Annotated in this window: 52 protein-coding genes and 1 pseudogene (1 of these 53 running past the window's edge); 31 read left to right on the top strand and 22 right to left on the bottom strand. The window is 43.9% G+C overall.

Going from position 1 to position 57,671, the window contains the following annotated elements; translation table 11 throughout:
* The 26 genes from D9T21_RS20565 to D9T21_RS20440 all read left to right on the top strand — a co-directional run.
* Positions 1 to 366, top strand: partial view of a glycosyltransferase gene (locus tag D9T21_RS20565; RefSeq protein ID WP_164464785.1) — the 3' portion only. 255 nt of this gene lie to the left of the window's left edge; only the last 366 of its 621 coding nucleotides appear in the window; the start codon falls outside the window, past its left edge; it ends in the stop codon at positions 364 to 366.
* Positions 366 to 1,766: a lipopolysaccharide biosynthesis protein gene (locus tag D9T21_RS20560; RefSeq protein WP_164464784.1), complete on the top strand. Its 1,401-nt coding sequence runs from the start codon at positions 366 to 368 to the stop codon at positions 1,764 to 1,766. The genes D9T21_RS20565 and D9T21_RS20560 overlap by 1 nt, the downstream gene beginning before the upstream one ends.
* Positions 1,763 to 3,010 carry a hypothetical protein gene (locus D9T21_RS20555; protein ID WP_123327054.1) on the top strand — a complete coding sequence of 416 codons (1,248 nt, stop codon included), beginning with the start codon at positions 1,763 to 1,765 and terminating at the stop codon, positions 3,008 to 3,010. The genes D9T21_RS20560 and D9T21_RS20555 overlap by 4 nt, the downstream gene beginning before the upstream one ends.
* A 15-nt stretch (positions 3,011 to 3,025) precedes the next feature.
* Entirely contained in the window at positions 3,026 to 3,967 is a 942-nt protein-coding gene (locus D9T21_RS20550) for a hypothetical protein (protein WP_123327053.1), read from the top strand.
* Between the two features lie 14 nt (positions 3,968 to 3,981).
* Complete coding sequence (locus D9T21_RS20545) at positions 3,982 to 5,325, top strand: hypothetical protein (RefSeq protein WP_123327052.1); 1,344 nt, start codon at positions 3,982 to 3,984, stop codon at positions 5,323 to 5,325.
* Complete coding sequence (locus D9T21_RS20540; protein ID WP_123327051.1) at positions 5,322 to 6,125, top strand: glycosyltransferase family 2 protein; 804 nt, start codon at positions 5,322 to 5,324, stop codon at positions 6,123 to 6,125. The genes D9T21_RS20545 and D9T21_RS20540 overlap by 4 nt, the downstream gene beginning before the upstream one ends.
* A gap of 1 nt (position 6,126) precedes the next feature.
* Positions 6,127 to 7,209 (top strand): glycosyltransferase, encoded by a 1,083-nt coding sequence (locus D9T21_RS20535; protein WP_123327050.1) that lies wholly within the window; start codon positions 6,127 to 6,129, stop codon positions 7,207 to 7,209.
* The gene (locus tag D9T21_RS20530; protein WP_123327049.1) at positions 7,206 to 8,363 is read left to right on the top strand and encodes a glycosyltransferase; all 1,158 of its coding nucleotides are present in this window, start codon (positions 7,206 to 7,208) and stop codon (positions 8,361 to 8,363) included. Before D9T21_RS20535 ends, D9T21_RS20530 begins: the two co-directional genes overlap by 4 nt.
* 86 nt (positions 8,364 to 8,449) lie before the next feature.
* Positions 8,450 to 9,376: a glycosyltransferase family 2 protein gene (locus tag D9T21_RS20525; protein WP_164464783.1), complete on the top strand. Its 927-nt coding sequence runs from the start codon at positions 8,450 to 8,452 to the stop codon at positions 9,374 to 9,376.
* A complete protein-coding gene (locus D9T21_RS20520; protein WP_123327047.1) occupies positions 9,373 to 10,602 on the top strand; it encodes a WcaI family glycosyltransferase in 1,230 nt (409 codons plus the stop codon). The genes D9T21_RS20525 and D9T21_RS20520 overlap by 4 nt, the downstream gene beginning before the upstream one ends.
* A 33-nt stretch (positions 10,603 to 10,635) precedes the next feature.
* A complete protein-coding gene (gmd, locus tag D9T21_RS20515; RefSeq protein WP_123327046.1) occupies positions 10,636 to 11,751 on the top strand; it encodes a GDP-mannose 4,6-dehydratase in 1,116 nt (371 codons plus the stop codon).
* A 33-nt stretch (positions 11,752 to 11,784) separates the two neighbouring features.
* Positions 11,785 to 12,369: an LbetaH domain-containing protein gene (locus tag D9T21_RS20510; RefSeq protein WP_123327045.1), complete on the top strand. Its 585-nt coding sequence runs from the start codon at positions 11,785 to 11,787 to the stop codon at positions 12,367 to 12,369.
* A gap of 130 nt (positions 12,370 to 12,499) precedes the next feature.
* Positions 12,500 to 13,552, top strand: a complete 1,053-nt coding sequence (locus D9T21_RS20505; RefSeq protein ID WP_123327044.1) for an acyltransferase family protein — start codon at positions 12,500 to 12,502, stop codon at positions 13,550 to 13,552.
* On the top strand, positions 13,553 to 14,350 hold the full coding sequence (locus D9T21_RS20500; protein WP_123327043.1) for an aldo/keto reductase: 798 nt from the start codon (positions 13,553 to 13,555) through the stop codon (positions 14,348 to 14,350). It begins immediately after the preceding gene.
* Between the two features lie 2 nt (positions 14,351 to 14,352).
* Positions 14,353 to 15,885, top strand: a complete 1,533-nt coding sequence (locus D9T21_RS20495) for a GMC oxidoreductase (protein WP_123327042.1) — start codon at positions 14,353 to 14,355, stop codon at positions 15,883 to 15,885.
* A gap of 64 nt (positions 15,886 to 15,949) precedes the next feature.
* Complete coding sequence (gene fcl, locus D9T21_RS20490) at positions 15,950 to 16,912, top strand: GDP-L-fucose synthase (RefSeq protein ID WP_123327041.1); 963 nt, start codon at positions 15,950 to 15,952, stop codon at positions 16,910 to 16,912.
* A 35-nt stretch (positions 16,913 to 16,947) separates the two neighbouring features.
* Positions 16,948 to 17,496, top strand: coding sequence for a transglutaminase-like cysteine peptidase (locus D9T21_RS20485; protein ID WP_123327040.1), 549 nt, complete (start codon positions 16,948 to 16,950; stop codon positions 17,494 to 17,496).
* A 271-nt stretch (positions 17,497 to 17,767) separates the two neighbouring features.
* Positions 17,768 to 18,379, top strand: coding sequence for a hypothetical protein (locus D9T21_RS20480; protein ID WP_123327039.1), 612 nt, complete (start codon positions 17,768 to 17,770; stop codon positions 18,377 to 18,379).
* 25 nt (positions 18,380 to 18,404) lie between these two features.
* Entirely contained in the window at positions 18,405 to 18,860 is a 456-nt protein-coding gene (locus tag D9T21_RS20475; protein WP_123327038.1) for a hypothetical protein, read from the top strand.
* A 52-nt stretch (positions 18,861 to 18,912) separates the two neighbouring features.
* Positions 18,913 to 20,241 carry an O-antigen ligase family protein gene (locus tag D9T21_RS20470; RefSeq protein ID WP_123327037.1) on the top strand — a complete coding sequence of 443 codons (1,329 nt, stop codon included), beginning with the start codon at positions 18,913 to 18,915 and terminating at the stop codon, positions 20,239 to 20,241.
* Between the two features lie 188 nt (positions 20,242 to 20,429).
* A complete protein-coding gene (locus D9T21_RS20465) occupies positions 20,430 to 21,608 on the top strand; it encodes an outer membrane beta-barrel protein (RefSeq protein WP_123327036.1) in 1,179 nt (392 codons plus the stop codon).
* Positions 21,608 to 22,153, top strand: a complete 546-nt coding sequence (locus D9T21_RS20460) for a polysaccharide biosynthesis/export family protein (RefSeq protein ID WP_123327035.1) — start codon at positions 21,608 to 21,610, stop codon at positions 22,151 to 22,153. Before D9T21_RS20465 ends, D9T21_RS20460 begins: the two co-directional genes overlap by 1 nt.
* 53 nt (positions 22,154 to 22,206) lie before the next feature.
* Positions 22,207 to 24,441 (top strand): GumC family protein, encoded by a 2,235-nt coding sequence (locus D9T21_RS20455; RefSeq protein WP_123327034.1) that lies wholly within the window; start codon positions 22,207 to 22,209, stop codon positions 24,439 to 24,441.
* Positions 24,442 to 24,447: 6 nt separating this feature from the next.
* Entirely contained in the window at positions 24,448 to 25,188 is a 741-nt protein-coding gene (locus D9T21_RS20450) for a tyrosine-protein phosphatase (protein ID WP_123327033.1), read from the top strand.
* Positions 25,172 to 25,846: a VpsP family polysaccharide biosynthesis protein gene (locus tag D9T21_RS20445; protein ID WP_123327032.1), complete on the top strand. Its 675-nt coding sequence runs from the start codon at positions 25,172 to 25,174 to the stop codon at positions 25,844 to 25,846. Before D9T21_RS20450 ends, D9T21_RS20445 begins: the two co-directional genes overlap by 17 nt.
* Positions 25,847 to 26,035: 189 nt before the next feature.
* Positions 26,036 to 27,055: a hypothetical protein gene (locus D9T21_RS20440; RefSeq protein WP_123327031.1), complete on the top strand. Its 1,020-nt coding sequence runs from the start codon at positions 26,036 to 26,038 to the stop codon at positions 27,053 to 27,055.
* 53 nt (positions 27,056 to 27,108) lie between these two features.
* Here D9T21_RS20440 and D9T21_RS20435 read toward each other — a convergent pair whose 3' ends face one another.
* Together D9T21_RS20435 and D9T21_RS20430 are read right to left on the bottom strand one after the other, a co-directional pair.
* A complete protein-coding gene (locus tag D9T21_RS20435) occupies positions 27,109 to 27,966 on the bottom strand; it encodes a PEP-CTERM sorting domain-containing protein (RefSeq protein WP_123327030.1) in 858 nt (285 codons plus the stop codon).
* A 273-nt stretch (positions 27,967 to 28,239) separates the two neighbouring features.
* Complete coding sequence (locus D9T21_RS20430) at positions 28,240 to 28,671, bottom strand: VanZ family protein (RefSeq protein WP_164464781.1); 432 nt, start codon at positions 28,669 to 28,671, stop codon at positions 28,240 to 28,242.
* A gap of 117 nt (positions 28,672 to 28,788) precedes the next feature.
* On the opposite strand from D9T21_RS20430, the gene D9T21_RS20425 reads away from it, so the two are divergent.
* Positions 28,789 to 29,241 carry a GDP-mannose mannosyl hydrolase gene (locus D9T21_RS20425; RefSeq protein ID WP_123327028.1) on the top strand — a complete coding sequence of 151 codons (453 nt, stop codon included), beginning with the start codon at positions 28,789 to 28,791 and terminating at the stop codon, positions 29,239 to 29,241.
* Between the two features lie 72 nt (positions 29,242 to 29,313).
* On the opposite strand, the gene D9T21_RS20420 is transcribed toward D9T21_RS20425, so the two are convergent.
* Complete coding sequence (locus D9T21_RS20420; protein WP_123327027.1) at positions 29,314 to 29,739, bottom strand: organic hydroperoxide resistance protein; 426 nt, start codon at positions 29,737 to 29,739, stop codon at positions 29,314 to 29,316.
* Between the two features lie 106 nt (positions 29,740 to 29,845).
* Here D9T21_RS20420 and D9T21_RS20415 point away from each other — a divergent pair, with 106 nt between their 5' ends.
* Positions 29,846 to 30,286, top strand: coding sequence for a MarR family winged helix-turn-helix transcriptional regulator (locus D9T21_RS20415; RefSeq protein ID WP_123327026.1), 441 nt, complete (start codon positions 29,846 to 29,848; stop codon positions 30,284 to 30,286).
* Between the two features lie 483 nt (positions 30,287 to 30,769).
* Here D9T21_RS20415 and D9T21_RS20410 read toward each other — a convergent pair whose 3' ends face one another.
* Positions 30,770 to 33,919, bottom strand: a complete 3,150-nt coding sequence (locus D9T21_RS20410) for a PKD domain-containing protein (RefSeq protein WP_164464780.1) — start codon at positions 33,917 to 33,919, stop codon at positions 30,770 to 30,772.
* A gap of 223 nt (positions 33,920 to 34,142) precedes the next feature.
* Between D9T21_RS20410 and D9T21_RS20405 the strand changes: the two genes are divergently transcribed.
* Complete coding sequence (locus D9T21_RS20405) at positions 34,143 to 35,270, top strand: PAS domain-containing protein (RefSeq protein WP_123327024.1); 1,128 nt, start codon at positions 34,143 to 34,145, stop codon at positions 35,268 to 35,270.
* A 299-nt stretch (positions 35,271 to 35,569) separates the two neighbouring features.
* Here the strand turns inward: D9T21_RS20405 and D9T21_RS20400 are convergent, their stop codons facing one another.
* The 12 genes from D9T21_RS20400 to D9T21_RS20345 all read right to left on the bottom strand — a co-directional run bounded on the left by D9T21_RS20400 (position 35,570) and on the right by D9T21_RS20345 (position 48,497).
* Complete coding sequence (locus D9T21_RS20400; protein ID WP_123327023.1) at positions 35,570 to 36,040, bottom strand: protein-tyrosine phosphatase family protein; 471 nt, start codon at positions 36,038 to 36,040, stop codon at positions 35,570 to 35,572.
* A gap of 24 nt (positions 36,041 to 36,064) precedes the next feature.
* A complete protein-coding gene (gene trhA, locus D9T21_RS20395) occupies positions 36,065 to 36,700 on the bottom strand; it encodes a PAQR family membrane homeostasis protein TrhA (RefSeq protein WP_123327022.1) in 636 nt (211 codons plus the stop codon).
* 139 nt (positions 36,701 to 36,839) lie between these two features.
* Entirely contained in the window at positions 36,840 to 37,439 is a 600-nt protein-coding gene (locus D9T21_RS20390) for a YigZ family protein (protein ID WP_123327021.1), read from the bottom strand.
* 83 nt (positions 37,440 to 37,522) lie between these two features.
* Complete coding sequence (locus D9T21_RS20385; RefSeq protein WP_241155775.1) at positions 37,523 to 37,960, bottom strand: RidA family protein; 438 nt, start codon at positions 37,958 to 37,960, stop codon at positions 37,523 to 37,525.
* Positions 37,961 to 38,111: 151 nt separating this feature from the next.
* Entirely contained in the window at positions 38,112 to 41,264 is a 3,153-nt protein-coding gene (locus D9T21_RS20380; protein ID WP_123327019.1) for a CHAT domain-containing protein, read from the bottom strand.
* A gap of 12 nt (positions 41,265 to 41,276) precedes the next feature.
* Positions 41,277 to 41,774: a hypothetical protein gene (locus D9T21_RS20375; RefSeq protein WP_123327018.1), complete on the bottom strand. Its 498-nt coding sequence runs from the start codon at positions 41,772 to 41,774 to the stop codon at positions 41,277 to 41,279.
* Positions 41,767 to 43,320 carry a peroxidase family protein gene (locus tag D9T21_RS20370; protein ID WP_123327017.1) on the bottom strand — a complete coding sequence of 518 codons (1,554 nt, stop codon included), beginning with the start codon at positions 43,318 to 43,320 and terminating at the stop codon, positions 41,767 to 41,769. The genes D9T21_RS20375 and D9T21_RS20370 overlap by 8 nt, the downstream gene beginning before the upstream one ends.
* Positions 43,320 to 43,952, bottom strand: a complete 633-nt coding sequence (locus tag D9T21_RS20365) for a hypothetical protein (protein ID WP_123327016.1) — start codon at positions 43,950 to 43,952, stop codon at positions 43,320 to 43,322. Before D9T21_RS20365 ends, D9T21_RS20370 begins: the two co-directional genes overlap by 1 nt.
* Positions 43,953 to 44,047: 95 nt before the next feature.
* The gene (locus tag D9T21_RS20360; protein WP_123327015.1) at positions 44,048 to 44,674 is read right to left on the bottom strand and encodes an RNA polymerase sigma factor; all 627 of its coding nucleotides are present in this window, start codon (positions 44,672 to 44,674) and stop codon (positions 44,048 to 44,050) included.
* 165 nt (positions 44,675 to 44,839) lie between these two features.
* A complete protein-coding gene (locus D9T21_RS20355) occupies positions 44,840 to 46,549 on the bottom strand; it encodes a M1 family metallopeptidase (protein ID WP_123327014.1) in 1,710 nt (569 codons plus the stop codon).
* Between the two features lie 156 nt (positions 46,550 to 46,705).
* Positions 46,706 to 47,350 carry a GntR family transcriptional regulator gene (locus D9T21_RS20350; RefSeq protein ID WP_123327013.1) on the bottom strand — a complete coding sequence of 215 codons (645 nt, stop codon included), beginning with the start codon at positions 47,348 to 47,350 and terminating at the stop codon, positions 46,706 to 46,708.
* A 454-nt stretch (positions 47,351 to 47,804) separates the two neighbouring features.
* Positions 47,805 to 48,497, bottom strand: coding sequence for a cupin domain-containing protein (locus D9T21_RS20345; protein ID WP_123327012.1), 693 nt, complete (start codon positions 48,495 to 48,497; stop codon positions 47,805 to 47,807).
* A 150-nt stretch (positions 48,498 to 48,647) separates the two neighbouring features.
* Here D9T21_RS20345 and D9T21_RS20340 point away from each other — a divergent pair, with 150 nt between their 5' ends.
* A complete protein-coding gene (locus D9T21_RS20340; RefSeq protein WP_123327011.1) occupies positions 48,648 to 50,135 on the top strand; it encodes a Na+/H+ antiporter NhaC family protein in 1,488 nt (495 codons plus the stop codon).
* A 53-nt stretch (positions 50,136 to 50,188) separates the two neighbouring features.
* Here the strand turns inward: D9T21_RS20340 and D9T21_RS20335 are convergent, their stop codons facing one another.
* The 6 genes and pseudogenes from D9T21_RS20335 to D9T21_RS20315 form a co-directional block, all read right to left on the bottom strand.
* Complete coding sequence (locus D9T21_RS20335) at positions 50,189 to 51,007, bottom strand: Npun_F0296 family exosortase-dependent surface protein (protein ID WP_123327010.1); 819 nt, start codon at positions 51,005 to 51,007, stop codon at positions 50,189 to 50,191.
* Positions 51,008 to 51,417: 410 nt separating this feature from the next.
* Complete coding sequence (locus tag D9T21_RS20330) at positions 51,418 to 52,107, bottom strand: PEP-CTERM sorting domain-containing protein (RefSeq protein WP_123327009.1); 690 nt, start codon at positions 52,105 to 52,107, stop codon at positions 51,418 to 51,420.
* A gap of 790 nt (positions 52,108 to 52,897) precedes the next feature.
* On the bottom strand, positions 52,898 to 54,364 hold the full coding sequence (locus tag D9T21_RS20325; protein WP_123327008.1) for a hypothetical protein: 1,467 nt from the start codon (positions 54,362 to 54,364) through the stop codon (positions 52,898 to 52,900).
* A 1-nt stretch (position 54,365) separates the two neighbouring features.
* Complete coding sequence (locus tag D9T21_RS23050; protein WP_465252554.1) at positions 54,366 to 55,247, bottom strand: protein kinase domain-containing protein; 882 nt, start codon at positions 55,245 to 55,247, stop codon at positions 54,366 to 54,368.
* 165 nt (positions 55,248 to 55,412) lie between these two features.
* Positions 55,413 to 55,586 (bottom strand): annotated as a pseudogene (locus D9T21_RS23305) (type I restriction-modification enzyme R subunit C-terminal domain-containing protein); the annotation flags it as partial.
* Positions 55,587 to 55,596: 10 nt separating this feature from the next.
* Positions 55,597 to 56,148 carry a recombinase family protein gene (locus tag D9T21_RS20315; protein ID WP_123327007.1) on the bottom strand — a complete coding sequence of 184 codons (552 nt, stop codon included), beginning with the start codon at positions 56,146 to 56,148 and terminating at the stop codon, positions 55,597 to 55,599.
* Between the two features lie 304 nt (positions 56,149 to 56,452).
* Between D9T21_RS20315 and D9T21_RS20310 the strand changes: the two genes are divergently transcribed.
* Positions 56,453 to 57,652: an IS4 family transposase gene (locus D9T21_RS20310; RefSeq protein WP_100970741.1), complete on the top strand. Its 1,200-nt coding sequence runs from the start codon at positions 56,453 to 56,455 to the stop codon at positions 57,650 to 57,652.
* Positions 57,653 to 57,671 lie beyond the last annotated feature (19 nt).

Genomic DNA, 57,671 nt, shown 5'->3' with positions numbered 1-57,671 from the left:
ACTTATCATGGAATGCTCTCGCACAAGGCTCTTGCAACATTTATGTCGAAATCTAATGTGTTTGCGTTTCCATCTCGTGCAGAGGGAAATGGAAACTCCACGGTATGGAATCAAAAATATTATTGTATATTTATAGAACAGTACATATTGCTAGCTACAAGAACTTTCGTCCAGCAAAGTTGCAGAAGTAGCGGCTACGCAGTTGTTGCTGTAATCCTCAAATATGTTGACAAAATACCAATAATAGCTAGAAATCAAAATAGTCATTTAAGAGAGCGAACAGCAGTTCAATCTTATTTAGTTGAAGGGACATTGCTTAGTAGTGACTTTGATACATACGTTAACAGTTATCTGAGTCGTAACTAATGAAAAATTCATCTCCTTTAAAAAATCGAATAATTAAATCAAGCTCAGCTAATGTGCTTGGTATCGTAGCTCGAATCGGAAATCAATTATTAATAGTACCTATATTATTGGCTTATTGGTCTCCAGAGTTATTTGGAGAATGGCTTATGATTACTGCCATTCCTACTTTTTTAGCGCTGACTGATTTTGGGTTTATAGATGCAGGCTCTAATGAATTGGCTAAAAGATCTTCTGAAAGTTCGCCTAAAGAAGTTCAAGATTTCTTTAACCGCTATTCGGTGTGCTTCCAGCGTTGGTCATTATTTATTGCTTTAATTATTTGTATCGCTGCATTTCTTTTACCGCTTGATAAAATGATGGGGCTGAAATTAATTTCATCTACAGACGCTAGCTATATTATTATTTTTTTATCACTTTCGGTTGTAGTTTCTCAGAATAACTTGTCACTATTGGCTGGTTTACGTGTTCAAGGCAAGTTTCATATCGGCTTATTAGTTCGAACCGGATTATCAATATCACAAATATTTGTTACTTGGTGTTTAGTTAGCCTGTTGAAATGTTCTCCTATAGAAGTAGCGTTGTCTTATTTTGTTTTGACTATCTTAGCATATGTTCTTCAGTGGACGGTGTTGAGACATAGTGGCCTACAACAAACAATTAATCCCTTCTTAACACTACCAGCCGGCGAGTCGATGAAGCCTTATTTTTTAATAGGGTTAGAAATGATGTTGATGCCACTCGCTCAAGCTTTAACACTTCAAGGTTCTGTTATCTTGGTTGGGAAAACTTTGGGGCCAGTTATAGCAGCCATGTATGTAACTCACAGAACACTGTCCCGCACCAGTTCGTCTTTACTACAAGTTTTTGCGATCCCATTACGCGCTGAAGCTGGTCTGCTTCAGAAAAAGGCAGACAGTGAGTTATTAACAGCTACGACTAATTTACTTTCGAGTGTTACTTTTTGGTTGTCCTTATTACTCTCAATGGTATTGATGTTAATTGGCGGTTGGATTTTTGAAATATGGACACACGGTGAAATTGTATTTTATAAAGAATTATTAATTTTCCTTCTACTAGCGGTTATTGCAGAATCATTATGGAGAATCCCAACTTCTATTCGACTTGGTAGCAACCGACATAGACCCGTAGCGTGGGGATATTTACTTTTTTCTATTTTGGGTTTATTGCTTTCTTATCTATTAGCACCTTATTACGGATTAATTGGGGTGGTAACAGGTTTAGTATTTATTGATGTAATGATGGTGGTGTTAGCAATTTTGACCCTAAGAGGGATAATTAACATACCGATAGGCAAATTCTTACTTAATGTTGTTAAACCACCTATTAAAGAAATAAAAGTATTGATCAATAGAACCTTCAAAAAATTGGTGAAAGGATGAATGTTAGTATTCCTAAGTTAAATCAATATTATATAGTGCTTTTTATGCTGCCTATCTTAACTACCCCGACTGTTAACTTGGTCGGGGAACTAATGTTTTCAGATATTGCAGTAGTAATTTTAACTCCTATATTATTAATGAATAAAAATTTAAATTTCAGTCAACCATACCTAAAGCCGATTTTAATACTTCTATTCATTTGGTTAATCAGCGCTGTTGTATCTGATATTGTGAATGAAACGAGTATCAATAATATGATGAAAGGCTCTGCAGCAATCATTTTTTTTGCATTCCATTTGTTGGTGTTCTTTGTATTAATTAACGGAAGACGGGAACGATATACAGCAGCAATAATAGGCTCAGCTGTGGCTGTAATACTTAAGTGGGTAACCGCTTCAGAAGGGTTATATACTCAGGATTTAACTGAAACGCCCTGGAAAATGGGAGGTGGATTTTCGATTACAATTCTGACTGTTGTAATTTTGAGTATTTTTGTAAAGTCGGAAAAAGTCAAAGGTAAAGCACTACTCTTTTTGGCTCCAGTTCACTTATTTTTAAATGCACGATCCCTATTTTTGACAACCGTATTGGCGGGATTGGTGTCTGGCTTCCAATTAAAAGTCTCCTCAGAAAAAACAAGGAAAACACTTTTGATGGGGACGATTGGATTAGTAGTATTGGTATTCCCCGTTGCAACAAGCATATATGGCAACTTGAATCAGGCTGGTGTATTTGGAGAAGAAGCAAGGGTAAAATACTTAAAACAAACAGCTGGCGGTGAAGTGAATATTATAATAGCTGGCCGTTCCGAAAGCTTGGTGTCATTTAAGGCTATTTCAGACTCCCCTTTTTTGGGACACGGATCGTGGGCTGAAAGTGCTTACTATTACACAATTCTTCTCTCACAAAATGAAGCTCTTGGTAAACAGGTGCACTGGAGCGCCTTAGACAATCGAGAAAAACTATTGATACCATCTCATTCACTCTTATTTGGAGCATGGGTTTACCATGGAGTTTTTGGTGCATTTTTCTGGTTTTTCATCCTTTTTATTACTTTGAAGGCCATTGGTAATTCTATAGGGACCCCTGGGAGTAAAGCCATCCCAACGCTTAGCCTTTTGGTATTATTTGCCCTTTTATGGGATATATTCTTTTCTCCTTTTGGTCAAGTCAGACGATGTTTTGAAGCAATATATATAGTTGTTGCTTGTATCGTTGTATCGGAATCTAAACAAAAAATTTAAAAAATGGATAATTATATGGCGAAAGGAAATGATACATTTAAATCTTCAGTAATAGTTACTGGCACCCATTATTCTATGAGTACTCTGGTTGGTCAGATAATTGGTAAGTCTCCAAGTTTTAATGTAGTTCATGAACCTCTAAACTATCAACCTACGTTAGGATATAACAGTATTCATACAGAAAACTGGTATCAATATTTTGATAATTCTAAATACTCAGAATTAAGAGAAAAATTGATAGGTTTTTCTAATGGCCATAGGTTTTTCTCTCAAAGTTTAACTCGTTTATGGAAAGTGCGTTCCTTACATGATTTTTTAAGAGTAGGCAAATATTTTTTTACTAATTTGAAGATTTTCATATATCGAAAGCCAGCTGTATATAAAGATCCATTTCTTGTATTTAGTTCAAAAGAACTGCAGGAAAATGATAATCTTAAAGTTGTTTTATGTATAAGGCATCCATGTGCATTTGCTGAAAGTATCAAAAGAAGAGGCGGAGGTTTTGATTTTAATAATATAAAAAATCAAGAATATTTATTAAAATTGCTCTCTCAAAGTGATAGAGAATTAATTGAAGAATTTACTGAAGATAAAAAGACTTTGGTTGAACAAGCAGCTCTATTGTGGCGAATTGTTTATGGTTTTTCTTTTCGATATTATGCGGAGAATGCTAACACTTTTGTTTTAAAGCAGGAAGATTTGGCTGCTAACAGTAAAATTATAGATGAGGTTTTTGATTTTGTCGGTTGTAATCGTACTACGAAGGTTAATGATTTTCTTGAAAGTCATTTGAATTCAAATAGTAATGAGGATATGACTAAAGGTAGATCAGGTTATATAAAAAGGGATGTTAAAAAAACGGCTGATAAATGGAAATCTAGGTTGAGTAAAGAGGAAATTTCCATAATCCAGAAGATTGTCAAGTCCGTTGCCACTCAATATAACTATGAATTTTAAGGTTTAGCGCGCAAATGAAATTACAAGCAATTACCAATGAACAAGGGAACTATTTAGTCGGATTTCACGATATTGATCCATGGTCATCAGATGGGAATAGATTTTTAGCAATTAGGGTCGATTCATTGTTAGATATTCCCTCTAATGATTCATATGCGGAGATAGTTACTGTTGATTTATCTACAGGTGCTGTTCAAGTTTTGGATAAAACCACTTGTTGGAATTTTCCACAAGGTGGTCGCCAGTGTTGGGTTAGAAATGAAGATAGCGATTTAGTTATTTTCAATATAGTACAAGACAACAAATTTACAGCAAAAATAGTCGATACTGATGGCCAACTTGTTCACTTCTGTGATAAGCCAACAAACTGTATATCACCATGCCAAAAGTATTCATATGGGCTGAATTACGAAAGAATGTATCGCTTAGGAGGCTATGGATATCCTGGTGTAAAAGATACTTCTGAAGGAATTCATAAACCAAAAGATGATGGAATTTGGAAAACTGATTTAGATTCTGGGAAGTCTGAGCTAATTCTGTCTCTCTATGATATTACAATGTTAAAGGGTAACTCCGCAGTACTCGAAGAAACGGATCATTATGTTACTCATATTCTTCCTTCACCAAACGGAAGTAAGATTTGTTTCCTCCATCGTTATTGGTTACCTGACGGTGGTATTCAGACTAGATTGATTATTAGTGATAGTGATGGGCATAACGCTGGAGTATGGGATGAGGGGTTTATGTCACATTTCGACTGGATTGATGATGAATCTATTCTTATATGGGGTAAGCCGGTCTCAAAGGCTCAATCACTTCGTTCTAGCTCTTCATTACAGACAATTCCTTTTTTACCAACTATGCTCCAAATGATTAAGCCTATAGCTAGAAAGGTTTTGGGTAAAAAAATCATTCCACAAGGGTTTTACAAAGTTGTATCAAAAAACAACAAATTTTCGACAACAAAATTTTCTGAAAAATTACCCGTTGGAGATGGGCATCCATCTTTCAGTCCATTAAACAGGGATTTACTTTTAACGGACACTTATCCTAATGAGAAATGGGAAAGGGAATTACTTATTTTAGACTGTAAATCTGATGAACTTCATAATCTTGGAAAATTAGCACAATGCTCGTTAGCGCCCTCTGATAAAAATTACGGCAGCATCCTGTCATATACAGATAAAAACATGATGAGTAAATTCTCTAAGAAGCATTTTGTCTATTCTAGAAGTGGTATCCATTGTGATTTTCATCCAAGATGGAAAAGTGATGGTAGTTATTTTGCTATTGACTCAAACCACGAAGGCCGAAGAAATGTCTATATAGTTGATGTCAATAAGGAGATAAATGCATGAACAAAAAACCATTAGTTTCAATTGTTACCATCTCATACAATCAGGCAGAATTTTTAGAGGAAACAATTCTTTCAGTAATTGGACAAACTTATAAAAATATTGAATATATTATTTTTGATGGTGGTTCAACTGATGGAAGTGTTGAAATAATTGAAAAGTATAGAGAGCATTTATCTTTTATAAATATTGGACCTGATGGTGGAGCTGCTGCCGCTTTAAATGCAGCGTTTAGAGTTGCTACAGGTGAGTTGCATGCTTATATTAACTCCGACGATGTTTTGAATAATAATGCTGTTGAAACATGGGTTAATACTTTTAATAAAAACCCGGGAGTTGATATTGTTTATGGAGATATTGAGATAATTGATGAAAAAGGGAAGCCCGCAACGTTGCCTGGAAGGTCTGTGACAAAATTCCTGTCTGGTCCTGTATCAAAGATTATCTATGCTAGTGGAGCAAGTGCCATACCTCAGCAAGCGTCTTGCTGTAAAGCTGAGGTATTTAACACAATTGGTGGTTTTGAAGAAAGCAACCGAACAAGTTGGGATGGTGAATTTTTTGTTGATGCATTTATTAAAGGCTACAAGGCTAAAAGAGTGAGTGGGATCCTCGCTAAATTTCGTGTTCACTCACAATCTATCAGTGGTACGAATAAGCACGAAGAATTTAGGATTGCTGATCATGCAAGAATGCGACAAAAATGGAATGCAGCAAATATTAAGCCAAGTAAAATTTACAGTATGTTCTTAAGATTTTATGTTAAAGGGTTTAGAGCATTGAGATATTCTATGGGAATATAATATGGATAAGCCAACCCTTTTGATAGTTCAACCTTATCTGACGAAATATCGTCTGCCTGTATTTAAAGAATTGAATCAAAACTTTGAAGTGGCAATAATCGCCACCCAATCATCTGATTACGGAAGTGATATTTACGATAAAGATATGGCAATAAATACGGTTTCTGAGTTTAGTCTATCTAATAAATTATTTTGGCAAGCTTCTCTTTTGAAAAATATTTTGTTAAAAAAATATGATGTGTTATTTATTACAGCCAACCCTCGATATATTAGCACTTTGCTAACTTTGATTTTTGCTAAGATTAGAGGAGTCAAAGTATTATTGCATGGTCAAGGGTTATATAACAAGAAGAGTATAAGCTTTTCTAATAAATTGATATATCAGTTTTTTAATCTTTTTTCAGATAGGTATATTGCCTATACAAATTTTTCTAAAGAATCACTATTTTCCCTTCCTATTTATAAAAAAACTGTAGTAGCTGAAAATTCAATTGTAAATGAATTTCCTGTGGAAAAAGATGAAGATTCAAAAAATGGTGTTTTATTTTTAGGAAGGCTTCGAGAAGGTTCGGAAATAGAAATGTTAATTGATGCTTGTTTGGCAATCAATTCAAGAAAAGTTAGAGGTGTTGATCCAATTGTACTTTACATTATTGGTGGTGGAAGAGAATTAATTCAACTTAAGGAAAAATACTCCAAAGACCCCTGTATCAATTTTTGTGGAGAGATATATGATAGTAAAAGTATCTCAGATATATCAAAGAACTGTTTTTTAGGTTGTTATCCCGGTGACGCTGGGCTTAGTGTTTTACATTATATGTCTCTTAGTTTACCGGTTGTTGTTCACTCAGATATCCATATGCACATGGGACCAGAGCCATCCTATGTTGAGCCAGGATTGAATGGTTCACATTTCGATAGGAAGAATAAGGATTCATTAATTCAAAGTATTATTGAAATGAAGGTAAACAAAACGACACTGCGAAAAATGCAAAAGAATGCATTTTACACTTATAAAAGTATTGTTAATCCACCTTTAGCATCAAGGTTTGAAAAAATAATTACCGACGTTTTAAAAAAATGAAAATATTGCATGTAATAAGCTCACTCAAATTAGAAGCCGGCGGGGTAGCTCAAGGTGTTTTAAGCCTTTCCTCGCACTATCCCAAGTTTGGAGTTCAGGCTACTGCGGTTACAATGGACGAGATTGATGATCTATTACCTGATGAGTTGAATTTGAAAGTGGTTCGTCTCGGTAAGGGCAAACTAGGTGCTTTTTCTTATAACCCTAAATTAGGCGAATGGTTAAAAAGTAATGCTACTGATTTTGATGCAGTGATAGTCGATGGATTGTGGCAATATCAAGGTTATATAGTTAATAAGATATTAAGTAAATTAGATGTTCCGTATTACGTGTACACCCATGGAATGTTGGATCCTTGGTTTAAAAAGGAGTATCCGGTCAAGCATCTAAAGAAATATATTTATTGGCTGCTAATGCAAGAACGAATACTTCGAAATGCGAGTTCGGTGTTGTTTACTTGCGAAGATGAAAGAATATTAGCTAGAGAATCATTTAGACCTTATAAAGTGCGAGAGAGAGTTGTAGGTTACGGCGCTGATATTACCGCAGTGGCGAGTTCAGCTGAACCAAAAGATTTTTATGAGAAATTTCCTTCGCTTATAGGTAAGCGGATATTTTTATTTTTGAGTCGAATTCACGAAAAGAAAGGTTGTGATTTACTTATTCAAGCATTTGCTAAACTAGCATACCTTGATGAAACCATCCATTTGGTTATGGCTGGCCCAGACCAAACCGGATGGCGAGTTGAGTTAGAAAAGTTAGCTGAAGAATTAAAAATTGATGAACGTATTACATGGACGGGTATGTTAGCAGGTACAAAGAAGTGGGGGGCTTTGAAAGCTGCTGAAGTTTTCATACTTCCGTCTCATCAAGAAAACTTTGGTATCGCAGTAGCTGAAGCACTTGCCGTTGGTACGCCAGTCTTGATATCAAATAAAGTAAATATTTGGCGAGAAGTAGCTGAGTTCGAGGCTGGTGTTGTCGCTAATGATGATTTACAAGGAACAATCAAAATTCTAAGGTATTGGCTTGATTTAGATAAAGAATCTAAAGAACGTATGATTGTAAATTCGCTGAAATGTTTTCAAGAAAAATTTGAAATGGAAAAAGCATGTCGAAATCTCGTGGATTTATTAAAAGCCGATATTAAATAATAAATAGATCCAGTGTCAAAGGTTAATGGAATACTTTTGATCAATATTTTCAAAGAGCCTTTCTTTTAATTTTAGGGAATTTTTGCGTGAGTTCAAATTTATCAGTTTTAATTCTGACTCATAACGAGGAGTTGCACATCCGTCGTTGTATTGAGTCTTTGAAGCCTATAGTGAGTCAAATATTTGTTGTGGATAGTGGGTCTACTGATAAAACAATTCAAATTTGCGAAGAATTAGGTGTAAGGGTTTTCCGCAGAAAATGGAAAAACTATTCTGATCAGTTTCAATGGGGGCTCGATAATTGCCCGATTGAAACTGATTGGGTGATGAGAATGGATGCCGATGAATATATTGAACCAGATTTGATTGCAGAACTCCCTAAAGTTTTAGCTGTTGCTAAAGCTGAAACTTCTGGTTTCTATATAAGACGGAAGTATTTCTTTTTGGGGCAATGGATTAAACACGGTGCGGTCTATCCTTTAAATTTATTAAGAGTATGGCGTACAGGCAAAGGCAGAATTGAGTCCCGTTGGATGGACGAACATATAGTGCTAGATGATGGCGGCCAAACAGAGATGCTATCCGGACATATTGTTGACGACAATTTGAATAATACGAAGTGGTGGACAGATAAGCATAATAAATATGCCGATCGGGAAATGGTTGATATTCTGGGCCGAAAATATAGTTTGTTCGCTGCCGATCAAACACTTGAAGTTGATGATTCCTCATCTCAGGCAAAGATAAAACGCCTGGTAAAAGAAAAACTGTATAACCGTATTCCCTTGTTTGTAAGGCCTCTTCTGTATTTCTTGTATCGCTATTTTATCCGTTTGGGTTTCCTCGATGGCAAGAAGGGCTTTGCTTTTCACTTCTTCCAGGGCTATTGGTATCGTTCTATGGTGGATTTACGTGTGTTAGAAGCAGAAAAGCTCTTTGCTGATAAACATTGCGATACCAAAGAGAAAAAGCTGGATGCGCTCGCAGAACTAACGGGGTTGGAGCTTAAGTGAAATTCTTGTTGTATTCACTGAATCACTATCCAGAACTCACGGGCATTGGCAAATACAATGGCGAAATGGTGAGTACCCTGGTTGAAATGAGCACTGATGTTTCGGTACTTTGTGCTCCGCCATATTATCCAGAGTGGAAGATTAAAAGGGAGTACGCTTCGTTTGGTTATGTTACTGAGACATCTGATGATGCAGTGGTTTATCGCTGCCCGTTGTATGTGCCCAGCAATGTAACTACGCTTAAACGCTTATTACATCTCTTTTCTTTTAGTGTTTCATCAGGTCTTCGATTATTCAGTTTGTTTAAACTCAAACCCGATTTGGTTTTTTTGGTGCAACCCACCTTTTTTTGCGCGCCTGCTACGCTGCTGTATTGCAAACTCACCGGTGCAAAATCAGTAATGCATATTCAGGATTATGAACTGGATGCAATGCTTGGTTTAGGCATGGGTGGAGGCAAAATCGCCAACTTTTTAAAAAAGGTAGAATCTTGGATAATGAGCAAATTTGATTTGGTATCCACCATTTCATACAGCATGATTGACAATGCCAGAACTAAAGGTGTGCCAGATTCAAAATTGTTGTTATTCCCTAACTGGGCGGATGTGAGTTTTGTTACACCGGATACAGCTTATGAAAGCTTTAAAGAAAGGCTTGGATTAGAGCCTGCAGACAAAGTGATTCTTTACGCGGGTAATATGGGCAAGAAACAGGGGCTAGAGATTGTGCTGGATGCCGCAGAATCGTTTAAAGAACGGCCGGACTTAAAATTCTTGATGGTTGGTGCCGGAGCCCATGCTGAAGTATTAAAGGGCTTAGCAAAACAGAAACAATTAACCAATATGCTGTTTCTCCCACTGCAAGCTTGGGATGATGTGCCTGCTATGCTGGCCATGGCCGATATCCACTTGGTAATCCAAAAGAAAGGGGCTGCCGATGCGGTATTGCCCTCAAAGCTCACCAATATTCTTGCTGCGGGTGGCCAAAGCATTATAACAGCAGAACTATGCACAGAATTGGGGCAATTAGCTGAAAAATTTCCGGGCATTTATGATTTAATTGAGCCTGAATCTGCACCTGCGCTCGTTGAAGCGATTAACAAACAATTAGCCAATGAAGAAACGGGCCATAATTTAGTAGCGCGGAGCTATGCGGAAGAAAATCTCGACAGAAATAAAATAATTGATCGGTTTTTGCATGATGTGCAAGCAAAGCTGAGTTTTTAATACTTTTAACTACGTTGTAAGAAGGGATTAATAGTGAAAAAAGCACTCATTACCGGTGTAACCGGCCAGGACGGCTCCTACCTAGCCGAGTTTTTATTAGAGAAAGGATACGAAGTACACGGTATTAAGCGTCGTGCCTCATTGTTCAACACAGAGCGTGTTGATCATATTTATGAAGATCCTCATAACGAAAACCCTAAGTTTCACCTGCATTATGGCGACTTAACCGATACGTCTAACCTAACGCGTATCCTGCAGGAAGTGCAGCCGGATGAAGTATACAATTTAGGTGCACAGTCTCACGTTGCAGTATCTTTTGAAGCGCCTGAATACACGGCAGATGTGGATGCCATTGGTACATTACGTTTGCTGGAAGCGATCCGCTTTTTAGGCCTTGAAAAGAAAACCCGTTTTTACCAGGCTTCAACCTCTGAGCTCTATGGTTTAGTGCAGGAAATCCCGCAGAAAGAAACTACGCCGTTTTACCCACGTTCTCCTTATGCTGTAGCTAAAATGTATGCCTACTGGATAACGGTGAACTACCGTGAGTCTTACGGTATGTATGCATGTAACGGTATTCTGTTTAACCACGAATCACCACGCCGCGGTGAAACCTTCGTAACCCGTAAAATCACCCGTGGTATTGCTAATATCGCTCAAGGGCTTGAAAAGTGTTTATACTTGGGCAACATGGATGCGCTGCGTGACTGGGGACATGCCAAAGATTACGTGCGTATGCAGTGGATGATGTTGCAACAAGATCACGCAGAAGATTTTGTTATCGCTACCGGCAAACAAATTTCCGTACGTGAGTTTGTACGAATGAGCTGTAAAGAAGCGGGTATTACCGTTGAATTCAGTGGTGAAGGCGTGGATGAGATTGCTACCGTAACAGCGGTTGATGGTGATAATGCACCAGGCGTTAGTGTTGGTGATGTAATTGTTAAAGTGGATCCGCGTTACTTCCGCCCTGCAGAAGTAGAAACCCTGCTCGGCGATCCAGCTAAAGCCAAAGAAAAGCTTGGCTGGGTACCAGAAATTACCGTTGAAGAAATGTGTGCTGAAATGGTGGAAGGCGACTTACAAAAAGCCAAGCAACACGCTTTGCTTAAGAAGCACGGCTATTCAGTCGCAGTAGCAAAAGAGTAATCAAAGCGAGTCGCTTTTCTAAGGAGATGCTCGATGTCTGAGCCATTGGATGCCAGCACCACAAAGCCGTTTGAGGGGGGGGCTAGTTTCTCTCTAAAACACAGATTGGTGAGAGTTCTTTGGGAAGTATGTTGGTTTCTATTGGCTCGATGGACACCAGTTCCTTTCCATGCGTGGAGAGCCCGTTTATTAAGGTTTTTCGGGGCTAAGATTGAACAAGGTGTTTTTATCTATCCGTCGGTTAAAATTTGGTATCCACCAAATCTGATAATGGAAGCTAAATCAACGCTTGGACCGGAGGTACAGTGTTACTGTATGGCTCGTATTCACCTGAAGGAGGAGTCTATAGTTTCACAACGTGCGACCCTTTGTGCCGGGACACATGATATAGATGATCCCGAATTTCAATTACAAACAAAGCCAATTACCATTGGAAAACATGCATGGATCGCAGCTGAAGCATTTGTCGGGCCGGGGGTCTTTATAGATGATGGTGCAGTTTTGGGAGCTAGAGGGGTGACTTTTAAAAATTTAGATAGATTACAAGTGTATACGGGAAACCCTGCAAAAAAAATGCGTTCAAGAAGCGAATTGATAATTAAAAATCTTATGCATTAATATAAAAAATCGATAGAGTATTAATATGATTTATGGCCTTATTTAATTATTGATTAATAAATTTGAATAGAGGTTTATATTTCTCATAGGATAAATCTAAAATGGACAATAGTGAAGGTAATTCTTTATTATGAATAAAATTCGCGGAATTGAATTGTTAAGAGGTTTTGCTGCATTATCTGTTGTCCTGCACCATGTTTTACTTGAAGTTCAGCATAAAGGGTTAGATAAATCCATCTTATTGAATTTTCATAACATGATAAACTTCGGCACTATTGGTGTCGATATTTTCTTTGTAATCAGTGGTTTTATCATGATTTATGTTCATGGTAGTGACTTTAAAAAAAACAACGCCTCAATTAACTTTTTGTTGAAAAGAATAATTAGAGTCGTCCCCCTATACTGGATTATGACGTCAGCTGCTATTGCTGCTTTGATTATTATTCCTTCGTTGAGTTCCAGCGGTAAAACCTTCGAGTTAAGTCATGCCCTAGCCTCATATATGTTTATACCTTTTGAAAACTCTGTAGGTTCAGTGATGCCAGTTCTTAATCCAGGTTGGACCTTAAACTATGAAATGTATTTTTATTTAGTTTTTTCGGTACTTCTTATATTCGATAAAAAGTTGTTCCTCCCGCTTTTGACTGGTTTTTTTATATCTTCTATTTTAATAGTTAACTCTTTTGATTTTACAGTTGAGTATATAAAGATGATGGGCAATCCAATATTGCTGGAATTTTTGTTTGGCGTTTTTATAGGTCTTTATTATAAATCATTTCCTAAATATATGTACTTTTTAATTTACTTGGGATTGGCTTTGATTCTATGGAATGTTTTTGTTTCATTCGATATTGAATATAGAGTGATATTTTTTGGTGTTCCTGCTTCTATTTTAGTCTTGGGGTTGTTAATCAAAGAGGATGCTGCTGGCTTCCATATTCCTCTAAAGCTAGACCTTTTAGGGAAAATATCATATTCGTTATATCTCTCTCATGTCTTTTCATACAAAATTGCTATTATTCTATATCTTAAATTATTTGGAGATTCCCAACCTGATCTTCTGATTATATTCACGATGTTGTTTTGTGTTGTAGTTTCTTATTTTACGTACCGTTGGGTTGAGCGGCCTATCACTAAATTATTAAGGGTGTGGTTTATGAAATTTGAAAAGAAAGGTTGTTAAATGAAAAAAGTAAAAATACATAACACAAATTTGAATGTATCGAAATTTGTGTTTGGTACTGCAAGCTTGTTTAACGCCGGCTCTTCTCAAACGAGGTTCGAATTAATAGAAGAAGCTGTTGATAATGGATTTACTCATTTCGATACTGCTCCTTATTATGGCTTTGGACAAGCTGAAAGAGATCTCGGGGCAGTCCTTCAGCAACATCCAAATATAACTGTTACAACAAAAGTTGGTATTTACTCGCCAGGTGGGGAAGAGCAAACTCCATTCAGCACATTCTTAAGAAAAGCGGGCGGAAAGGTTCTAACTTCTCTGTCAAAACCATCTATTGACTTTTCAGTTCTCAGAGCCAAGGCTTCTATTGAAGGCAGTCTAAGGAGATTAAAAAGAGATAAGATCGACGTATTCATGCTGCATGAACCCAGTATAGAGTTGTTGGAGACCGAAGAGTGGTTGCAATGGCTGGAATCGCTCAAAGAAGAAGGAAAGGTCGGTAATTATGGTATAGCTGTTGATGAGAAACAGGCGCTCACATTTCTAAAAGTTAAATCTCCATTACTTGAAGTTATTCAAATTAAAGATGGCTTAATCGATAAAAATGCAGATGTATTAACAGAATTCAACCGGCCATTTCAGTTTACTTACGGATATGTTTCTGAGGCTTTGAGTAAAGACCTTGGTAAGCCAGTGCCTGAAGTGCTAAAAAATGCTTTAGATAGAAATACAACTGGGGCAGTTCTTGTAAGTACCACAAATAAAAGTCGAATAAAGCAATATGCAGATTTGGTTGGTTAACAATGATTACACATATCGAAAAGGAGAACGGTTCTGTTATAGAATGTGATATTGCAATCATTGGTGCGGGTACCGTAGGATTGCCAGTCAGCGTTCAGATTGCACAAAATAGTGATTTAAAAATAGTCTGCGTAGAGAGTGGTGATGAACACCAAAATCAAGACAAACACCCTCTGAACAAAGTCAATCATATCGATAAATATTACGATGGCGCAGAAAATGGGCGGTTTCGTTGCCTGGGGGGAACGTCTTCTCGTTGGGGCGGGGCTTTAATTCCGTTTCAAGCAGCAGATCTTAATGATAGTGAATGGCCGATTTCATTATCTGAACTTGAACCATACATCCCTCAATTAGAGGAAATGTTCGATTTAGAAAAAGGAGAGTATACGGATTCATACTTTCCATATGATCTGAAGTCAAACCATGTTAATCGCCTCGCTAAATGGCCTGCATTCAAGAAAAGAAATGTGGCAAATATATTTAAACCAAAAGCCCAAAAGCAGGAAAACTTAAATGTTTATCTTGGGGCGACTGTGGTAGGCATTAAGAATATTGGCGATAAGAAAGTATTACTTACAGTGCTTGCTGAATCAGGAAAGAAGGTTGAACTTTTTGCGAAGGAAGTGATAATCGCTGCTGGAGCTATTGAAACTACTAGGCTTGCGCTACTCATACAATTACAAAATGATAATGTGAATAATCCAAATATTGGTAAATATTTTTCTGATCATTTGTCTGTATCAGTTGGTGAAATAATACCGAAGGCGAAAACCGAACTAAATAAAATTATTGGTTTTAGGTTTACCTCTGGCGGCGGAATGAGGAATATCAGATTTGAGCTGGCAAATAATTCCAGTAAAAGAAAATGTCTTCTTCCAAATTTTACGCATGTTGGATTCGAAACAAACTCATTAGGGGGCTTCGATTATCTTCGGGAAATTTTACAGGACGTACAAAAAAGAAAATTTCCGACGCTAGCATCATTTATTGGACTCTTAAAACATTCACCGTGGTTTATAAGGGCTGTGTGGTGGAAGTTCTACCATAAACGATTGCTCTTTCCACAAAATTGTAAGTTGATAGTTCATACAGTTGTTGAGCAACATCCAATAGAAAAAAATAGGATTACACTGAGTGATAGTGAGAAGGATTTACATGGTTCTCCAATTGCTAATATAAGGTGGCAAATAAGCCAGGACGATATAAACCAAATTATTGATGCAGCAGAGTTGTTCAAGGAAACCTGGAATAATTGTGGATTGAAAGAGTTGGGCGAATATAAACGCTTTCCTATTCAGATGATAACATCTGAAGTTGAGAATTCAGGGGGGATTTTTCATCCAACAAGCTCAACTAAAATGGGGCATGACGAAACTTCAGGCGTGGTCGATAAAGATCTAAAAATGTTTGGAGCACCCAATATCAGGTTATTATCAACGTCCGTGCTTCCCACCGGCGGCGGGGCTAATCCCACCATGATGCTTCTTTTACTGGGACAGAGACTCGTTTCTCAATTGATTAGAAATGAGAACTGATATTAGAAGTAGTTTATCTCTCATTTATGCGAATCAAGAGCTTTAAACCCAAGGATTACTTTATATGAAAACGGTATTTGTAGCCGGCCACCGCGGAATGGTGGGTGCAGCAATTGTAAGAAATTTAGAAAAACGTGGTGGTGATGTATTTATTATCACTCGCACACGCAGTGAACTGGATTTGACCAGCCAGGCGGCGGTGTCGCAGTTTTTTGCCGAGAATAATATTGATGAAGTGTATTTAGCGGCCGCGAAAGTAGGCGGTATTCACGCTAACAATACATATCCTGCTGAGTTCATTTACGAAAACCTGATGATAGAAGCTAACATTGTTCATGCGGCTCATGCGAATGATGTTCAGAAACTGCTGTTTTTAGGCTCCAGCTGTATTTATCCCAAACTGGCTGAACAGCCAATGACAGAAAAAGCCTTGTTAACCGGTACACTGGAAGAAACTAACGAGCCTTATGCCATTGCGAAAATAGCCGGGATTAAGCTATGCGAAAGCTATAACCGCCAGTATGGCCGGGATTACCGCTCAGTAATGCCTACCAATCTGTATGGTCCTAACGATAACTTCCACCCGGAAAACTCTCATGTTATTCCTGCGTTATTACGCCGTTTTCACGAAGCGGCGCAACGTGGTGATGCTGAAGTGGTTGCCTGGGGCAGTGGTAAACCCATGCGTGAGTTTTTACATGTAGATGACATGGCTGCCGCCAGCGTGCATGTGATGGAATTGGACAAAGCCACTTACGATGAAAACACCGAGCCAATGTTAAGCCACATTAACGTGGGTACCGGTGTCGACTGTACCATCAAAGAGCTGGTGGAGACTGTAGCAAAGGTCACCGGATTTAAAGGGAATATCGTATGGGATAGCACCAAACCAGACGGCGCTCCACGCAAGCTGATGGATGTTTCCCGCCTGCATGCATTGGGTTGGCAGCATACTTATAGCCTGGAAGATGGTCTGGCGCATGCGTTTGAATGGTTCCTGGCCAATCAGGATAATTTTAGGGGCTAGTTTGAAACTATGTTTACGCAAAGCATGACTACCGAATGAGAACTACTGCCTCTTTTAAAATAGTGCTAATTGTAACTCTGGGCCTGACTTGGCCCGGAGTGAGTCATGCGGGCGAGAATTACTGGCCTAGGGTTAAAGCGGTGAATGCTTATTTTAATAGCAACTATAGCGTATCTGATGACCTGACATTATGGGCAGAGGAAGATCACTGGGCAACCCCGAAAGAGTTTGCAGCCAAAGGTGCCGGTGATTGTGAAGATTTCGCCATAGCCAAATATTTTGAGTTAGTTGCCGAAAATGTACCAAAGGAATTGTTAGCCTTAAGCTACGTTACCCTCAACGGTAATCAGGCACACATGGTACTCCTTTACAATGATCAAGCCGAAGAGGCCTGGTTTGTGCTCGATAGTTACAACCCGGCTGTTTTGCCGGAGAGTAAAAGGCCTGATCTGGACTTTATTTATAGCTTTAACGAGTTAGGAGTTTGGGTTCCAGATAAAAAGGTGATAGGAAAAAAAGTAGCTGAAGCCAATAGCCTGAGTAAATGGCAGGACATACTAAAAAGCGTTGCTACTGACGACTAAGGTCTTTTCATCATTTGAGGGAAAGATGTCGAATGTTAATAAAATGTATGTGTCTGATTATTTTACATATTCGACTTCAGTTAATCTCCCACACTACCAATATGATCTCTAAGTGTTTGTTATAAATAAAATTTGAATTTTTGGTATTTAATTTGCAGTTAAGTCTACAAAGGCAATGGCAGTTAGCAAATTAGCCTTGTAACTATACCAAGCTGGAAAGAAATACGTCTTTACTGCTTGAAACGCACACAAGAGTTAAGGGACTCCACTCATGAAAAAGTATTTAATAGCATTATCTACTCTGTTGTTTTCATTAAGTTCTAATGCAGCATTTGTAACACTTCCTGATGGAGTGACCCCATCAACTGATTTATCGGTTGAAATTCAGGGGACAGCTGTCGATTATGGCTTTAGTGTTGATGACGATGTATTTGCAACCGTTCAATTTCAGCTGATTGCACTTGATGAAGCAACTGACGATTGGAATGATGATGGCTTATTGACTGTTCAATTTGGTTATCTGAATTCTGCTGGTGGATTCTTAGGTTACGATCCGCTTGGTTACTCTGTAACCTGGAGCGATATCGTTGCTGCTCAGGCAGTTGCTACTGCATCGCAGGAGCTGGTATTTTCAAGCTTCTTTCAGGGCTTCGTAAGCGGTCCATACGAGACAAGTTTTTCTCTTGAAAATGATGCAGGCGACTACTATGCATTTGCCGTGTTAGAAGGCCAGGCTTACGTTGGCGACGCACAGATTTATGCGATTGACTTGGAAGTTCCACCGGTTGAGCCACCAACTCCGGGTGTACCAGCTCCAGCTAGCTTAGGCATCTTGGCATTAGGTATGCTAGGATTAGCAGGCGGTCGTAAGCTTCGTAAGTAATTTGACAGATTCAAGGAAACGAATTATGAAAAAAGTATTAGCAGTAGTTGTAGGCTCTCTACTCTGCAGCTCAGCGTTTTCGTTAACGCTGGACTCTGCAAAAGAGCAATTACAATCTAACAGCACACTAGTTTCTTTGAGTGCGTTAGATAAGAATGATGTTGCTAAGTATGGTGAATCATTAGTTCAGGCAATTGAAAGTGCTGATGATTCAAAAGCGTTTGTCGAAGGCTTGTTCAAAAATAATGCAGAACAAGCCAACGTGGTTTATCAAGCAGCAGTTAAAGCGGGTTTATCGGAAGATACACTGGTAGCGACTGCCTTGGGTTTAGGTATCGATCCTACCCTAATGCTTGAACCAACAGCGTTTTTCTTCAGCTTGCCACCAATTTCGAGCAATCCACCACCACCACCTCCTCCACCGGTTCCACCCACTGGCGGCGGCTCAGGCGGCGGCGGTGTTTCAATCTCTAATAACTAAAATTCAGGCCCGTTGAGGGCCTGTTTTGTTTTACTTGCAAGAACATCCTGATATGACTGCGAATAGTGTTTTTAAGCTAAGTTTTTATCTGCTCTTACTCACTCTTTTTATTCTGCCTTTACCCATAGGTTCTAACAGACCCTGGGCATGGAGCATATTTGAGATACTCATCGCAGTAATCTCTCTTCTTACAGTAATGACTACCCCTCCTAAAACACTTTATGCACCATTTAAACACATTCTCCCAATATTGGTGCCTATATTCCTGTTACAGGTTTGGACAATAGCTCAAATACTACCTTTGGGTGGTGGTCCGATTAGTAATGATATTAATCAATCTGAAATTTCATTACTAAAAGGCCTAAGCTATTGTTTATTTATTGCGTGCTGTGCATGGCATTTAACCGATAAAAATAAAGTAACCACCTTCTGTTATACATTAATAAGCGCAGCGGCATTTCAGGCGCTATACGCTACCTATTTACAATACTCGGGAGAGTCCCATTCTCCGGTACTCAGCATGCAACTATCGAACAGAGCGACGGGTAGTTTTGTGTATGCCAATCACTTAGCTAACTATCTTCTTATTGGCGTTTCTTTAACCATAGGCTTTTTGATCAGCCAACTTACTCGTAAAAACAAGTCAGCCAACTTAAAGCGCCAGTTAATGTCTGTTTTTGATGCGCTACTTAGCAGCAAATGGCTGATTCGGGTCAGCATCATTTGTATAGTTGTTGCACTGATACTCACTCGCTCTCGCATGGGTAACGCGGCCTTCTTTGTTAGCCTGGTAGCCACTTCACTTTTAGCCTTGTGGTTAATGAAGCGTCCTCCAAGGGTATTAAAGTGGTTGGTGCTAAGTTTTATTGTGCTTGATATCGCAATAGTGGGTGCGCTGTTCGGCATAGAGAAAGTAAAAGAACGTGTTGACTCTACGTCTTTCCAAAGTGAAACGCGCGATGATGTAGTAGCCCTATCCATCCCGTTAATACAGGATGAGTGGCTAACCGGAACCGGTGCTGGTACATTCTATACGGCTTTCCCACAAGTGCATCACTACACTATCCATGGTTTATACGATCATGCTCATAACGAATACATTCAGTTTGCTGTGGAGTATGGTGTGCTACCTACGCTGATATTAGGTTTGATGGTGTTGTATTGTTTATACAGCGCTATAAGAGCGCTGAAAGAGCGCAGAGACAGTTTTTACCAAGGCTTAGCGTTTGGATGCATCATGGCGATTATCGCTATGCTGATGCATATAGCGGTAGATTTTCCGCTTCAGGCACCTGCGACCACGGTTAACTTTCTTGCGGTGCTAATCCTTGCGGTAATTTGTAAAACGCAAACAAACCAAAAACAGTTCTCGGTAAAATAATTTGGGAACGGGTAATGCATAAATAGCCTTCCGAGTGACTTTGGTAATATCAATACTGAAAGTTGGTACGGGGCAGGTTTTTGATAGCAACGGCATACTGAGAATTTTAGTGACAATGCTGTTTAGTTTTTTATTCTTATTATATGATTTAGCTGATCTACAGATTTAGCTGCGATAAAGGGATTTTAATGCGATTGATTAGTACGCGAACATTAACTTTAGCATCATTAGTTATGTCACCCCTATGTATGGCTGATGGTGTTGTTCTTGATAATGGTGCTCAAGTAAACGCCTCATTACTGGTTGGTGTGGGTTACGACAGCAACGTTGCATTAATGAGTGAAAACGAATTGAGCTCGTCATTTTGGGAGACTGAAGGTCAACTTGGTTTGTCTTTAAATCCAGGTGCAATGGAGCATGTGGTCGATTTTTTATTTAATGATCGCCGTTATGCTGATTCTGAACAGGATGATTTTACCGACTGGTCAGCGAGCTACGCGGGCCACTACGAGCCAACCAGTCGCCATCGTGCCGACGTATCACTTTCAACAACAAACTTTCACCAGCAAAGGGGGATTGGATATACCCGCTATCTGGATGTACCTCTAGCTGAGCCTTTGCAATACACCCAAAATGATGCTTCTTTGGCTTATGAATACGGCAGCAAGGCTGCTATTGGTCGAATAGGCGGAGAGTTCAGTTATCTTGATTATAGCTTTGACAACTTTAGTGAGTTTACCGATCGCTTGAATTATGACTCGTCGACTGCTCATGCTTGGTTTGATTATAACGTTGGTGCTGTAACGAGTTTAACATTTGATGCATCGGTGCAGGATGTCAGTTATGATCTTCTTGATGTAGTTGGGAGTCGAGATTCCGTAGTTTCCCGGTATCTAATTGGTGCAAAATGGTCCGGATTAGCTAAAACAACAGGGCTTTTCAAAATAGGTTACGAGAAGCGAGATTTCGATAGTGACCTGCGAGCAACCTACACAGGTTTAACAGTTGATGCAGGTGTTACCTGGAGCCCTAAAACTTATTCAACAGTCGACTTTAACTTGTCTCGACGTACCGGGGAATCAGGCTTTTCTGATTTGATAGTGAATACAACATTGTTAATTAATTGGCAGCACGCCTGGTCAGATATCACGGCTACTGCTATTACGTATCAATTTCTAAATTTAGATGAGAAAGGTAGTAACCAGAGAACTGAAAAGCGAAATTACCTCGGAGTAGCTTACAGTAGGCAGTTAGCCAAATGGTTAACGGTAAATGCCGAATACAGTGTTACACTGAACAGCTCAACTCTAGAGAGATTTGATTACGATAATCAGGTATTTATGCTGGGTTTTAAAGGAGTTATATAATGTTGAAGTTACTAAAAGGTATTTCATTAACAGCACTGACTATTGTAAGTCTGTTTGTTTCTATTAGTTATGCTCAGGATGCGGCTGATTATATCCTGGGAACGGGTGATACTATTAGTATTCAGGTGCATGGGGAAGAGGATTTAAGTTTTGAAACCCGCATTGGTGGCGATGGGACTATCCGTTACCCGTTTTTAGGCGATATTAACGTTATTGGCAGAACGGTAGCTCAGGTGCGTTGGTTGATTGCAGATGGACTTAAAGGGGATTATTTGGATGATCCTAGCGTTAACGTATCAGTAATTGAATACCGACCGTTTTTTATTTTGGGTGAAGTGAAAAAACCCCAACATTATGCCTACCAGCCAGGCTTAACGGTTAGGCAAGCAATTGCCATTGCAGGCGGTATGACCGAACGTGCAAGTGATGAAAAAATTGAGTTAAAGCGCTTTGTAAAAGGCGAGCTTACCGTTATACAAAATGTGCAGTTAGATATGGCCATTGAGCCGGGTGATACCATTACAATTGCCCAAAGCTTTTTTTAAATTATTAATAAAAGCGCCTGGGATTGCAGTAGTAGGGATGAGAGAGTAGGGCAATGAGTAATAGTGAATTAACCAATACCACCAGTAACAGCGACGACGATATTATCGATTTGTCGCAATATATAAAAACGCTTTGGTTTAACAAATGGCGCATCACTTTTTTGGCGCTTGGCGTGACAGTCTTGACTGCTTTGTGGGTAATGCGAATTACTCCAATATATAGCTCAACAGCTACAATGCTTATTGAGACTGAACAAGCCAAAGCCGTTTCTATTGATGAGGTCTATGGCCTGGATGGTAGCAAAAAAGAGTACTTAACCACCCAGTTTGAAATTTTAAAGTCGGATAATCTTGCACAGCAGGTTATCGATGAACTGGAGCTTGCCAAAGTACCAGAATTTAATCCATCGCTTATCGAAAAAGAATCCGGCTTGCTGGATAGTGCTAAGGCTTTCGTTAAAGGGCTTGTGAGCAGTAATGATGGCTCTAAATCGTTAAGCAAAGAAAGGGCTGAATACCTTACTCAACAGGCTATTTTAAGTCGGTTTAAAGCACGGCTATCTATCAACCCTGTTCGCAATACCCAACTCGTTAAAATCTCTTTCGAATCTCAGGATCCTGAGCTTGCGGCTAATGTAGCCAATGCACTGGGCAATGCTTATATCGATAGCCATATGTCTGCCAAAATGGCCATGACCAATAGTGCCATGAACTGGTTGCAGGAACGCAGTGAAAACGTTGCCCGTGATTTACAGGCTGCTGAGCTTGAATTACAGGCGTTTCGTAACAGCGAGCAGATTGTTGATCTAGAAGATGGTGTGCAGTCGATGAACTCCAGCACCATTAAGAATCTTAACGATCGCTATCTGGCTACCCGTACTAAACGCCTTGAGCTGGAAAATGCCATTAAGCAGTTAAACAATTTAGAAACCGGCGAAATGAAAGCACTGCGCGACTTAAACGTGCTGAATGATAGTCCGGTAATCCAGAATTTACGCCAGGCAGAACTGGCAGCAGAAACCAAGCTTACTGAGCTGGACCAAACCTACGGGCCTAAACACCCTAAAATGATTGCTGCCAATGCTGAGCTTAAGCAAATTCGCGACAAGCTGGATAAGCAGTTACAAACCGAAGTAAACGATTTGGATGCGCAACTGCGTGCCCTGCGTGAAAGTGAGCGGCAGATCCAGGCGCAGTTAAATCAGGCGGAAGGTAAGTTTTTATCTGCCAGCGAGAAAGAAGCGCAGTATCGTAAGCTGAAGGCTAACGTAGAGCGGTTAACCGAGCTGAACGACCTGATTGTTACCCGTTTTAAAGAAATGGATATTACCTCTGATTTTAACTCGGCCAATGCCCGCTTTACTGATGAAGCCCAGCCGCCGATTATTCCGGTTAAACCGAAAAAATCACTGATTGTTGGGTTGGCCATGGTGCTCTCGGTATTTGTTGGCTGTGGTTTAGTGCTTTTACTGGCGGCGCTTAATAATACCTTTACCAACTCTGATGAAGTAGAAGATGAGTTGCACCTGCGCTTTTTGGGTCTGGTGCCAAAAATTAAGCTTAAGCGTGGTCAAAACGTTCCGCTGCATACCTACTTTGATCAAAAGCAAAAGCAGTTTACCGAGTCGATTCGTACCCTGCGCACCAGCTTTATGTTAAGCCACATTAATACGCCGCGTACTACTACCCTGGTAACGTCTTCTATTCCTGGTGAGGGTAAGTCTACTACGGCGGTTAACTTTGCGTTTAGCTTATCGCAAATGAACAAGGTGTTGCTCATCGATGCGGATTTACGCCGCCCGTCGCTGGCTAAGCGCTTTGGGCTACCTGGTTATCAGCCGGGGCTTTCTAATTATTTAACCGACAGTAACGAGTTTGCGGAGTGTATTTATCACGATCAGGAATCTGGCATTGATTTACTGCCAGCCGGCCAGTTTACGCATAACTCGCTGGAGCTGTTATCGTCGAAGAAATTTGCCGCTATGCTTGAGCAGCTTAAAAATAAATACGAGCGCATTATTATCGACTCGGCCCCTTGCCAGGCGGTGAGTGATGCACTGGTGCTTTCGAAGATTGCGGATAACACCCTGTTTGTGATCAAGTCGGATTCGACTAAGAAAGATCTGGTGAAAAATGCGGTATCAAGGCTCACCGAGGCCGGCGCTAAGATCGATGGCGTGATCCTTAACCGCGTTGATGTAAACAGCAAAACCTCTCAATACTACGGCTACTATGATTATTACGGTTATACCGAAGAGGGTAGCTCGGACATGGCGAAAGCCAGTTAAGCATTGATGATTGATTTGCATAACCACTACCTGCCGGGCATTGATGATGGCCCGGCTGAGCTTTCCGGCAGTATAGAGCTGCTGGAAGCGGCGGTAGACGATGGCATTAGCCATTTTATGGCCACGCCTCATATTAACCCCGGTACCTTTGATAACGCTACTGTGGGCATTGCTGGTATCGCCCGTGAGTTTTACGCTCAGGTACCGGCTAATCTGAAACAAAAAATCTCCCTGCATTTTGCAGCCGAGGTGCGCATGTGTGCCGAACTACCCATTATGCTGCAAAGCGGTGATATTCCGTTGTTAGGCACCTGGAATGGCAAAAAGGTACTGTTACTGGAGTTTCCTCACAGCCACATTCCGGTAGGGGCCGAGCAGCTTATCGACTGGTTACTGGCTAATGGCATTTTACCCATGATTGCTCACCCTGAGCGCAATCGGGATATCTGGAAGAAGCCCGCCAAGCTTACGCCGTTTGTAAAGCGCGGGTGTTTGTTTCAGGTGACTGCCGGCTCGATTACCGGTGATTTTGGAGAGCTTAGCCAACAGCGTGCGCTGGAGCTGATTAAACAGAACATTGCAACGGTGGTGGCGTCGGACAGCCACAGCGTGAAACGCCGCCCTCCGCGCATGACAGCCGCCGCAACACTCATTAGTGAGCATGTAAGCCACACCGCTACAGAAAAGCTGTTTAGCCTGAACCCGGCGCGCATACTGGAAGGAAATACCCATGCATTGGCTGATTAAAGGCGTAGTGGTAACCATAAGCCTGGTGGTGATTTGGTTTGCCAGCCAGTGGGGCATTGCTAATGTGTATTATTTTACCGTGTACAACAAACTCACCGCCTGGGAAAAGCAGTCCAGTGAGTTAACCCTGGAACAACTCGATGAACTGGGCAACGCCGTAGATGGCATGCTGAGCTACCATCCCGACCATCCTCATTATCTGGTAACCGCTGCCAAGTGGCAGGAGTGGTATGCCTTTTATTATTACGGTGAGGATGAGCTGGCAAATCCATACCTGGAGCAGGCATTAGCCTATTACCAGCAGTCAGCAGCTCTGCGGCCAAGCTGGCCGGAAACCTGGATCAACATGATCAGCATTAAGGTGCGCCTGGATGCTTTTGACAGCGAACTGCAGGAGTACATGCAACAGGCCACTACCATGGGCCCTTACAATGAGCATGTAAACTTAGGCATTGCTAAAATCTTCTTGTACAACTGGCGTAAGTTTAACGCTGAGATGGCGGCACTGGGCTTAACGCATGTTGAGCGCACCCTGCAAAGCAACAATGTATTTGAACTGTATAACTACGCCAAACTCACCGGCCGTCAGGGGTTACTTTGCCAGCTGATTGACGTTAAGCAGTTTGAGCTCTCGGCTGAGTTACCCTGCGCGGGCTAGTTTAAAATTTAAGTAATTGTATTTAAAGTAATTTAACCTTATTTTACTGGGCGGGAACTGGCCGAAGATAATCGCCTGCCAATCTCAACATTTTTGCATTCATATTTACTCACTGGCACTATCGTTTATATTACAAATAACATAACAACCAGGCCGCTCATGGCGCTTGCGTTTATTTGAGAAGTATAGATGTTAAAGAGTGCCCCGATTGAGGCCCACCAAACCCGCCTTTTCCCCAAAAACCAGGGCGCCGATAAGTACATTATTAATGGTATTGCGGCTCGCTGTGACTGGGTGGTGTTGTCGGATCTTAAGGCGCCGCAAACGGCACTGGTAAAGCGCAGAAGCCTGCCTCCCAAAACCGTGTTTTTATCGTTGCGGGCGCCGTTTGTGGCGATCAGCTATTTTTATCATGAAGTACTACCACAATTAACCGCGCCTTTTGTGCTGGTAAGCGGTTCTGAAGATATCACCATACCTAATCAGATTGATAAGCGATGGCGTGCATTTAATAGTGAAGAAAGGGTGATGATCGAAGGTATCCTCGCGCACCCCTATCTTATTCACTGGTATGCCGAGAATCTGGATGATGCCAGTCAGCCAGGCATGAGTCCGCTGCCATTGGGGTTAGTGCATCATGAGTCTGATGCCACGCCGGATCTGGTTGATCCCACCCCGGTACCTTTGAAACATCGGGCGAATACCGTGCTTTGTGCGCACCGCATCCGTGACGGAGAACAATGGGCACCGCGAGAGCAGGTAAGTAAGCTGGCGAGTAGCCATTGGGGATCTTTCTGCCGGATAATCGATGAGGAAGTCAGCCTGGAAGAATATTTTACAGCGCTGCATCAGCACAGCTTTGTGCTGTGTGTGGAAGGTGGTGGCATCGATCCTTCACCAAAAGCCTGGCACGCCCTGTTAAACGGTACCATTCCTATTATTCGCTCGCCTGGTTTACGGGCAGCTTACCAGAAGTTTCCGGTGGTGTTTGTGGATGACTGGTCGGCCGACAGTTTAAATGAGGCCAGGCTGGCCAAGTGGAAAGAAGTACTGCAGCCCTGGTACGACGAACCGATTTTGCGTGAGCAGGTAATGTACAAGCTGGGATTGGATTACTGGTGGGATAGCATTACCAGTCATTACATGCGCTATGTTGTTGCCGAATCTGCATCAGAGCCGGCTTGTCCTGAGCAGGTACAGCACGCATAAAAAAACGGCGCTTAACAAGCGCCGTTTTTGGTATTGGGTAGTTTGAACTTTACTTACTTTTTGAAGCGGCGGGCTGCGCCAACACCAACTAAACCAAGAACAAATAACAGGGCAGTAGCCGGAGCAGGAACACTTACCTGACCAATTGGCTGACCAGTAACACCAACAACGATGTTATCGAACTCACCTGCGATACCGGTAGTGGTAACTACCATGCGGTCGAACTGTTCTGCCAGTGAGAATTCGATGTTAACGTATACGTTAGAGTTACTACCGGTTCTGTCGCCTGCGCTTCCGTCTAATTCAGCCAGCAGTTCTGTACCAGTCAGTGAACCAATCAGATCCTGACCTGAGTAGAACGCGAAGCTGTTATAAGTATCTACAGAGCCCCAGTAGAAGCCCAGGTAAGTAATACCAAACGGTGCCTGTTCGCTGTACAGGTTATCGAAGTAAGACAGCATTGGCGTGTAGTCGAAAGTAGCGCTTGACGTACCTGAACCATTGTTGGTCAGGTAGCCGTAACAGGTGTTGTCACCCGCTGGTGCTGCAGCAACACGTTGCTGAGTACCTTTACGAACATTGATTTCGCCAACGTTACCGTCGATGTTGATGCCCAACGGACTGTCGTTGATACTGTTTACCGCACACTCGTCTTCAAAACCGGCAGTGGTATATTCAGTAGAACCAGGGAAGCCCGGAACGCCTGTTGCTGCATCGAAGGTTTCGATCAGATAGGTACCTGGTACTGATGCGCCAGTGATTGGATCGATATACTGACTGGTTAAGCCTGAACCGTCTGTTGCGGTTGCACCACCAAAAGAGATGGTTGCAGCTTGAGAAAAGGTTGCCACACTGCTTAACAGCAATGCGCTGATTGTTAAAACTTTACGAGATGAAAATAACTTACACATTTTACTACCCTTGTGTCGGTTGACTGCTTTCTTCTCGTTTAATAGCGAATTCCGTGCCATAATTTTACACCATTGATTTTCAACATGTTTTTTGTGGTTTAGAGACCAGGTCTCATAGCAGTTGTAAAAAAAGCTGACTGTGTGATTTTCGTACGTTAGTGGCTTTTTCACACTACCATTATGTCGCTGACTGAGCGACTTTTAAGCATGTATAGCGGTGGTATGGTATTAAATATGATAAGTGTGCTATTGCCGGGCCCGTCAAGCGGGTCGTTAGGTATGATTATGCATTAGTTCATGAACCAACGGCATGCGTTCAATAACTATGGCGATCATCACAAGCAGTAGCCAGGTAAGCCTTAAAGATAGCTGACGGGCACTGGAAACCGTAAAGCATAAATACAGTGATAAGCCCAGCATCGCGCCTAGCTCATTGCGCAGGATATCGCCCCACTGAAAAGCCCGCCCAACCATACTCTGAATACTTTCTACACTGAGGCTGATAGCAAACACCACAATTAAAAATAATCCAATGCGGTACCTCAGTGTGCCTTGGGTAAAGCGGAAAAAGGCAAAACCAAACAAACAGAAAAAGATGATGTGGCCGGTGTTAAGTACAGCAGACCCCAGGCTTTGCTGGAACGTCTTGGGCACCGGAATAAAAAAGAGCACTGATAGCATCACAAACAGTGCAATTAGCCTCATGATAGGGCGGCGCCTGGCGTGTTGTTCGTCCTGAACTGTCATCCGAAGTCATACATAAATAAAAGGAAGGAACTGTTACTATAGCCTTATAAAAGCCAGCATCACAAGGAGAATCACTTGGCATTTTTAAGCGAAAGCACGTTTCAAACCATTATCGGTGCCACACCGCTGGTTTCTATCGATCTGATTGTGAAAAACGCTAAGGGCGAGGTACTACTGGGATATCGCACTAACCGCCCGGCGCAGGGCTATTGGTTTGTGCCAGGAGGTCGGGTGCAGAAAAACGAAAAGCTGGATAACGCATTCTTACGCCTCACCAAGGCAGAGTTAGGCGTGGCTATCGAACGTTCTGCGGCATCATTTATGGGCGTGTTTGAGCACTTGTATGATGACAGCGCGTTTGATGAAGCCGTATCCACCCACTATGTAGTATTGGGTTACGAGCTTGAGCTTAATATCAGTTTGGATGAGTTGCCAAAAGAACAGCATAATCAGTATGGCTGGATGAAACCTGAAGAGCTGCTAAGCCGCGATGATGTGCATGTACACACTAAATGGTATGTTGAGTAGCCGGGCGTTTTTAGCGGTGGAGAAGGAGGCGGGTTAAACCCGCCTCCTCAAATAATTGCTTACAGTGCCTGGTTAGAGTACTTCAAATTCAACTTCAACGTTACCGCGGGTGGCATTAGAGTAAGGGCATACTTCATGAGCCTTGGCTACCATGGCTTCTTTGTCGGTGTCGATATCACCTAAATCCACGATCAGTTTTACTTTAATCGCAAAGCCAGTAGGAATAGGGCCAATGCCTACTTCGCCGGTTACTTTAACGTCGGCCGGTAATTTTACTTTTTCCTGACCCGCCACAAAGCCCAGCGCGCCGATAAAGCAGGCTGCATAGCCAGCGGCAAACATTTGTTCAGGGTTAGTGCCCGGGCCATCGTCACCGCCCAGACCTTTTGGTACAGACAGATCGGTAGTTAAACGGCCATCATCAGATTCCGCTTTACCGCCACGACCGCCGGTTGCTGTTGCTACGCCAGTGTAAAGTACATCATCTAACTTATGCATAGGGGTGTCCTCCTGAAATTTACTTTGTATGCAAAATAAAAGTAGCAAACCTTTGGTTGCCTGACAACTATTTTGTATGCAAAATAATGGCAGAGGTATTTTAGTTATGACAGATGATGATCTGCTAAAGCTGGACAACCAGCTGTGCCACCGTTTTTATTCCGTATCCAATGCGTTTACCCGGGCTTACCGGCCATTGTTGCATAAAATGGATATCACTTATCCCCAGTACCTGGTGCTGCTGGCACTGTGGGAGCATAAACAGCTCACTATTTCTGCGCTGGTAGAAAAAAGCCGTATCGATCCCGGTGGATTAACGCTGATCCTGAAAAAGCTAGAGCAGAAGGGCTATGTCTCTATCCAGCCGTCAGAGCAGGACAAGCGAGTAAAACAGGTGGTTTTAACAACTAAGGGGAAAGAAGCAAAAGCCGATGCGGCGGCTATTCCTAAAGAGTTGTTGTGTCAGATTAAAAACCTCGACATGAATGAGTTGCAGTTGCTCAGTGGCCTTATTGATAAGCTGTACTGTGATTTAACTCATTCCTGAGATTTTTGTTTTCCTCTTCTTTCGCCAGCTGGTGACTCTTTCTAATTATGCCATCTAGGCAGTTTTATCAACTTTAGTCATCCCGTATATGGACTCCTCTTGTCATGCACCACCTCAGTCATCCCCGCATGCTGCCACTTTCGTCATCCCCGCAGGCTCTTGAGCGGGGATCTCCTATAAAGGTTAGTTAAGGTGAGTCAGACTGTTTGGAAGATCCCGGCTCGGTGGCCGGGATGACATTAATAGTTTGGCCGGGATGACATTAATAGTTTGGCCGTCATGACAGAAATAAAAATCGTCATCCACACATGCACCACCTCAGTCATCCACACATGCACAACCTCAGTCATCCCCGCATGCTCTTGAGCGGGGATCTCCTGAAAAGGTTATTTAAGGTGAGTCAGACTGTTTGGGAGATCCCGGATCAACACTTTCGTATTTCCGGGATGGTGCGATTTGGAATAGGAGCTCCTGAACAGTAGTTTAAATACACTGGTCATGCCTAATATCAGTGTTCGGTAAAGCGGCCTCCAGTGAGTCAAGTGCGTCACACGAGATGTCAATTTCCAGTAACCACAAGTCACTTAGATTTTGTAACCTCGATAATAACGAGATGTCACCGATCTGATTGCCACTCAACGATAAGCGGTAGAGCGACGTCAGTGCGCTGATTTCGTCGACCGAAGACAATGAGTTATATTCCAGGTCAAGGTCACCGAGATTCGAAAGATTCAGCAATGCGCTAGTAGAGATTATTCCGTTGTCGCCAAGCTCTACGGTCTCAAGGTTTATCAGGTTTCGCAGTGGCTCAATATTGCTAATATTATTATATCCTGCGTCTATAGATGTCAGCTTAATGAGGTTTTCAATTGGCGATAAATCGCTAATTTCATTATTCCACAATCGCAATGTCGTTAGCTCAGTCAGTTGCTCCAAACCCGCCAGATCCGTTACTCCCGCGTTTGAACAAAATAAACTATTGATACGCGTGATCTCCAGCTCATTCAGATCTGCAACACATGTGCGTAGGCCGTCATCTTCAAACAGTGACAGGTCGACCATGCCTGGCTCCGACGCTAATTCAAATTCAAGAATAATGTTGGCAAACTCAAAATCATCGTAATCCCCCCATGAATTCTGAGTTGACATTATTGTCAGTGTATTTTGTGTAGAAAACGGGGTATTTTCATCCAATGTGATTGATAAATTGCCAAAGCTTCCGTCTGCGGGGGTTATATTACCGGGTAGTTCATACTCTGCATCATTGAATTTGAATATCACCGGAAGATCGACACCTTTAATTTTTATACGCAGTACTACACTGGTAAAATTAAGCTGTTCCGGAGTAAGTTCGAAACTTACACTGAATTCAGTGCCTTCAGTCGTTCGCTGGAACTGGCTGTTTGAAGCTCCAGTAAAAGAATCATCTCCAAGGTGATGTAAGCTAGGTACGATTTCCAAAGCCACTTTGTTGTTACCCGACGGTTCTAATTCAATGATAATCCCATCCACCGTTTGATTGGAGACAATTTGACTGCCTGGCAGGTAACCGTCTTTGGTTGTCAAAATAAGGAATGTGTCAGGTAACAGTTCTAGTGGAATGGAAAGCTCAAAAGCCCCGGTTTGATCGGTAAATTCAATAATTTCCTTTTCTACATTATCTTCAACGTATTCCACCCGAACTTGTGCATTGGCAACGCTAACGCCTTCTGAGACCACTTGACCCGTTACGGTAGTAAGTTCATTTTGGTCAGGGTCAGTTGCGCCAGGAATGAGCACCGGAGTCGATGTGTCGCCAATGACGGTAAGCGTAAAATCACCCGGTTCATTGAATTCGGCATTGACTACAACCAGTTTATAGTCGCCCGCCCTCAAGGGAATCTCAACGTCTTCGTCACCAACAGGATCGGAAGGCGTTTCGTAAACGATATTGTCGTTTTCATCGAGCACCCATAAGCGTGAGGTAAACCCTGGTGCGGTTACCTGAAAACGAACAAAAAAGTCAGAATTCACTGTCAATGCATAGGTGGGGTAATCTGCCAGTGAAAATAATGGCTCATCCATGTCCTCCCATGAGCCTTGTACAGACTTGGTAATAACAGAGACATCTTCCCCGGAAACGTCCACATACAGACATTCGCCGTTATTAACCGTAAACGTTCCTTCTACAATAGACGCTAAATCATAATAATATACCGAACAATTGAGTGGTCCGTCTTCCGAAAGCGGAGCACGACACCTATTGCCCCCGTAGCCATAGCTACCAAATTTATACGTCCCTTGTGGCATTACGGTAGTCAGTGTATTGAGGTTTAGCAGGCCACATTGTTCGGCACTGAGTTCGCTTGGCTGAGCAGCTCTATGTGGCAACTGCGCGGTAAATCGATCATTCAGATACAGAAAAGTCTCGGCAGCCTGAATAGGCTCAGATCGGTAAAATACTACAATACCGGTGTCAACTTCGTCAGCAAACTCGGTGATGTCGTACATATCTGGGTAGCGTTCAGCAAGGTTGTGCAGCGAATTTGTGTCGCTAAACAATGTCCTGTTAAATAACTGCTGATAGTTAGAGTTACCCGTTGATCCGCCAGTCGCGCCAAACACCGGACTTCTTGGATCCTGATAGGTGCTAATTGTCCTGAGCACAACATCAATGACAGTGTTGGTATCTGGGGCACAGGGAAACGCAATGGGAATGCAGTCCGCAGGCGCATTTTCAACAAAAAAGTCTTGTATCTGGTCGATCGTGTCCTGATAATTTTCTGTTGCTTCCTGAGGGGAAATAAGTTCCATGAGGTCGCTATTGTTTTGCACAAAGTCAATTATGAGTGGGTCGAGCACAAAGTTGTCTAACGCAGTACTAAAGCTTGGATAAATAACAGATACATCGCTTGAATCGTTCACGGAGTCAGGCAACTGGATCCCGTTTGAGTAGTCAGAGTCTTCATCAAGGCTTTGCAAGAGCACATTGATATTCTGCACAACGTTATTGCCGTCTAGTCCCCCGGAGGGAGAAAACAAAAACAGACTGATAAACGGCTGGCACTCAACCTGACCTAATTCAATCGGACCAAGGGAAAAAGTAATGTATGAACCTTCAACGCATTCATATTCGCCCATCTCTGTTGTTTGACTACTTGCAAGCAATACCGGTCCTTGGTCATCCTCTGAAGGTTGATATACGTTGTAGTTCAGGCCTTCAATAGGGGTAACGATAAACCGATAATCAGACACCTCAACAGGCGCTGGGTTAACGAGTACATTTACTTCATCAACGGTTTCTGCTCCGTCATTGTCAGCCACTGTGACAGAAAAGGTTAACGTGCTCGGTTCAGTTAGCGATGGGGCGGTAAAAGTTAAGGTCGCACTGTTCGTAGAGGTAAGAGAAACTGCCTGACCGCTGACTTGTGACCATGTATAAGAAGCAATTTGTCCATCAGGATCGCTTGCCGTTGCTTGCAAGGTAACGGGCATTCCCTCTTCCACCTGTATATCCTGGCCTGCACTAACAGTTGGAGATTGATTGGCAGGTGTGGGGGGGGGAGCTGGTATGGGATCTGACGATCCGCCACCGCCACAGGCTTGTAACAATAACACCATTAGAAAGATGTAGCTCAATTGGAATAAATTCATTGTGTTTCCTTTCAACTGCTTCTTCTTAAGTTGCTGTGTCTCTATTGGGCCGACATTTCATCCGACAGGCGCGTGTTTCCAGCTGCATTCTGAATCGCTAACCAGAGACAAATAATCAGGGTAGTTTTCCGAAAGAAGTTTTTTGGAACAACTACCATTTGGTACATGAATGAGGTTATTATTTGTTCAATGGAGAACGCGGCACGCAGATGTGAGCAGTAGCATGGACAAAAATTCCAAGTTTGCAGAAATCATTGAGTCAATATATGTCACAGTCGATAAACCGGACAGCTGGGAACAAACGCTTCAATCTATTGCGGAATATAGCGAATCAACACACAGTTTTTATACTGAACGAAAAGGTGTTAATGGCGAGCCGTTGAGCTTTTATGAATCAGGTTTCAGCCCTAATTATTTTCAAAAATACGGCGAGTACTTTTACCAAGTAGACATCTGGTCTCAAAACCTGGCCCGTTTTAAGCCTAATCAGTTCCATGCCAGCCACAAAGTGTGTGACGACCATCAATTTGTAAATTCAGAAATATATGCTGACTTTGCAAGGCCAGAAAAAATTAGGCACTCAATCGGACTTTTTCTTGGCGATCCTTATTCCGACGTGACCACTGAAATGGCGTTTATGCGCAGTATGGGACAACCGCATTACGAAGCGCAAACCGTGCGCGACGTTAATCGCTTCATTCCCCACATCCAACAGGTACAGAATTTGGCGCGAAGACTTTATAAGTTAGAGCATAAAAAGGCTTTGCTGGAAGATCTCGTTAACCATTTAGATGAAGCCGTATTCTTAACCAACAAGCATTTTAAGATTGAATATTGTAATCAGCCAGCGCAGAAATTGCTTGACTGCTCGATGCTATTTACTGGTAATCAGGATTTCTTCAGACTCAAGCAAAAACATCATCAACAACAACTTTCCGGGTTGGTTAATCATGTGCTCGACATAACCAATTTAAAGCGTGACGTTAATAAAAGACATTTGCTGATAACTGATGCGAGACAAGTTTACTTATTAGCGTTGTCTCCCTGGGTAAGAAGCAACCAGGTATTGTTTGGTGATTATCCCGAGCTGGGGTTAAAATTTTCGCTGCTACCGGTGGATACTCGTAGATTACCGGCTACACAAGATTTAGCAAATATGTTTGGTCTGACTAACGCCGAGGCAGATATTGTAAGGCGAATTTGTTCAGCCGAATCGCTTGCTGAAATAGCATACAATCGAAGTACTCAGTTGTCGACGTCGCGCCAACAGGTTAAACAGATCCTTCAGAAAATGGATTGCTCGCGGCAAGTTGAGTTAGTTATCAAGGTCTTGGGAAAGTGCCTGATTTAATCGTTGTTTTGGAAAGTCAGATCTCCTTGGCATACAGCATCGTCCAAATGGTTGTTTGGGGTTAGTCAGACTGTTTGGAAGATCCCGGCTCGGGGGCCGGGATGACAGTAAATTTTTGGCCGGATGACGGGAATGAAAATAGTCATCCCGCGGATGCTAACACCTTCGTCATCCCCGCATGCTCTTGAGCGGGGATCTTCTAAAAAGCCTATTGAAAGTGAGCCAGACTGTTTGGGAGATCCCGGCTCGTGGGCCGGGATGGCCGTTAATTTGTGGTCGGGATGACGGAATAAGTTGCCTTAGGCGACTATCGCAGCGGCTTGTTGTAATTCGCGGCGGGAGAGTTGATTTGCTTTGTCGCCGCCGAAGCTGTGAATTATGTTGTAGGCGCTGCTGGCTGGGATCCTCTGGTGAATGCACAGGGCGTAAAGGAATAAGCGGCAGCGTTCGCAGTTACCATCGCAGTGCAGGTAAACTTTGCCGCCTTCGCGCAGGGTTTCGGCTACTTCCTGCAAGTACTGTTGCATAAAAGCTTTTTCGGTATCGTTGTTAACAAAAATATCGGCGATATTGAACGGGAGCCATAACCAGTGCAGCCCTGCCTCGGCTACATCACTTTTTAACTCAGGTTTGTTTTCTTCTGATGTCTGAATGGTCGCAATATGGGTAACTCCTTGGCCGCGTAACTTAAAGAGGTACTCAGGTGTGGGCCTGGCGCCCAGGGTAATGCGCCCGTTGCCAACGTTAAACCACGAAAGGCTGGATGTCATAACGAAATACTACTGTTAAGTGCTCTACACCACATAATAGTAAATTGAAAAGTAATGGCAACTGCAGCCGCCAATTACAAACAAATGCCAGATGGCGTGGGTGTATTTTTTTGACTTGGCGACATAAAACAACACACCAATGCTAAAGCACAGGCCGCCGGCTACAATCAACCACAATCCGGAGCCTGGCATCGCCTGATACAACGGGTAGATTAACCCAACTACAATCCAACCCATGATCAGGTAAGTAAAAACCGATACTTTGGGAAAGCGGTGTCTGGCTATCATCTTAAAGGCCACACCGGCTATCGCCAGCACCCAGATAAATGCGGTTGCGATTACGCCAAGCTGGCCACCAATGGCTACCAGCGTTAGCGGAGTATAAGTGCCTGCAATCAGCAAATAGATAGCGCTGTGATCAAACAGTTTTAACAGGCCTTTGGCCTTTTGATGGGTTACCGCATGATATATCGTTGAGGACAAAAACATAAAAATTAGCGTGCCGCCGTAAACAGCCGAAGCGGTAACACTTACCGATGTTTCGGCACGCAGTAACATAAACACCAATCCCACAATGGCCGCCACACAGGCGAGGCCGTGGCTGATGCTATTGAGCCATTCTTCGGCAGCTGAATATGCGCGTTTGGGTATTGAAGTCATATTATTCCTCTTTTAATACAACTCAGTGTAAAGCTTCAGCGAACACTTGTACACTGAATTTTTTGTGACAGTTTTGCTACGTCAGCCCGATTTTAACTGCTATATCTATGCGAAGTTTCTGGTGGTCAGATGTGTGTGGCTATTCGTTGTTGGCGATTTCAATGCCCTGATTGCGGCACATCGCGGTGAAGCCGTCGATTTCCGGGGCGGGCAGGGCAACTGTCATGGTTACCTGATGGCTGTACTGACAATCGCTCACTTCGCCCTGCTGCTGCGTGACCCAGTGACGAATAAACTGCTCGTGCTTAAAGTCGGCCTTTACGGTGATTTCATCCAGTGAGATATGTTGCGTTACCTTGAGGTTTTCCATTACCTGCTGTGCTGCACTTGAGTAAGCCCGCACCAGGCCGCCGGCACCAAGTTTTATGCCGCCAAAGTATCGGCTAACAATAAGCATTACGTCGCCCACGTCTTTGTGCTGTAGCACGTTTAATATCGGTTTGCCCGCGGTGCCACTTGGTTCTCCGTCGTCTGAACAGGCAACACTCACAGGCATGTCCGGGCGACCTAACAGATAGGCCCAGCAATGATGTCGGGCATCGGGGTATTGGGCTTTTTTCTGAGCGAGCAGTTCCATGGCGGTCTCGCGGTCGGGCGCGCAGGCAGCAAACGCGTGGAATTTGCTTTTTTTGATTTCGTAGAGCACTTCAAGTGCCTGACTGGGAGTTTGGTATGACATCGCCGGTAGTGTAACTGAAAAGGCGGTTAAGTCGAAGTACTACACGGCGGATACAGAGTCCGCCGCTTGCTGCTTGCAGGGAGTTACATGCGGCGCATATGCGCCATGCACTCTACCTCAACCATGGCGCCCATTGGCAGGCCGTCTACGCCAAACGCGCTGCGGGCCGGTAAGGCGCCCTTGGTAAAGAAGGTGGTATAAACGGCATTAAAGTCGGGCCACTTGCTGATGTCGTCTATCATTACCGTGCACTTAAACACGTCTTCCATGCCGAGTCCCAGCGAATCAAGGGCCATTTTTACATTTTGCATCACCTGCTTAGCCTGAGCGGGCATGGTGGCTGGCATCTCGCCGTTTTCATCGAGCGGGATCTGACCCGAAAGATACACAATATTATCCACCTGGGTGGCCAGTGAATAAGGGGCGTTCTCATTAGGATGGGGGAAGTATTTTAACTTTGCCAGAGCGAGCTGGCTGAAGCTTAGCAGTACTACAATCAGGGTTAACTTAGTTAAGTTCACCACAAACTCCTGTTTATCTGTCGTTAAATTATTTTTATGCGAATCTATAGTTACGTAGTGACGATTAAACAACAAGCCCCGGCATTGCATATCAGTTCAACTAACCACTTTTTACGATCAGTTTCGGTAACTTCGGCCCGGTTCATAAAGGCTACTGTAGCAAGAAGAATTCGGACTGCCGATTAACCACCGTGAGTGTAAAGCCTGCCCAGTGCATGGGGTGTTTAAAGCGCGGGTGGCGTTGCATCTGTTGGCGAGCGTGGCGAAGAGCTTCGGTACTGCTGCCGGTTCGTTTCAGCCCCTGATAAAAATGCTGCATAAAAGTGGTGGTAGGTTTGTCTGACACTTTCCAGCGGGTGCTGATCACCGAATCGGCCCCGGCCGTTAATACGCCATACGCCAGGCTTTGCAGGCCGTCGTGGGCCATCATTTTTCCCAGCGAGGTTTCGCAGCCGCTGAGCACAACTAATTGGTTGTTAAATGGCTCGCCCAGTAATGCACTCTGCGATAAGAAGCCGTTGTCCGGAGTAGTTGTTGATGGATTTCTGGCAACGGCCAGGCCCACAATGGCAGGCTCTTCGGGATCAAAGTAGCTGTGGGTGGCGATATGTAGAAGCGGGGCTTCACGCAAATCTGCACTGAGTAAAGCCTTTTGTGTAGCTTGTTCTGCCGAGTAGCGTTTAACCGCATAGTTGGAGAAGAGCGAGGCAAGCTGGTCGCCTTCGCGCTTCGCCCAGGGTAACGCCGGTAGTTTATTGCGCCAGCCAGCATCGGGTACGGGCGAATTCGTTACAAATGCGGGCGAATCAAAAATACCAACTGCCATCGGGGCGGGGCTCTGCTTTACGCTGGCGGACAAATATTCGTTCAACGAAGGCGTCTGGCGCAGAGTATACCGGCCCCCCACATACTGGTTATCATGCAGTCGCAGCTGTGCCAGCGGCAGTGAGAAAAAGCGTCCGTCTGCCTGCCACACAATGTCAGTAAGGTTAGGGTTATTGAGCACCCACTGCGGAATAAAATCGCCTGCGCGGGCATCACGATAAGCCTGAATAATCTCAGCCCCTGATAACCCGTCTGGTAGCGCTGGTGGGCATTTTATAGAAGTTACCTGATGCTTCGCTGCAGAAATTGCCAGTACATAACATTGTTGGCTGGTGTGCAGGTAGCGAAGCACAACCTGATTAGCCTTTAGCGCCGCTTGCACAGCTGCCAGGGTAAGCGGCTTTTTATTGGTCCGGGTTTCGTTGGATAAGCTCGGGTTAACCAACCGCAACCACTGCTCTTTAGCATTATCGAGTTGTTGTTGCAGGTAACGCTTCTCGCTTTCGGTGGTTGAGTTTACCAGGCTGCCTTCCAGAGTTAACCGCTGTTGCCAGAGGCTTTCAAGCTCTGGTTGTTTTAGTAAATGCTGGCGCTGCCGGTCTTGCCGTTTACGTAAAAAGAGCTGGCTCTGATAGGTTTCCAGTAAGGCCAGGGCCTGCTCGGTATTTGCCGTTGTTGGATTGCTGATCAGGGTGTCCAGGTGAGCATCGTAGAGCTCTCTGACTTTATTAAACCAGTGGGGCCCCATTTGATAAGCATCTAGTTCGCGGCCCAGTTGCAATATATGCCGATTAGCCTTGCTGAAAGAGGCGGTAAGTGCACTTTCGTTTTGTGGCTCAGTGGCTTTTATAAGCTGGTATTGCAATGAGGCGAGAGCTATCTGCTGCGGATCATCATCGCCTATAAGGGCCGTGAGTTGCTCTATTTGTTTGGCCGCCTCAGGATACTCGCCAAGCTGAATGCGGGTGTCGGTAAGGGCTGTGAGCGCCTTAATACGCTCGGTCATTTTCACTACATTATCCAGCGTATTGAGCGCTGTATTTTTCAGCCTGCTGGCTTCTGCATACTGCTTGTTATGCGCCAAAACCTGGGCCTGCAGGGCATTAATTAATGGCAGGCGGTCGGAGCGAAGGTTCTCTGCTTTTTGCTCCGCTTGTGCCAGGGCATCGAGGGCTGCCGGCCAGCGCTGCTCTGCCATGGCAATTTTAGCTAGGGCAATATACAGGTGGCTGGTATCGTCATCGTAAACACTGCTTTGATTAAGGCTTAGAGTGCGTTGATAATAGCGCTCGGCGGTATCGGTATCGCCCAGGTAGCTGTAACTGCTGGCAAGGTTGGCGGTGAGCACCGCTGCTGTTATATCGGTATCATCCTCAGTGAGGTACTGTGCCGCCTCGCGAAAAGTCTGCTGGGCTAACTCCCAACGACCAGACCATAAATAAACCAGCGCGAGGTTGTTGGTTATTTCAGCCAGCCCCTGTGTATCGCCTGATTGTTGTTTGCTGCGGATGGCTTCATCCAGGTAACGGGCCGCGGCCACGTTATCGTTAGCCAGCGACCAGTAGGTAGCCAGGCCGTTGTATATATCAGGCAGTAGTTTTGTGTAGCCTTGTTCTATAGCTTGCGAGCGTGCCTGCTCAAGGGAATATTTACCGGCTTCCATCAACGTTTGTGATGATACCACCGAGCCATGCAGCAGGTTGCTGAAACCCAGTGTAGCAACCATCTGGGTTGAAAGGTAACTGGTAGCAGGCAGAGTGTGACTGACTTGTGCGTGTATCAACGGCGCTGATGTTGGCTGCCAGTCGGCAGGGGTTATCTCGGTTGCAGCATGGGCCAGCGCAATTTTAAACTGCCCGGGGAGCAGTGCCATAGCGGCATTACTGGCATCGGCAAAATGGTAAATATCAAAATTAGCCGACATGGCAAGCGCCGCTATTTGCCAGCAGGCATAGCCATCAGCGGCAGGTGCGAGCAGGGATGTAGCCTGTTCGGTATTACCTTCAACAAGGTACTGGCGGGCGAGTAAGGCGGTGGCAAAGCATGCCGTTTCGGCGTCGCTCTGGCGGGCGATTTGTTCGGTAAGTACTGTCGTGCTGGCGGATTCACCATAGGTAGCCGAGAACCACGCCAGCCAATCCCACAGGGCATTTGCCGGTTGCGTGTAAACGGCAAACTCCGTGGCCGTTACCGATTGCTCACTGTTACTGGTTACCTCAACGGTTACTGCATGCCGTGCGCTGCTTTCGGGCTTGATGGCGGCAATATGGGTGTAGGCATAATGGCTATATGCCGTTTTTCCTGAGGAAACGTCAAGGGTAGTGTTGAATGCTGTGTCTGGCGATTCAACAATGATTACCTCGTTGGCTGCGGCGGCAACCGTAAACTGAAACTCTTCGCCCACAGCTCGCTGCCCGGCGGCCATTGCCAGGCACAAAAGGAGCAATCCTGATGTTAACGAGCGGCGAATACGTTCCATGTCATGCCGGTACTAGTGGTTTTTCCAGGCGTAGGCCGGGACTTTTTCAACCGTTACCCGGTGGCCGTCGACCTCTTTGTTCCAGTGGCTGGCGGTGGTGTACTTTGGTGTGCCATCGGCATCTACCGAGTATTTAATGGTGAAGTACACGTCGGTGTATTTTTCTTTAAAGGCCGGCGCGCCTTTCGGATAGCCACCGTCTTTAACAATGGATAAATTGTTGGAGCACAGCATGTTGGGATCGTCAGTGGGAAAGAACTTAGCTTTACTGAGTAACTTTGCGGTAAGCGTTGGCCAGGTGCCACGGGATTTCACAATGGTAATGGTGACCAGAAAAGATGAGCCTAGCATCGGCGTAAACACCCGGGTGCGCATTTTTAACGCGTTGTCGTTGTAATCGCGCTGCCCCTTGGGCAGATACGGGCGAAATTCAGGGGCCCACTCATCGCGGTTATAATCTGACACCCAACCTTTGGGCACGTACCATTTACTCGCTGCCTGGTTACTCATCACTTTGACTCCTTGTGGTTAAAAATGTGGTGATGTCGGCCATGGTGTGAAGCGGTTCGCCTAAGCACGCAAAGGCCTGCTGTATTGTTGTTGTTAATTTGTCGGCCAGTTGGGCCATGCCGTCCTGCTCGCTGTTACGGTAACACTCATACATGGCACTGCGCAGTACATCGCAGTTGATGGCGCTGGCAACCAGCCCCAGTTTGTACTGATTGTTGTCGGGGTAATCGGTGAGATTTTCCTGCAATGTGTATAGCCACAGCGGGGTGCGTTGTTGCTCCTGCAACACGGCCAGCAGTGCATAGATAAAATCGGTTTCCTGCCCGGGCGAGGTTACCCCTAGCTTGCGGTGGCTTAAGCGCTGCTGAAAATGTTCGGCGAACGGCTTAAAGTAGGGCTCGGTAGTGATTGCCCGGAGTATAGACTCGGCGCTATTAAGGCCAAGTTTAATACCGGCCAGCAGGTTTAGCTGGGCAATATTACGCCCGGCTCTCGGGTTGGTAGGATGCGGTACCGTGGCCATATCACTGGTGATGAACAGATCTATAGGGCTGGCAATCTGCTGCAGCCCCTCATTTTCCAGCGGATCGAAAAACAGCGCCGGCCAGTCAATAACATGGGCTTCATCGAGGGGCTCAAAAGGCGGGCGGCGCATGATTTCATCCAGTGAAAACGACTGTGAATGCTCGGTTTTAAGATGATAGCGCGGGCGCAGCATACTGTGACCAAACCTGAAGCTTGCCAGCTTAAACTCGGCGGGCACCTGGGTGTATGGTCTGTTGGTGTCGTAATAAAACGGGCCGAGTTTGTTAAAAAAGTATTCGTGGCAATCGGCTAACACCAACTTTGGCAGTAGGTCGTTGATCACGATGTGATGAAACACGGCCACGGTATAACGCCTGGCGGTAATGATGCGCTCGGCAATATCGGTTTCATCTGCTGGCAAAGCATTAATGAAGGCGTTATGTAAACTCTGAAACAGGCTGTGCAACTGCAGCACAATGGCGTTCTCGTCGTTGCGCTGTTCCGGTATCCATGCGGTGGCCCACGGTGCGCTTTTTATGGTGCCGGGGGATACCCGGTGTACATCATGAGTCTGGGTTAAAAAACGCCCGCTTTCGCTGTCGAAATAGTTGGCTTCAATACTACGGATAGGATCGCCCGAACCATCATTGCCATACATACTGTCGAGATTTAAAAGTGCACTGGTTTGGCGTCCACCGATATGAAAGTGCGAGTCGGCAATGATGTCGTGGGCGATAAACTGGCAAATATAGGTGTAGCCTGCCGGGATGGGCTGCGAGTTGGTGTCGTCCGGAGTATAGTCGGGTTCGTCAAGAAAGGCTGGATCGGCATCGTCTTCCAAATCATCTTCCACTGCTGGAGCAAAAGAAAGCGAAGGCTGTGGTGCCTGTTCGGGGGCAGTGTGCGAACTGTTAGTTTGCGGTAAACCTGGCAGCATCAGGGTGGCCAGGGTATTTAATTCCACCGGGCTTAGCAGCGCCTGCTCTGAGGCAGGAAACATGCTGTGGGTGGCAGATTGCACTAGTCTGAGCCCGTAATAATGGTAGCGCTCAACACCACTTCGGCGGTGTTACTTTCGCGCACGGCGATGATAGTTGATGGCGCATTGGCAGATTGCAGGGTGGCCAGAATAACCAGTTCACCCTGGGCGTTTTTCATAAGCGCCGGCCAGCTTTGCAGGGGCTGGCCGGTGGGGGATTGTAACTCAACGTCAAACAGCTGACCGTTAGCCATACTTAAGTCCAGCACCAGTATCTGCTGCTCACTGCCTTGTTCTACTACTGCGCCGACAGGTGGTAATTCTGAGGTGCTGGCGCCGCGCATCTCACCAATGTAGATCACGTCGGGGCTAATGGCCGTTGCCACATGTTTGGGTTGCTGATAACCCAGCAATAACCAGGTAGCGGCGCTGCCAATCAGAACGCCACCGAGCGGCCAGAACAACCGCAGCAGTTTGCTGGCTGAGGAGTCTGCACGAGATTTTTTAGCCGCCTGGCCGAGTGTTTTTTTGAAGATAGCACTGAGTTCAAACTCTTCCACCATATCGGGATGCATCAACAAATATTCTTCAAACTCAATCATTTCAGCCGCCGTAAGCTTGCCGTGCAGGTAGCGCTGAATTATATGATTAGCCTGGATGTACTGTGTATTCATATCACTTAACTTCTGTAACCTTGTCGGTTAACGTTAATAACTCCGTATTAGTAGTGTCGCCAACGGGCGTTCCCTCTCAAGCAGCACCAGAGCGTTTATATCCGGGTGCCCAGCCAGCCAATGACGGCGGCCACCGACAACAAGGTAAACAGCGATTGTTTATTGATTTCAACCTTGCACTTAAGCGCCAGCGCCTGCTTTAACCGTGTTTTAGCCCGGTGCAGCACCTTATCGAAATGTTCGGTGCTCAAATCCAGCTCGTTACACAGTTCTTCTTTATCTTTGCCTTCAAAAAAGTAGGCGCTCAGTAAGTGCCTGTCGCGCTCTACGCTGAGTTCTGACATTACCTGCGTCACGGTTTCCAGTAGTTTTTCTGAGCCGACCTGGTTTTCGGTATGGTTGGCTGTATGGGAATGCAGGTCCATCTCGTCGCTGCAATCGGTGCGTTGGCGCTTGTTTTTGCGGTAGGTGGCAATCAGCAGGTTTTCTGCTGTGCGGCGTACAAAGCCTGCTATAGCCTCGGGGTTGTCAATTGCCGAGGCCCGGGCTTTCTGGATCACAATGAGCAGGGCTTCCTGCACAATATCCTGCGCCAGGGCCGGATCGTCACACTTATACGCCACAATGGAATACAGCGGTCGGGAAAAGTGACTGAGCAGAGCTTGCTCCGCCTTTTTATTGCCATTGGCGATTTGCGTCACTAGTACAGCAGGTTCATCCATGATTCAGCGCGTTGTGGATTGTTATTAAAGAACAAATCTACCGGCGTAAGGCGGTATTTACAAGTTATTAGCGGTTATAAAACAGACTTTATAAGACTAATAGATAATCAGGAAGGTAGCACGGCCAGCGCTATGTGGTTAGCCGTGCACTTTAGTTATAGCGGTTTATTTTGTGGTGGCGTCGTAGCGTGCCTCGAAGCGTAGGAGTTTACTGTTCGGATCGACAATTACTATATCCTGCTCAGAAACTTTAAGCGTATTTTCTGCCGGCAATTGTAAGGTAGTGAGCTGGCCATTTACCGAGACTTCCACCGGCATAGGAAAGGGCAAATCGTCTGGTACCAGCCAGGTGAGTGTCAGCGAATCGCTGGTGCGTTGCTGGTAGAGTTCCGGCAGCTTAGGCTGGTACAGATACACATCAAAAAACCAGCTGAAATCCTCGCCGGTTAACTCGTTAACCAGCTTGATAAAGTCCCCGGTATTGCGGTACACAGTAGTGAACTGGCCGGGTTGAGGCGTAGCGGTGCCGTACAGCAGCGTGGTAACGGAATCAAAAAACGCCTGATCGCCAATCAGGTAACGCAGAGAATGCATTATCCACGAGCCTTTGTAATAGATATCCAGTGCCGGACCAACGCCTTTTTCGTACACCTCTTCCACTTCCATCGGTTTATTGGACACGATGGGGTGTGTGTTGATCAGGCCTTTGCGCTGGTTATTCAAATACGCTTTGTAGGCAATGTCACCATGCAGGTACTGAGCAAATAAAGGCTGCATATAGCTGCCCAGCCCTTCGTGGATCCACATGTGATCCCAGTTGTCGTTAGTGACCTGGTTACCAAAATACTCATGGGCAAACTCATGCTGCAGTAACCAGTCGAAGCCGAATTCATCTTTTTTGTATTCGTTGCCATAGGCGTTGATGGTTTGGTGCTCCATGCCCAGGTGCGGGGTTTGCACCACGCCCACTTTCTCATCGGCAAAGGGGTAAGGCCCAACCATTCGTTCAAAGAACGTCAGCATGGCAGGAATTTCATCGAACAGCGCCCTGGCTTGCTCTGTATTGCCCGGCAGGTGGTAATACATAATGGGGTAGCTGTTGCCGTAAATGCTCTGGTAGGTGTCTTCGATTTTTTCGTACGGCGCAATATTGAGCGCAATACCATAGGTGTTATGAGCCGAGCGGGTTTGCCAGTGATACGTGCTCTCGTTGGCGGTGCTGGTGGTTTCTACCAGTACACCATTGCTCGCTGCTACCAGATTGTTAGGTACGGTTATGTAAATATCAGCCGTTTTGGGCTCTCCCATGGGCTGGTCGATACATGGCCAGAAGATATCGCAACCTTCGCCTTGTACTGCGGTAGCCAGCCAGGGCGAACCATCTGGCGTTTTATCCCACATTACACCGCCGTCCCAGGGGGCATTGGGCGGGGTACGTGGATGGCCGTGATATTTCACCTGAACCGACACCGGAAAGTTTACACCGTTGGCCGGGGTGATAACCAGTTCGCCCTGTTGGTTAGCATACTGCTCCGGCTTAATAGCTTCGCCGTTAAGCCAGACACCGTCAATAGTGAATACGCTGTCGAGATCCACCGACACCGCTTTAGCTGATTTTGTGGCATCCAGGGTAAGCACGGCATTGCCAAACAGTTGTTGTTTATCAAAATCAAAAGCGAAGTGCAGCTCAGCATGCGCAACACTTACGCCTTGTTGATAACGGGGGATCTCGCCGCCGCTTTTCAGGGTGTAGGCCGTTGAAAATTCGCCTGGAGTGGCTGTTTGCGAGCTATTGCCTGGTTGAGTGGTGGTGCAGGCACAGAGGGCAACTGCAGTTGAAAGTAAAAGGCCTTGCCAGGCACGGATACATTTCATGTGTGGGCTCCGGATAAATTGTGGTTGTTATTGTTTCTGTGATTATAACGTTAAACAACGTGCAATCCTGATAATGAAGCCTGTGTTAAGCGTATTTTTAAGGCGTTAAACGAAAAGAGTGGCCATGCCACTCTTTTTTATTAATAACCGCTGACGTTATTCGAACAACTCACCACGCAAATCTATTAAGGTGCTATGGGTATGTTCTTTGAGTAACTTTTTCACCAGTTTGGGCTCTTTGTTCATCCACGCGTCATAAATTTCTTCATGTTCGCGGTAGGCGTCGGCCTCACGGTCGGGTGGCTCAAGGTGCTTACGAACATAACGTTCAGACAGCAGATGGACCTTGAACAGCAGTTCCTGGGTGATTTTGCGGTCGGCGGGGGCCGACAGCGCCAAATGAAATTCCCGGTTTACGGTAACCGCTTCCGGTGAGATTTCGTTTGCCATGCTTTGCAGACGTTTAAAAATCTCGGTAACTTTGGCTTTATCTTCTTCGGTGGCTTTTTTACAGCCCTGAGCGGCCGCTTCAGGCTCCAGCGTGGTCCGCAGATGGAATACATCTTCGGCTTCGGCGAGGCTGAGTGGACGAACAATAAATCCACGGTTCGGGTGAGAGACTAATAAACCATCTTGCTCCAGCCGGGTGAGTGCTTCACGCAGCGGGATTTTACTTACTCCCAGATCCTGGGAGAGGGCGTCCTGACGAATGGGCTTTGCCGGGAACATATCGTTGGCAAGGATACGCTCACGAATAATTTCGTAAGCCTGTTCCGACAAAGTTTTAACCACAATTGACATGTATTAATGACTCCTAAACAGAAGTTTGGTGTTTCGTTATTGTTGGTATCTTATTATTAATGTAGCGATAGCCTGACCGATTTTAGCGGTAGACTCCATGTCATACAGTATACTATCTGAGCTACGGCTGATAGCGCTGGGTAGTCTGACTGCTTTCTTTTTGCACAATGGTGAATGTTAAAGTGTATTTTTAACGGTTTTTAGAATCAAATTTTTAGATTTTGATTTTATTTTGCGATTTATTTGTGGCACGTGCGGCAAGGCATAATCTGCGATGAGTGCTGTAGTCATGCGTCGTGGTGGTTAAATTAAATTGTAAAATTAGGCGGTTAGCCTTAGCCTCTTTGAGAGGTACTAGCGGTTTCATCGAAAAAAAACTTGCAGGCAAAGTGTTCAGGACTCAGAGCAAATATATACTGTCAGGATTAGCAGAGCCCGGGACATTGCCGCGAAATTAGTTTTCGGTAATAAATTTGTCGCCGAGCAAGTTAGCACCCATGTAGCCAACTTTCACGTAGATCAGCGCCCCTTCCTCAGCGGTAAACGGGGTATGCTGACTGTATCTGGGGTTACGGATCCAGCTCCCGGCGGGATAGCTGCCGTGTTCGTCGTTAAAAACACCTTCCAGCACCAGTATTTCCTCGCCACCGGGATGCACGTGCCCACCAAATCGCGTGTGCGGCGCCCATTTTACTAACGCTGTGCTCACTCCGTTATGTTCGTGCAATGGCAACACGCTTAGGCCCTTGGCCTGGCCGGGCAGCCACTCGCTTTGCTGAGTATTAATGGTTAACTGCTCAAGGTCGTTGTGGGCAAACTGCCAGAGTTTAACCAGAATGGTGCAGCCGCCTGCAGAAAATGGCGTGTGTGAACTGCCTGGCGGATTGCGCAGATAGGTGCCGGCTGGATAATCGCCATGCTCATCACTGAAGGTACCACTTAATACGTAAATTTCTTCTCCGCCATCGTGAGTGTGGCCACTATAGCCCGCGCCTGGTTCGTAGCGGACGATGCTGGTGGCTCTTGCGACCTCCTTACCGGCGCGATCGAGCATCATACGGCTAACGCCCTTAAGCGGAGAGGGAATAAACTCATACTCTGCCGGGCGAATAACTACTCGCTGGTTAAACTCACTGTTTATCTGCATGGCAAAGTGCTCTGTAACGCTGGGTTTGGGTGATTGTACGTAAAGACCGGCGAAAAGCTCAACTCATTGCGAGCAGTGCACGAATAAGATAGATTTATATAAATTATAATTTATTGATTCGGCAACTATTTTGCCTAGCAGGACCGCATTTTGACCAGCCCTGATTTTCTTTCCTTATTCCCTATTATTGTTACTCTGGCCCTCGCGTTATATACCAAACACGTGGTGATTGGTTTATTTGGCGGCGTAGTTACCGCTGTGGTGTTGCTCACCGGCGGGCATCCTCTGGAGGTGTTGGCGGCGCTTATAAAAACACATTTAGTGGGGACTCTCACCGATAGCTACAACGCCGGTGTGATTGTGTTAATGGTGTTTATTGGTGGTTTTGTGGCGCTGATGGAGAAGTCCGGTGGCGGGCCGGCGTTTGCTACTAAGATGATTGGAGTGATAGCCAGTAAGGCAAAAGCGCAAATAGCAGCCTGGTGCGGCGGCATCTTTATTTTTTATTCTGATTTGGGCACGCCGCTGATCATCGGCCCGGTATTTCGCCCGCTGTTTGAAAAACTCAGGGTGTCGCGGGAAAAGCTGGCGTTTATTATCGACTCCACCGCATCGCCGGTTGCGATTCTGGTGCCCTTTATTGGTTGGGGCATTTATATAATGGGTCTGCTACAAAAAGAATTTGACCAGGCCGGTAAATCCCTCGACAGCTGGCAGGTGTTTATTGGTGTAATCCCTTATCAATTTTATGCCTTGCTCGCCATAGCCGTTATACCGGTAGTAGTGCTCCTTAAAGCTGATATAGGGCCCATGGCGCAAACCGAAATAAAAGCCACACAGAGTAATACGTCTGTAAATGCTGACGTGGTACAGAATAAGGATTTTGAGGCATTCACTCATAAAAATGCCCGTGCGCGCTTTGTGTTTTTGCCGCTGCTGGTTATGGCTGCAGTACTGCTGTTCATGCTGGTACCCCTTGGCTTTCCCTTTTCCAGCGTGCCGGGGTCGGTATTCCGAGCGGCCCTTGCCAGCGCTTATTTTCTGGCAGCCTGTACGCTTATAGGTTTAATGGCCTGGCATAAAGTGCGTTCAGGTTTAGAAGGCGTTACTTTGTATCTGCAGGGCATGAGCGGCATGATGCAGGTGATCATTGTACTGGTGCTGGCCTGGACGCTGAGCTCGCTGGGCAATGAACTGGGTACCGCTGCTTACATTGCTGAACAGGCTCAGCGCGGCTTTCCGGCGTGGTTGTTACCGCTGGTGGCGTTTTTGTTGTCGGCGGTTATTTCCTTTGCGACAGGTTCGTCCTGGGGCACTTTTGCCATTATGTTGCCGTTGGTCATCCCTACAGCGTTTGCCATTGAAGCGCCGCTATTGGTGAGCATTGGCGCGGTGTTATCCGGGGGCTTGTTTGGCGACCACTGTTCGCCTATATCAGAAACCACCATATTGTCGGCCACCGGAGCGAGTTGCCGTCAGTACGATCACTTCAGAACGCAATTACCTTATGCACTGATAAACGGTGGGATCTCAACGGTGGCCTTTACCATTGCTGGATGGGTAACAAGCCCGCTGATATTTATTGGCGCCTTGCTGTGCCAGCCACTGGTGCTCTGGGCTATTCTGCGTTTGCGGTAAGACAGCCATAAAAAAAGCTGACCGAAGTCAGCTTTTTTCAATTTGAAAGCAGCTTACTTTTTACGGCGTAAGCGTAAACCAATTGCTGCCAGACCTAATAACAACAGTGCATGGCTAGCCGGGCTGGAAGCAAGTACCGGGCGTTGGCTAAGACCAACAACAATGTTGTCAAACTCACCTGCAATACCTGAGGTGTTTATAACCAGACGATCAAACTGCTCTGCAAACGAAAAGTCTATGTTCACGTATACGTTTGAACCATCGCCAGTTTGGTTGCCCGCACTGCCGCCCAGAGCGTTGAGCAGACCGTTACCAGTGATGCTGGATACCAGGTTTCCGCCAGAGTAGAAATTAAAATCATTGTATCTGTCTACCGAACCCCAGTAGAAACCCAGATAAGTAATACCAGTATCTGCGTTGGCTGCCAGTAACTGACTGTAGTCAAAAGTAAAGCTCGCAGAACCGCTGCCGTTGTTGGTCAGGTAAGCGAAACAAGTAGTATCATTGGCAGGCGCCGCAGCTACATTAGGCACTGAGCCCTTACGAATACCAACATCACCGCTTGGTGGTGTTACTAAAACGCCAGCAGGACCACCGTTAACACTGTTAACCGCACAATCCTGGTCAAACCCCGGATCATTGTAAGCGAGGGAACCTGGAAAACCGGTGGAGTTTGTTGCCTGGTCGAAAGTCTCGATGAAATAACCTGGTAATCCACCTGTGGCTGGATCAATGTATTGGCTGGTTAATCCAGAGCCATCTGTTGCTGCGTCGTAAGAGAAAGATATTGATGCAGCGTTTGCAGATAGTGAACCAACAATAAGTGCGCTACCGATTGAAATGACTTTAGCCAGTTGGCTTAACTTCTTCATTTTATGACCTTAATTTAGGAAAACTGTAAAATACGTCTATCTCCTACTAGGCTATAATCGTGCCACAATTAAAATTTTATTTTATATCAATGGTTTAGTTTTAATTGAGGAGCGTCTTTACAGTAAGGTGTAAAATATTTTGACATTGTTTAGCTCGATCTTTCCCCCTTATACAGCATTTATAATCGATTCGGTTGTATACCGTACTGCCAGCTTTTTGTGAAGCAGGGTGATAGGTAGCGGTGCTGACTGATGAGCGGTAAAAGGAAAAGTAAACACTAAGGAATGTGTGATTGTAGGTTTATTACCGGCGGCGAAGCGTTACCCCGATAAGAAAGCATGCCTGGCAGGCAGTAAAACATAAACGGTGTACTGCAAAAACACCGTTTGTCATTTTATTTGCTATTGGACTACGCAACTACTCGTTTGCGACCGATTAAAGCTAGGCCCAAACCAAGTAAGGCCAGGCCCGCAGGGGCCGGAGCTGGTGTTGGGTCGTCATCACCGCCACCGGCAGTTGCTGAGCCAAAAGTGATGTCATCGTAGCCAATTTGATTTACCGTGCCACCGAAATCGATAGAGTAGGCGGTGCCTGCAAAGCTCGCACCTACCGGAGACCAGTTACAAAATTGGCCATTAGGATCACCCGAACAGTTATCGAAGCCCTGAGCACTAAGATCCAATGTCGCCAGCAAATTACCTGTCGCATCCAAGCCGTCGTATACGAAGACCGACGCAACAGTCGACGATGAATAGAAAAATGAAAAGCCTGTATCAAAACCGGCTGAATAGTTTAAAACAGCGGTCCCGGTTAAGAAGAACATGACGGTATCGGCAGATGGTTCGTTAGCAAAGTTACCAGTACCGCCTGCGTCAGCGTCGATTATGCCCAGAGTATTGCTTCCAAAACCAATACCGTAGTCTGTGCCTGAGTTACCCATGCTATCGGTGCCGCCATTATAGAAATCGTTGATGTTGGCCTGGTCGCCAACACCTTCAAAATCAAGCACGATAACGTTCGCCTGCGCAAAGCCTGAAGCTGCAAGAAGCATAGCTGCAGCGGTGCCCTTCACGAGTTGTGATTTTTTCAAAAATTTCATTGCTCTTTCCTTTTGAACTAATTTTATTTTTTATCGAATAACAACCAATTATTCGCTCAGGCAAAACGCGTTACTAATAGCGCTACGGCAACCCTTCATTGTAATTCAATCAAAAATCGAACCAGGATAGATAAATGTAACGAAAACAGTTTGTTAACAAATCTTCTAAGATTGGCTCGCAAGGTTTTGTATAAAAAACCGACAGTTTTGGCGATAGATTTAGGCTGAGCAAAGCGGATTCGATTCAAGCTGGCGTAAAGAGGGACGCTAATTTGATATTTTTTGTTCTGAGTACAGAATTAATAGCTTTGTTAGATTTTGATTGGTTTAGAGAAACAATACTGAATAGGGCTAAATTGGAAATTTAGCGACAACTGCCTACGATGAGCAGGTAATGGAAGTATCGCCAGGACTTTTATTTTGAAAAATGGTGGCCCCACCCTGACTCGAACCTTTATGTGGTAAAAAATATTTTAAAAATAACACTGTATGTAGCTAGGTGAAAACTCTATTAAAGATGGATGATTGGTTTGAAACCTTTATTTTTATTGATTTTTTGACATATGTTATGAGCTTGTCATCTGATTTCAACGCGTTTAAAAAAATTGTTTTTCAAATACGCTGATGTTTAGTGTATTTGAATATTAATAAAATCTGTATACTTAAATGCACTATTGATCAGGTTATCTTAAGTGCTTCTGGTTTTATGTAAGTCATGCACATTGGTGCCACTGATTTTAAATGTTTCTATAAATCTTATTTGGGATGTACCTATTATGGGTTCAATTAACTACGTATCGATTTCTAATACACCAAGTTTCTTGGCAAGTTTAACAGCATCCTTCCTTAATTTAGTTGCTTTTTCAGAATCGAATCTTTCAACTTGTTTAGCGTAAAAATGTTTAGCTAGACATAGGGAGCGATTTAGTCCTTTTCTAGTTAGTAGCTCAATCGATTCATCATATAATTTTATTCCCTCATCTATCATGCCACTCTCCATGAAAGCCATACCCGTTGTGGCTTTGAATGTAGCAATGCTATGAGTATCTTCAAGATTTACTCGTCTTGCTAATAGCCTCAAATCAACATCTAAATCTTTAGTTTGTTTTGAAAGTAACTTAGCAACAACAAGGTTGTTTAATTCACCAAATCTCATGTGTGAATGTGGAATTCGATTTTCGGAAAGTTTAATAACAAAGCCAGGATCATCTAATGCTGCAATACTAAGATAACCAGCATCAACTACAGGGCCTGCGCTATAAGGTTGAAATTGATGCATTTCGACTAACTTATCTCGGCATTCTGCAAATTGTTTATTGTGATAAAGGGCGTTTACACCACCTTCAATTGACGCTGAAGGGGCTGGCATATTTTTAAAGTGCATCTTGTGTTTATGGTGTAACCATTGCACATGAGAAATTACATTTTCAGATGGCTCTGCTAGAGCTAGTTGCATATGTTTTTTAGCTCTTTTGATTGAACCATTATTAAACTCTATCGTAGCTACACATGCTGCCAATTCAGATACTCTTGAGCGCTCGCCATTCCAACTTTCAACCAAAGATATTGCTTGCTTAATGTTCGGATTTCTTAAGTCAAAGGCACTGGATATTGAAGTGTACGCGCTTAAAATTAATGGATTCGAGTTTAAATTTGGCCTTTGCTTTAAGTACCATGTTGCTTTCTCAGGATCTCCTATGTGGACTAAAAACCTAGAATATGATTTCGCAATAAATGCATGATTCGGATCTAAATTTTTTGCAACATCAACGCAGTGATATGCTTTGCTCATTTCTCCAATTACTGAATAATAGAAGCCTAAATCCATCCAGCTTAATGAGTCTCTTGGGTTGAATTTAACTATGTTTTTGAGCTTTCTAATTATCAGTCTGACATTACCAATATCAGTTGAATAGGAATCAAAATTGTCAAACAATCTTAGTTCTGGACAAACAAGATGTTTAACAGAGCTGGGAAGGTATTCATACTGATCAAGCAATTGTCGGTGCAGCTCACTATAAAGTGGATGGTTTCTTTCGTCAGCCTGAATGAATCTAACAAATACATCTATAGCATTATAAGTTGATGGTTCAGCCTTCCATATTTCAACAGCTTTTTTGAACCAAAAATCTTCTTCGAAACTAGATGAAGTTGCAGCCTTAACTTTTGCAGGGTAATTAAACTTATATAGCTTCCTCGAAGTATGCCACCTCGGGATTAACTGCCTGTTATCCATCATTAAAATGTTATTGGACATATCAGTTAATCCCCTTTATCTGACATTTTCTTATTATGCCTGCCATTTTACTGATGTACTTCTCCATTGAAAGGCGCATAACTTTGCTCGTGTGCTTTGCATTTCCACGAATCAAATGATCAGGGAAGCATAATTCGTTAACAATCTCGGCTAAATCAGAAGCGATTTCATCATCAAACTGATTCTCACATTCTTCTTTAAATCTATTAATAATTGTGGCGAAAGCAGATTTTATAAAAGGAAGTGCATCCGAATACGTAGCTCTATCAATATGAGGCATTATCAGTCTAGACTCTTCAATTAAAACCGGAGTAATTTGAGCACCAGAAATAACGTGATAAATTAGGCTTCCAAACATATGAATGTCAGAAAGTCTTCTATCAATAAAGTCGCTTATTGGAATCCTATAATGAACTTCAATTGGCGCATATGATCTATCACCAGTAAAGCTCTGTGAGGAAAATGGAGATGTACCATTAACGTCTGTAACTCTGCCAAGATCTGAAATTTTTGATTGCTCATTTTCAAAACACAATATGTTAGAAGGTTTTATGTCTTGGTGGGCAATACCAATTTGATGTAATTGTTTTATTCCTACAGCAACATGATGCAGAGACTTAAACACCGTTTTCCACGAAGTTACACCGTTATTTATGAACTGTGCTCTCAAATCACCTTCAGCAAGTTCAAAAATAATATAAAAAACCCTGTTTAGTGGTGGTAGAGATATGGGGCTTAATATTTCTCCACTATCTAAAGGAGTAACAACACGAGTTAGCTTGCTATCTTTACAATGATCTAAAATATTTTGTTCAAAAAGATATTCAGAAATAGTCCTATTCATTTCCTCTAGTGGTTTTGCGGCCACTTTAGAAAGATCCATCGCTTTTAGAAATCCAACTCGTCCTTCAGGGGAAATAGCAGTATATCTAGTACAAAAATTACCTCCACTGCCTGATGTAGTATTTATTAATTTACCTATTGTCCAACCAGAGTCGGTCACTAATCCTTCTAAAGCTGTTGATGGCATATATAAAACTCCCTTTTTCTCATACAGATACTTCTGAAACCCAATAAAGGTTTCTCTTATGGCCGCTGGTGAACCAAATACATCTACGGCATCACCAATGGTGTTGTATTTCAGCTCAATTAAACTACGCATCTTACTTGGCGATAGCTCCAAAACACCATCTTCAATATATTTTTCTAATATGAAATCGATCTATTTATTCTTAACTGTCTTCTAGCACTTTATTTAATGTTGGCCTGCTTACATCAAAATGCTTTGCCACTTCTGCTTTGGTCATATCTGGATCAAGTAGCATGGCTTGCGCTTTTTTAATATCAGTAGGTGTTAGCTTTTGTTTTCTGCCACCTTTAAGGCCTCTTGCTCTTGCTGCTTCTAAACCTGCTTTGGTTCGCTCTGATATTAGTCTGCGCTCAAATTGAGCGATTGAACCGATCATATGAAATGCCAATTCACCAACCGCAGTCGTAGTGTCTATATTTTCATCAAGGCTGATAAACTGAACCTGTTCAGATTTAAAACCATCAAGTAATTCAATTAAATCCTTTAAGCTGCGCCCAAGCCTATCTAAACGCTGCACGACAACAACATCATCTGCTCGCAAGGCATCTATCATACGCTCAAGTTCTGGACGGTGCTTTGATTTACCACTGCATTTTTCTTGGTAAATTCGCTCACAGCCTGCCGCTTTTAACGCATCCAATTGTGCGCTTTCTGATTGTTCGTCCGTGCTTACTCGTGCATAGCCGATCTTCATCACAATCCTAAAATAAAGGTAGGTTTACTTTACGTAGATTACTTTGCGGGTTGTTTTACATCAAAACAAGCTAATTTTTGTATTAGATTTGAAGTTGGCGGGATGTAAATAAAATGGTCGTTTTATTTACGCGGGATTTTTGTATTATTGTGTATAGTTGGAAAGCTGATACAAGCGTCTTCATTGTATCGTGTAGATTCTGAGCTATCCCCACGAATAGTAAAATAAAGTCAAAGAGTTAGGGAACATTCATGGCATTTGGTGATCAGATCTTTCGCCAAAAAAAACCAACACAGAAAACACCATGAATGCACGCTCTATATTGAACAATCTTGTCTCTTTTGTCAGCCATAAAATGCATAAAACCCGCAAACAGGCCGTTGTCGCCTGTGTGCGAAGCTTGATTGAGAGCGGTTCGGCCACTGTGACCAGTATGGGGCGCGGTATCCGTTCCAATGCCTATGAGAAACACCGTATTAAGCGGGCTGACCGGCTGTTATCTAATGGTCACCTCCAGCGTGAAGTACCGTTTATCTATGCAATGATTTGCCGGTTATTTTGTACCTGTAAACATCCTGTCATTGCCGTTGACTGGTCAGATTTGGATAAGTGCAAAAAGCACTTTTTACTTCGCGCCGCAATTGTCGTTAAAGGGCGGCCTATTACCCTTTATCAGGAAGTGCATGATAGAAAAGCCAGTGCAAAAGCGACTACACATAGAGACTTTTTAGAGATATTGCACACGCTCTTACCGGATACCTGCCAGCCCATTATTGTCACTGATGCGGGCTACAAATCGCCGTGGTTTCGTGAAGTGCAGGCATTGAGATGGCATATTGTCGGACGTGTGCGAAAGCCACATTTATATTCGCTGGATGGCGGTAATGAATGGCAATCTATCGCTGAGCTTTATCTAAAGGCTACAACACGGCCCAAGCGATTTGATAACGCGCTTATCGTCAAGTCACGACCTTTTGCCTGTACCTTGGTGTTGGTTAAAGAGAAAGCGAAAGGTCGACGAGCGTTTAATGCCAATGGCTCGCGCCAACGGGATACCAATTCATTGAAATATGCTGATGGCGCAAGAGATCCGTGGCTACTGGCGACGTCATTGCCCTACCATCGTCACTTATCTAAACAAGTCATCGATATTTATCGCCAGCGCATGCAAATAGAAGAAGGCTTTCGGGATATGAAAAGCACGCGCTTTGGTCTGGGGTATGAAAATAATCGCAGCACAACCAAGACACGCATTACTGTTCTGGTCTTGCTTACCACACTGGCTTCGTTAGTGGCTGTACTGTTGGGCATGCTATTAGTTGTCAGTAACAAGCATCGACGCTTTCAGGCAAATACCGAAACAAAATCCGTACTATCCTTTCACTTTCTTGGCTTGAGAGCTTTTAACACCTCAATGCGATTTACCCTGCATCAGTGGAAAAAGACGATCCGCTGGCTTGATGAACTCACCGCTGAAGCTTGCATGAGCAAGATTACATGCTAAATTCGTGGGGATCCCTCAG

Origin of the sequence: Marisediminitalea oceani (assembly GCF_003731635.1) — a bacterium.
Classification (GTDB): domain Bacteria; phylum Pseudomonadota; class Gammaproteobacteria; order Enterobacterales; family Alteromonadaceae; genus Alteromonas; species Alteromonas oceani.
This window is presented reverse-complemented; position numbering and strand designations above follow the sequence as displayed.

Excerpts from the sequence above, each read along its gene's own strand:
- D9T21_RS20485 (WP_123327040.1), top strand. The coding sequence starts at position 16,948 with ATGAGAACTACTGCCTCTTTTAAAATAGTGCTAATTGTAACTCTGGGC.
- D9T21_RS20400 (WP_123327023.1), bottom strand. The coding sequence starts at position 36,040 with ATGACATCCAGCCTTTCGTGGTTTAACGTTGGCAACGGGCGCATTACC.
- D9T21_RS20380 (WP_123327019.1), bottom strand. The coding sequence starts at position 41,264 with ATGGAACGTATTCGCCGCTCGTTAACATCAGGATTGCTCCTTTTGTGC.
- D9T21_RS20390 (WP_123327021.1), bottom strand. The coding sequence starts at position 37,439 with ATGTCATACCAAACTCCCAGTCAGGCACTTGAAGTGCTCTACGAAATC.
- D9T21_RS20480 (WP_123327039.1), top strand. The coding sequence starts at position 17,768 with ATGAAAAAGTATTTAATAGCATTATCTACTCTGTTGTTTTCATTAAGT.
- D9T21_RS20455 (WP_123327034.1), top strand. The coding sequence starts at position 22,207 with ATGAGTAATAGTGAATTAACCAATACCACCAGTAACAGCGACGACGAT.
- D9T21_RS20450 (WP_123327033.1), top strand. The coding sequence starts at position 24,448 with ATGATTGATTTGCATAACCACTACCTGCCGGGCATTGATGATGGCCCG.
- D9T21_RS20540 (WP_123327051.1), top strand. The coding sequence starts at position 5,322 with ATGAACAAAAAACCATTAGTTTCAATTGTTACCATCTCATACAATCAG.
- D9T21_RS20435 (WP_123327030.1), bottom strand. The coding sequence starts at position 27,966 with ATGTGTAAGTTATTTTCATCTCGTAAAGTTTTAACAATCAGCGCATTG.
- D9T21_RS20420 (WP_123327027.1), bottom strand. The coding sequence starts at position 29,739 with ATGCATAAGTTAGATGATGTACTTTACACTGGCGTAGCAACAGCAACC.
- D9T21_RS20500 (WP_123327043.1), top strand. The coding sequence starts at position 13,553 with ATGAAAAAAGTAAAAATACATAACACAAATTTGAATGTATCGAAATTT.
- D9T21_RS20310 (WP_100970741.1), top strand. The coding sequence starts at position 56,453 with ATGAATGCACGCTCTATATTGAACAATCTTGTCTCTTTTGTCAGCCAT.
- D9T21_RS20430 (WP_164464781.1), bottom strand. The coding sequence starts at position 28,671 with ATGAGGCTAATTGCACTGTTTGTGATGCTATCAGTGCTCTTTTTTATT.
- D9T21_RS20495 (WP_123327042.1), top strand. The coding sequence starts at position 14,353 with ATGATTACACATATCGAAAAGGAGAACGGTTCTGTTATAGAATGTGAT.
- D9T21_RS23050 (WP_465252554.1), bottom strand. The coding sequence starts at position 55,247 with ATGGATCTTTCTAAAGTGGCCGCAAAACCACTAGAGGAAATGAATAGG.
- D9T21_RS20365 (WP_123327016.1), bottom strand. The coding sequence starts at position 43,952 with ATGAATACACAGTACATCCAGGCTAATCATATAATTCAGCGCTACCTG.
- D9T21_RS20505 (WP_123327044.1), top strand. The coding sequence starts at position 12,500 with ATGAATAAAATTCGCGGAATTGAATTGTTAAGAGGTTTTGCTGCATTA.
- D9T21_RS20555 (WP_123327054.1), top strand. The coding sequence starts at position 1,763 with ATGAATGTTAGTATTCCTAAGTTAAATCAATATTATATAGTGCTTTTT.
- D9T21_RS20360 (WP_123327015.1), bottom strand. The coding sequence starts at position 44,674 with ATGGATGAACCTGCTGTACTAGTGACGCAAATCGCCAATGGCAATAAA.
- D9T21_RS20345 (WP_123327012.1), bottom strand. The coding sequence starts at position 48,497 with ATGCAGATAAACAGTGAGTTTAACCAGCGAGTAGTTATTCGCCCGGCA.
- D9T21_RS20440 (WP_123327031.1), top strand. The coding sequence starts at position 26,036 with ATGTTAAAGAGTGCCCCGATTGAGGCCCACCAAACCCGCCTTTTCCCC.
- D9T21_RS20470 (WP_123327037.1), top strand. The coding sequence starts at position 18,913 with ATGACTGCGAATAGTGTTTTTAAGCTAAGTTTTTATCTGCTCTTACTC.
- D9T21_RS20510 (WP_123327045.1), top strand. The coding sequence starts at position 11,785 with ATGTCTGAGCCATTGGATGCCAGCACCACAAAGCCGTTTGAGGGGGGG.
- D9T21_RS20530 (WP_123327049.1), top strand. The coding sequence starts at position 7,206 with ATGAAAATATTGCATGTAATAAGCTCACTCAAATTAGAAGCCGGCGGG.
- D9T21_RS20330 (WP_123327009.1), bottom strand. The coding sequence starts at position 52,107 with ATGAAATTTTTGAAAAAATCACAACTCGTGAAGGGCACCGCTGCAGCT.
- D9T21_RS20415 (WP_123327026.1), top strand. The coding sequence starts at position 29,846 with ATGACAGATGATGATCTGCTAAAGCTGGACAACCAGCTGTGCCACCGT.
- D9T21_RS20410 (WP_164464780.1), bottom strand. The coding sequence starts at position 33,919 with ATGAATTTATTCCAATTGAGCTACATCTTTCTAATGGTGTTATTGTTA.
- D9T21_RS20545 (WP_123327052.1), top strand. The coding sequence starts at position 3,982 with ATGAAATTACAAGCAATTACCAATGAACAAGGGAACTATTTAGTCGGA.
- D9T21_RS20325 (WP_123327008.1), bottom strand. The coding sequence starts at position 54,364 with ATGTCCAATAACATTTTAATGATGGATAACAGGCAGTTAATCCCGAGG.
- D9T21_RS20445 (WP_123327032.1), top strand. The coding sequence starts at position 25,172 with ATGCATTGGCTGATTAAAGGCGTAGTGGTAACCATAAGCCTGGTGGTG.
- trhA (WP_123327022.1), bottom strand. The coding sequence starts at position 36,700 with ATGACTTCAATACCCAAACGCGCATATTCAGCTGCCGAAGAATGGCTC.
- D9T21_RS20375 (WP_123327018.1), bottom strand. The coding sequence starts at position 41,774 with ATGAGTAACCAGGCAGCGAGTAAATGGTACGTGCCCAAAGGTTGGGTG.
- D9T21_RS20550 (WP_123327053.1), top strand. The coding sequence starts at position 3,026 with ATGGCGAAAGGAAATGATACATTTAAATCTTCAGTAATAGTTACTGGC.
- D9T21_RS20475 (WP_123327038.1), top strand. The coding sequence starts at position 18,405 with ATGAAAAAAGTATTAGCAGTAGTTGTAGGCTCTCTACTCTGCAGCTCA.
- D9T21_RS20315 (WP_123327007.1), bottom strand. The coding sequence starts at position 56,148 with ATGAAGATCGGCTATGCACGAGTAAGCACGGACGAACAATCAGAAAGC.
- D9T21_RS20560 (WP_164464784.1), top strand. The coding sequence starts at position 366 with ATGAAAAATTCATCTCCTTTAAAAAATCGAATAATTAAATCAAGCTCA.
- D9T21_RS20355 (WP_123327014.1), bottom strand. The coding sequence starts at position 46,549 with ATGAAATGTATCCGTGCCTGGCAAGGCCTTTTACTTTCAACTGCAGTT.
- D9T21_RS20350 (WP_123327013.1), bottom strand. The coding sequence starts at position 47,350 with ATGTCAATTGTGGTTAAAACTTTGTCGGAACAGGCTTACGAAATTATT.
- D9T21_RS20535 (WP_123327050.1), top strand. The coding sequence starts at position 6,127 with ATGGATAAGCCAACCCTTTTGATAGTTCAACCTTATCTGACGAAATAT.
- fcl (WP_123327041.1), top strand. The coding sequence starts at position 15,950 with ATGAAAACGGTATTTGTAGCCGGCCACCGCGGAATGGTGGGTGCAGCA.
- D9T21_RS20465 (WP_123327036.1), top strand. The coding sequence starts at position 20,430 with ATGCGATTGATTAGTACGCGAACATTAACTTTAGCATCATTAGTTATG.
- D9T21_RS20460 (WP_123327035.1), top strand. The coding sequence starts at position 21,608 with ATGTTGAAGTTACTAAAAGGTATTTCATTAACAGCACTGACTATTGTA.
- D9T21_RS20405 (WP_123327024.1), top strand. The coding sequence starts at position 34,143 with ATGGACAAAAATTCCAAGTTTGCAGAAATCATTGAGTCAATATATGTC.
- D9T21_RS20335 (WP_123327010.1), bottom strand. The coding sequence starts at position 51,007 with ATGAAGAAGTTAAGCCAACTGGCTAAAGTCATTTCAATCGGTAGCGCA.